This window comes from Aromatoleum diolicum, assembly GCF_012910955.1.
GTDB classification, from domain to species: domain Bacteria; phylum Pseudomonadota; class Gammaproteobacteria; order Burkholderiales; family Rhodocyclaceae; genus Aromatoleum; species Aromatoleum diolicum.
In genome coordinates this window covers 1-57,020 of sequence record NZ_WTVQ01000030.1, presented here as the reverse complement: position 1 = coordinate 57,020, position 57,020 = coordinate 1, and the positions used below count along the sequence as shown (strand labels likewise).

Here is a 57,020-nt window from a genome sequence, read left to right as displayed (position 1 = left end):
GGCTTTGGGGGGGCGCTCACTGCGAGTCTTCCTTGCTTTCCTGATATTCGGCCGCCAACTGCTTGCGATCGATCTTGCCGTTCGGGTTTCGCGGCAGCGGGCCGTCGCGCACCTCAATGTGCGCGGGCACCATGTAGGCCGGCATCCGCTTGCGGCAATCGGCGAGCAGGGCGGTGGTGTCAAGTTGGGTGCCGGGTGCCGGCGTCGCGATGACGCAGATCGCGTGGCCGAGGGCGGGGTGCGGCAGGCCGAACGCGACGCATTCGCCGACCCGGCCCGAGCCGTAGAGGATCTCCTCGACTTCCGTGGGGCTGACGCGATAGCCCGAGGTTTTCATCATCTCGTCGCGTCGGCCGATGAAGTACAGGAAACCGTCCTCGTCGCGGCGTACGCTGTCGCCGGAAAATACCGCCACTTCCGGGATCATCAGACCGGTCTCGTGGCCGCCGATACCGGCTGGCAGCGGCTTGTAGCGTTCCGCCGTCTTTTCCGCATCGTTCCAGTAGCCCATGCCGACGAGTGCGCCGCGCTGCACCAATTCGCCGGGTTCGTTCGGTGCGCATTCGCTGCCGTCCTCGCGCAGCACTAGCACTTCGGCATTGGGAATGGCTTTGCCGATCGAGTCGGGGCGCCGATCGATCTCGTCCGGCGGGAGATAGGTCGCGCGAAAGGCTTCGGTCAGTCCGTACATCAGGAAGGGACGGGTGCCCGGGAGTTTTGAACGCAGCGTCTTCAGGGTCTCGAAAGGCATGCGTCCGCCGGTGTTGGCGATGTAGCGCAGGTGCTCGGCGACGGTCTCCGGCCAGTCAAGTCCGGCGAGCTGGATCCACAGCGGCGGTACCGCAGTGAGGCCGGTAACGCGCTCGCGCACGACTGCATTGAGCACGTCGCGGGGCAACAGGTAATCGATCAGCACCGCGCGGGCGCCGGTGTGAAAGGCGGTGGTGAGCTGCGAAAAGCCTGCGTCGAAGGACAATGGCAGGGCTGCGAGCAGCGTGTCGTCAGCATGATTTTCAAGGTACTGCGCGACACTGCGCGCACCTGTCACGAGATTGCGGTGTGACAGCACGACGCCTTTCGGCCGCCCCGTGCTGCCGGAGGTATACAGGATTGCGGCCATGTCCGTATCGATCACGCGGTGACCGGACCGTGCCGCGGCCTGGCAGACCTCGCTCCAGCGATGTACGCTGGCCCCCTCGACCGCCGGTAGTTCGGCCGGATTGCCGACCAGTACCACCTGGCGCAGGTCATGGCAGCTTGCCAGCACCGGTTGCAGCACCGCCAGGCGCTCGGCGCTGGTGATCAGCACGCGCACGTTGCAGTCGCGCAGGATATGACCGACCTGCTCGCCCTTCAGCAAAGGGTTCAGTGGCACGAAGGTGCCGCCGGCGGCGGTCGTCCCGAAGGCCGCGGCGACAAACTCTGCGCGTTTCTCAAGATAGATCCCGACCCGTTCCGCGCGTGCCAGTCCCAGTTCCCGCAGGCCGGCGGCACAGGCACGGCATTGTGCGTCCAGTTCCGTATACGACAGGGTCTGCGCCCCGCGAGTGAGAGCAGGGCGGGAACCATCGCGTGCCGTGGCGATGTGGACGAGGTCGTGGAGGAGGTTGGCTGAAGTCATCGTGGTCCGGCGGGCGGTGTCGTTCGGCACAGGTTGTAAGCGGCGGCGTCACGCCGTCGCAACGAACTGGTCAGAGAAGGCCTGGCCGGCAAGTATAATGCGCGCATTTCCGGTCCGGGCCGCGGAGGCGGCCGGCATTTATCGGCGCAGAGAGGTTTTTGCTTTGAATATCCAGGAACAAGTCTTGGCCCTGCTCGACGAGGTGTTGAGCCTCAATGGACGCGGGCTGCTCTTCGATGCCGACACGGCCCTTCTGGGCAGCGTGCCGGAGCTCGATTCAATGGCTGTGCTGGCGGTGATCCACGCCATCGAGGAACGCTTCAATATCGAAGTCCCCGACGACGAGATTGACGGCAGTTCGTTTGCCACCGTCGGCACTGTGGTCGAATTTGTGAGCCGCTTGTCCGGGCGTTGATTCCCCGTGCCCGGGCGCAGGGCCGATTTCGGTAGACGGTTCAGCACCGTCGGGACGGATTACCTGTTTCGGGCTTGGCTTTGATATTTGCGCAGGGAGACCCCCTTGCGCTAGGGTTCCTGTTCCGAGTCTCCCTTGCGTGGCCCGCGAATTATGCTCGGTGGTAGCCTTGCCCCCGAAGTCGGGTAGCGGTCGAATTTTGGTGTCTTGGCAGTATCCGGCAGGTCGAAACCCCATCTTTGGGTGGATGATTTCATGCTGTTTACGACGTTCGCTTTCGCCGGGATGTTTCTGCCGCTGGTGCTGGCAGGTTTCTTTTCGATCGCACGTTTCTCCCATTCGGGCGCCGCGACCTGGCTATTCGTTTCGTCGCTGATCTTCTACGGCTACTGGATGCCCGAGTTCACGGCCTTGCTGTTGGGTTCGATCTGCGGCAACTTTTTCATCGGCACGAGAATCGCGGCGCTGAAAACGGCCGGAGACGCGCAGCCGGCGGAGCCTTCGGCGAAGTATTGGCTGATCTTCGGCGTCGTCGCCAACCTGGCGATGCTGGCCTACTTCAAGTACGCCAATTTCTTCGTCGATAACCTCAACTTGGCGCTGGGTACGCAGTGGGATATCGGTCGCGTGCTGCTTCCGATCGGAATTTCCTTCTTTACCTTCACCCAGATCGCCTTTCTGGCCGATGCTTACCAGAAGGGTATAAGCGAATACAAATTCACGCACTACGGCCTGTTCGTCACTTATTTTCCGCACCTTATCGCTGGACCGGTGCTGCACCACGCACAAATGATGCCGCAGTTCGGCGACGCCAAGACATATCGGTTCAACTCGGGAAATTTCGCGGCAGGACTCGCAATTTTTGCCCTCGGACTCTTCAAGAAGGTAGCGCTCGCCGACGGCATCGCGCCCTACGCGGACGCGGTGTTCAAACCTGCGGATGCGGGCCTGTCGCCCGATATTCATGAAGCCTGGCTGGGGGCGCTGGCCTACACCTTTCAGCTTTACTTCGATTTTTCCGGATATTCGGACATGGCGATCGGTTTGTCGTGGATGTTCAACGTGCGCCTTCCGTTCAATTTCAATTCACCATACCGCGCCACCAGCATTAGCGATTTCTGGCGCCGGTGGCATATTTCGTTGTCGAACTTCCTGCGTGACTACCTCTACATCGCGCTGGGCGGGAATCGTTACGGCGTGGTCAGGCGTTACGGCAACCTCGCGACGACGATGCTCCTGGGAGGGCTCTGGCACGGTGCAAGCTGGTCCTTTGTTTTCTGGGGGTTTCTGCATGGCCTTTATCTGACGATCAATCATGCTTTCAGGGCTGTGTGCGGCGAAGCTTTGCTTGCGAGATTCGGACGCAGTCGATTATTTGCCCTGTTGGCCTGGGGGCTGACGATGCTGTCGGTCATCGTCGCCTGGGTATTTTTCCGTGCCGAGTCGTTCTCGGGGGCGGGGCGCATACTGCGCGGGATGCTTGGCCTGAATCCTGAGTACGGAACGCAAGTACTCCTTTGGAACGCCGGACTCGCCTGGTCGGCGGGAATGACGTGGTGTCTGGTGTTGGGAAGCATCGCTTTTGTCGCGCCCAACAGCAACCGTATCGGCGCCCGGGTTCTCGAAATATGCCGCACCGGCTCCCGCGCAGGTTCGTTCGTTGCGGGCGCGGGCCTTGCCGCGGCATTGTTTTTCGTGTTGCTCAACACCACGCGCGATTCGATCAGCGCGTTCATCTACTTCAATTTCTGAAATGGTGCGCGCGAGCTTCTACTGGCTGCTGGGGATCACCGCCTTCCTGATTGCATGCGAGATCGTCCTGCATGCACTGCCCGTATCGAGCGCCACGGAAACCGGCTATTACAGCGATCCACTGATCATCACCTACCCGCCAGGACATCAGTGGACGACCGCAACGGGTTGGGACCTGCGCAATGCGCAGCGAAACCGCAGCAACAATGCGGGCTTTCTCGCCGATCGGGATTTTGTGTACGAGGAGCGCGCGGTCGCGCTTGTGGGCGATAGCTACGTCGAAGCGTCGATGCTCGCGGCGGCCGATCGTCCGGGAGCGCAGCTCGAACGCTCGCTTGGCGATCGGCCAGTATACGCAATGGGTGGCCCGGGATCGGCGTTGCTCGATTACGCCGAAAGGATTCGGCTGGCACACGAACAATACGGTGTGCGCGACTTTGTCGTGCTGATGGAACGCGGCGACGTGCGCCAGTCGCTATGTGGATCGGGCAACATCCACGGGCCGTGTCTCGATCGGCAAAGTCTGCAGCCACGAACCGAGACGCAAGCGGCTCCCGGGCTCGCAAAGCGCATCCTGCGTCATTCTGCCTTTGCGCAATACCTGTTCAGCCAATTGAAGTTCAGTCCTGAACGCTTGTGGCGGCAGATCGTGATGCAATCCGGTCCCGTGGCGCCGACGAAGCCAGCCGTGGCTGGAGGTATGGCCAATCGCGCTGGTCTCGCGCGAGCGGATGCCCCGGTACGCGAAGTCGATGCGGTGGCCGAAGCCTTCTTCTCCCGCATCAAGCCGTACGTAAGCGGAAAGCTTGTGATCGTGATCGACAGCGATCGAGCCGGGCCAAATACGGGCATGCCCGTTCCAGACGCGGACCGAGCCCGGTTTATCTCACTCGCTCGAGCTGCCGGCGCGCTTGTGATCGACACCGAGCCCGTATTTCGCGAGCACTTTGCGCGTTACCCCCTCAAGCTCGAGGTTGGCCCCTACGATGGTCACATGAACGCACTGGCCGTCCGTCTTGCGATGCAGGCGGCCGTGGACGGTCTCGCGACATTCCGATAGCGATCCAGCCGCCGGATGTCCGGCGGACCTTCAGAATGGAAAGAACACCGGCACCAGTAGCAGTACGACAGCGGAATAGGTCAGACTCACCGGCAGCCCGATTTTGAAGAAATCCAAAACGCGGTAGCGTCCGGGAGACATCACCATCAGGTGCGTCTGGTAACCGAACGGGACCAGGAAGCCTGCGCTGGCACCATAGGCCACCGCCATCACGAAGGGCATTGGATCGACGTTGAACGCGCGTGCAGTCGATAGGGCGATGGGAAACGCCAGCGCTGCGGCAGCGTTGTTCGTGATCACTTCGGTCAGCACGAGCGTGATCAGGTAGACGCCAACAAAGGCGCCAAAGATGCCGTAGCCATCAAACATGCCGCGCATCGCGTCGGCGACGATCTGCGCGGCGCCCGAGGACTCCAGCGCCTTGGCGATCGTCAGTGCCGAGCCGATCGTCACCAGCAGATCGAAGGGAAAGCGCCGCCGCATCTCGCTGAGCGTCAGGATCCTCGATCCCAGGAGTATCGCGAGCAGCACCAGCAGGCTGTTCAGCAGGGGCCACACGTCGAATGCCGACAGCGCTATGGCCAGTGCAAAACCCGACAGTGCGAGGGTGCTCTGCGGATTCGTCAGCCTGGGGCGCAGCACGCCGGTATCGAGCAGATGGAAATTGCGGTCGATATTGCGGTGGTGGGCAAAATCGGGGCCCACTGCTAGCAAAAGGCTGTCGCCGACGTGTAGCGGTACTCGCCCCAACTGGCCCGTCAGGCGCTTGTCGCCGCGGCGGATGCCGACGACACCCGCATCGAATTGCATGCGGAAATCCACTTCTCGCAACGTGCGGTTGGGCAGTATCGATTCGTTCGAAATCACGACTTCGACGAGATTCGAGCCGAGCAGCGCGTCCGCGCGCGTGCCGAATACATGCAGACCGGAAAACTGCTGCAACGCTTGGACTTTCTCGATTTCGCCGGTGAAAACAAGGATGTCGCCGTCGCGCAATATCTCGTCCGGTCCGACCGGAGAAATCAGCCGGTCTTCCCGTTCTATCTCGAGCAGAAACAGGCCGTCGAGGTTGCGCAGGCCGTTCTGCTCGATGCTTCTGCCTGCCAGGGGCGAGTTTCCGGTGACCTGCGCCTCGAGAAAATACGCCTGCCGGTTATCCCTTGATGCGGCCGGATGGGCAGGCAGCAGCGGCGAACTCAGCACCATGACGGCGATGCACGCCAGCGCGACCGGAATGCCGACCAAGCTGAACTGGAACATCTGCAGTGCCGGCAGACCTGCATCGATCACGAAGGAATTGACGACGAGATTCGTCGATGTGCCGATGAGCGTTGTGACACCACCGAGAATCGCAGCGTACGACAGAGGGATCAACAGTTTGGATGCAGGTACCTGGCGCTGTCGCGAAATTACCCCGAGCAGCGCGCCGACCACCGCGGTATTGTTCAGCACCGCCGACACCAGCGCGGTCACGCCGGAAAGTCGCAGAATGGCCAGCGACGGTCCGCCCTTGAGGATCACAGCCGAAAAACGGTCTAGTAGCGGGGAGCGCTCCAGTGCATGCGACACCAGCAACAGCACGACTAGGGTGATCAGCGCAGGATTCGAATAGCTGGACAGCCATTCCCGCTCATCCACCAGTCCGGTGACGTGGAAGGCGGCCGCCCAGACGGTGAACAACAGGGCAGGTGCCGCCCGGCCGTGAATCAGCAGCGCGAGCAGCGCGACAATGGACAGAAGAACAAGGGGGGCCGTCATGGGCTGCAGGGCCGGCATGCTCGATCAGTCCTCGAACCCCCAGGCGACGAAGTGTGGATTGGCGAAATCGGGTTTCGCATAACCCATCGGTCGTCCATCAACGTCGGTGACACGCCCACCGGCCGCCGCCAGGACCGCGTGACCCGCGGCAATGTCCCATTCCATCGTGCGGCCCAGTCGTGGATAGAGGTCCGCTTCGCCCGCGGCAATCAGGCACAGTTTCAACGATGAGCCGGCGCTGACCTGGTGTGCGACCCTGCGTCCGGCGAGAAACGCTTCGAGCGCCGCAGCATCGCCATGCGATCGGCTGGCCACGACGGTGAGACCCTCTGCGGGCGGGATGCGGCAGCGGATCGACCGGCGCCCGTCCACATCCTCGACGAATGCACCGACCCCGGCGGCTCCCCCGTACAGTCGCCCGAGCGCGGGCGCCAGCACCACGCCGAGCACCGGTCGTCCCGCCTCGATCAGCGCGATATTCACAGTGAATTCACCATTGCGCCGGATGAATTCTTTGGTGCCGTCGAGTGGATCGACGAGCCAGAAGCGCTCGCCGACCGCAGGCCGCTTCCCGGCAGCTACCGCTTCTTCGGCCACCACCGGGATCTCTGGTGTCAGTGCCGCGAGCCCGGCAAGGATCACGGCTTCAGCGCGTTCGTCTGCTTCCGTGACCGGCGAGGCATCATCCTTGCCGCGGACCGCAAAATCCGTGGCGTAGATCTGCATCACCACGTCACCCGCCCGCCGAGCGAGTGGAATCAGCGTTTCGAGCAGGCGGTTGTGCGATAGGGAATCGGGCACGGAAAGTCACTCCTGTCGGTTGCTATACTTCGCAGACTTGGCATTGTAGGCATATTTGCGCGCTCCCTGCGCCAATGCCAAGGTCGAACCCGTAATCCACCTTCGTCGCGAGGACGTTGATGCCACTTACCCACCTGCAGCGGCTCGAAGCCGAAAGCATCCACATCATGCGGGAAGTCGTCGCCGAGGCGGAAAACCCGGTGATGCTGTACTCGATCGGCAAGGACAGCGCGGTCATGCTGCACCTGGCAATGAAGGCCTTCTATCCCGCGCGCCCGCCGTTTCCGCTACTGCATGTCGACACCCGCTGGAAATTCCGCGACATGTACGCGTTTCGCGACCAGATGGTAAGCAAGTTCGGGCTGGACCTGATCGTGCATATCAACCCCGAGGGTATCGAGAAGGACATCAACCCCTTCACCCACGGCTCCGCGATCCACACCGACATCATGAAGACCGAGGGGCTCAAGCAGGCTCTCGACAAGTACGGCTTCGACGCAGCCTTTGGTGGCGCGCGCCGCGATGAGGAAAAGTCCCGCGCCAAGGAACGCATCTTCTCGTTCCGCACCGAACAGCACCGCTGGGACCCGAAGAGCCAGCGCCCGGAATTGTGGAAGCTGTACAACGCGCGCAAGCACAAGGGCGAATCGATGCGCGTCTTTCCGCTGTCGAACTGGACCGAACTCGACATCTGGCAGTACATCTACCTCGAAAACGTGCCGATAGTGCCGCTCTACTATTCGGCGGTGCGTCCCGTGGTCGAGCGTGACGGCACCCTGATCATGGTTGACGACGAACGCATGCCCTTGCGGCCCGGCGAAGTGCCGATGATGAAGAAAGTGCGCTTCCGCACCCTTGGCTGCTATCCGCTCACTGGCGCGGTCGAGTCCGAGGCCGACACGCTGCCGGCGATCATCCAGGAAATGCTGCTCACGAAGACCTCCGAGCGCCAGGGGCGCGTCATTGACCACGATTCGGCCGCATCCATGGAAAAGAAGAAGCAGGAGGGGTACTTCTGATGGCCCACATCTTGGATCTCATCGCCACCGACATCGAGCAATACCTGCAAGCCCACGAGAAGAAGAGCCTGCTGCGCTTTATCACCTGCGGCAGTGTCGACGATGGCAAGAGCACGCTGATCGGGCGGCTCCTGTACGAGTCGAAGATGCTGTTCGAAGACCAGCTCGCCGCGATGGAGGCCGACTCGAAGAAGTACGGCACGCAGGGCGAGAACCTCGACTTCGCGCTGCTCGTCGATGGCCTCGCCGCCGAGCGTGAACAGGGCATCACGATCGACGTCGCCTACCGCTTCTTCTCCACCGACAAACGCAAGTTCATCGTCGCCGACACCCCGGGCCACGAGCAATACACGCGCAACATGGTCACCGGCGCCTCGACCGCCGACGCCGCGGTGCTGATGGTGGATGCGCGGCGCGGTGTGCTCACTCAGACGCGGCGGCACAGCTACCTTGTGTCGCTGATCGGCATCCGCCACATCATCGTCGCGATCAACAAGATGGACCTCGTCGATTACTCCGAGGCCGTGTTCCACCGCATCGTCGACGACTACCGTGCGTTTGCAGAGCAGATCGGGCTCAAGGAGGTGACATTCATCCCGCTGTCGGCCTACAAGGGCGATAACATCACGGCGCCCAGCGACAACATGCCCTGGCACCACGGCACCACCTTGATGGGCTACCTCGAAACGGTCGAGATCGATGAGGACCGCCTGCAGAAGCAGCCTTTCCGCCTGCCGGTGCAATGGGTGAATCGCCCCAACCTCGATTTCCGCGGTTTCGCCGGCACCATTGCCGGTGGCGTCGTCAAGCCGGGCGATCGCATCCGCGTGCAGCCCTCGGGCAAGGAAAGCACCGTCGAACGCATCGTCGTGCAGGGCGGCGACCTCGCGCAGGCGGTCGCGGGCCAATCGGTCACGCTGACGCTCGCCGACGAGATCGACATCTCCCGCGGTGACGTGATCTCGATGGCCACTTCGCCGGCTGGCTCGGCTGACCAGTTCGAGGCGACGCTGGTGTGGATGCACGACGAACCGCTGCTGCCCGGTCGCCCCTACCTCCTCAAGATCGGCGCGAAGACGGTGACGGCCACGGTGACGCACATCAAGTACCAGGTGAACGTGAACACCCTCGAGCACATCGCAGCAAAGACGCTCGAACTCAATGCGATCGGCGTGTGCAACCTGAGCCTCGACCGCCCGATCGCGTTCGATCCGTACGCCGAGAATCGCGATACTGGCGGTTTCATCCTCATCGACCGGCTCAGCAACAACACTGTCGGAGCCGGCCTGCTGCACTTTGCGCTACGCCGCAGCCAGAACATCCACATGCAGCACGTCGATGTGGACAAGGCGGCGCGTGCCGCGCTGAAACACCAGAAACCATGTGTGCTGTGGTTTACCGGCCTGTCGGGCGCGGGCAAGTCGACGATCGCGAACCACGTCGAGAAGAAACTGCATGCCCTCGGCTATCACACCTATCTGCTCGATGGTGACAATGTCCGCCACGGCCTGAACAAGGATCTGGGCTTTACCGAGGCCGATCGCGTCGAAAACATCCGCCGCGTCGCAGAGGTCGCGAAATTGATGGTCGACGCCGGCCTGATCGTCATCACTGCGTTCATTTCGCCGTTCCGTGCGGAACGTCAGATGGCACGCAGCCTGATGGGTGACGGTGAGTTCCTCGAGGTGTTCATCGATACGCCGCTTGACGTGGCCGAGCAGCGCGACGTCAAGGGGCTGTACAAGAAGGCGCGGCGGGGCGAGCTGAAAAACTTCACCGGCATCGATTCGCCTTATGAGGCCCCTGAGCAACCCGACGTCCGTATCGACACCATGATGATGGGCACCAATGACGCCGCCGAGTATCTCGTGCTGGAACTTCAGCGGCGCGGTGGCCTGACGGGTTGAGCGCAAAAAGGCGCCGCGGTGACCCTGCAGGGCCGCCGCGGCGCTTGGCAAGTTGGACGCGGCTTATTTGCTCTTGATCATCGTCCCGACGCCGTGGTCGGTGAGGATTTCCAGAAGCAGACAATGCTCCACGCGGCCGTCGATGATGTGCACCGATTTCACACCATTGCGCGCAGCGTCCAGCGCCGAACTGATCTTCGGCAGCATGCCGCCGGACAATGTGCCATCCTCGACTAGTCCATCGATCTGGCGCGGTGTGAGCCCGGTGAGGAGGTTTCCGTCCTTGTCGAGTACGCCCGGTGTGTTGGTGAGCAACACGAGCTTTTCGGCCTTGAGAATCTCGGCGAGCTTGCCCGCGACGACATCCGCGTTGATGTTGTACGTCTCGCCGTTTTCGCCGACGCCGATCGGAGCGATCACCGGGATGAAGTCACCCTGATCAAGGAAGGCGATCAGGCTCGGATCAATCTGTGTGATCTCGCCCACCTGCCCGACGTCGACGACGTCTCCCGGCGGCGCGTCCTTCTTCTGCATCATCAATTTCTTTGCACGGATGAAGCTGGCGTCCTTGCCGGTGAGACCCACGGCCTTGCCGCCGTGCTGGTTGATGAGGCTGACGATCTCCTTGTTCACCTGGCCGCCGAGCACCATTTCGACCACTTCCATGGTTTCCGCGTCGGTCACGCGCATGCCCTGTATGAATTCCCCCTTCTTGCCGACGCGGGCGAGCAGGGTTTCGATCTGCGGGCCACCACCATGGACCACCACCGGATTCAGCCCCACGAGCTTGAGCAGCACCACGTCGCGTGCGAAGCAGTCTTTCAGCCTGGCATCGGTCATCGCGTTGCCGCCATACTTGATAACGATGGTCTTGTCGAAGAAGCGTTTGATGTACGGCAGCGCCTCGGCCAGAATTTCGGCCTTGAGTGCGGGGGTGACCTGATCGGTGTCGAGCGACGGGGACATGGCGGGTTCCTGATTGATTGTGCCGCGCCATTCTAAAGAGTCATCCCGCAAAGCTAAAGCCGCAACCCCCTGAATGAAGGGTTGCGGCCGGGAGCGCGTGAAACGGGGCCAGGCTCAGTCGATGGTGAGCCGCTTGGCCTGTTCCGGCGCCTTCTTCGGCAGACTCAGTTCGAGCACGCCATCATTGAACTTGGCGCTTGACTTCGCCTCGTCGATTTCCTGCCCGAGCTGGAAGCTGCGCGACACCTTGCCGAAGTAGCGTTCTGTGCGCAGCACGCGCTCGCCTTCCTTGATTTCCTTTTCCTGCTTGCGTTCGGCACTGATGGACACCACCGGGCCGTCAATATGGACGTGGATGTCCTCTTTCTTGATGCCCGGCAGTTCCGCGTGAACCTGGTAGGCGTCGCTATCCTCCTTGACGTCCACGCGCATCTGGGGGGCTTCGGCGACGCCGCCGCCGCCGCCAATATCGACCGGACGGACGAAAAATCCGCGCAGCAGGTCATCGAATGGATCACGACGAATGAGATTGCTCATCATTATCTCCTTTTTGACGGCATGGTCTTTGGCTATGTCACAGAGTAAATATAGAGTCGGACTGACTCATTTCAAGACCTGAGAGCATATGACGATGAGAGTCGTCAGGCAGGGGAGGCGCGGCTGCGCAGGTAGTGCCCAGGTAGTTCCAGGATCGCGTCGCGATTCGTCCAGGAAAAAACCTTCGCCGCAGCTGCCTCGGGCGGGAGCCAGAGCAGTGCGTCGTGCTCGTCGGGGGCAAGAACGATGGATTGCCCTTCGGGAATGCACAGGCTGAATACATGCTCGACGTTGTGGGTGACGTCGGGCGCGTAGCGCTTGCGCCATTCGGCGCGGATCTCGAAGCGGTTGCACCGGTGCCAGTTGAGAAGTCGATCCGGCGGCGCGGCGATTCCTGTTTCTTCGCGAATTTCGCGCAACGCCGTCTGCCCAAGCGTTTCACCGCGCTCGAGGCTTCCGGTGACCGACTGCCAGAAGCCGGCGGGTGAAACTCGCCGGAGCAACAGGATCTGCAGTGCCGCCGTATGCAGCACCACCAGTACCGAGACCGGTTGCTTGAAATCGGCTGTATCCGTCACAGGCTATGAAGGTGGGCGATTCCGTTAGCAGTAAGGCCGACGAAAATCCACATCGGCACATCCTCCTCAGCCCAATCCCGTGCAGTCTCTTCAAGAATTTCGAGGGCCGTGGTGAAGTCTCCTTCCGCCGCGACGCGAAGGCGATCCGCGTGCTCGAGGACAATGACGTATCCGTCGGCAGGCAGCCAGCTCAGATCCCTCAGGCAGTCGGCAAGCGCGTCCCAGTTATGCCCGAACCAGTCGGGAAAGTGAAGCGCCCCCGCGATGCGGCGCAGGAAGTCGGCCTTGTCGTTGCAGTTGGTCAGATCGGCTCGAACGACCGCAAAGCCCAGCCCGGCTGCTGCGCGCTCGATGGCTTCGGTCCCTCCTGCCGGCAGGTGATACACGCCGGCGCGTGCACACTGTTGCAAGGTGTTTGCAAGGTGGCTGGCTTCGCTCATGGGCGCCTCCCGCGTCATGGTCGTGGCTCGATGCGGCGAAAACTCCGGTAGTGATCGGCAGTGTAATAGAACACTTCTGGCGGATTGCCGCCGGTAACGATGCGACGCGCACCGCGATCGCGGGCGCCTGGTGTCGGAACGGTGTACTCGCGGTAATAGCCGCGTGCTTGCCGCGGCAAGTGCTGTTCGCGGTTCTGGAACACCGTCCCGTCCTTGCGGTAAGGGAAAGGCCCGCCGCGTTGAATCCGCTCCAGTGTCGCCAATGCCTCCTGGGGCAATGACCGGAGTGAGTTCGGCTCTTGCCACTCACGGCCAAGGCCGGGAAACGCCGCCAGGGTGGTGGCGAGGAAGAGTGCAAATCTGAGAGCCAATACGCGCACCGATCAATCTCCTGATGCGGGCGACGGACAGGGCCGGCGACCTGAACCGTCCTGCGCCAGTCTTATCCGGTCTGACGCGGGTTGTATTTCTTGACCAGTTGCTGCATGAACCCGCTGATCGCGTCGAGTCGCGGATTGGCGGGATCGAGGCGTCGCGTACGTGCAATCAGGCCGCGCGCCTGTGCGGCGAAACGCTCGCTCCAGCCCCGGTTTTCGATATGACGCAGAAGCGCCAGTGCCGCATTGAACAACACATGGGGGTTGCCCGGCATTTTTTGCACGGCACTCATCATCTCCCGCACTGCGCCATCGTAGTCGCCTGACCTGACCATGTCAGCGCCGGCCGCGATCAAGCCCTTCACCTCGACATGAACGCGTTGCTCGAGCTCGTTTGACAAAGCGCCACAACCCCGCTCCTGCAGAATTTCGCGGGTCTTTTCGATCGTACGTTCGTCGGCGGCGTTGCGCAGGATGTCCATGACCAGCTGGCTGCCCTCCGCCTCGAGGTGGTTGTCGAGGCAAGCCTTGACGAGTTCCTGTTTCAATCCGACCGATACCGCGGAGAGGTTCGCGCCGGCCTGCAACGCCGCTTGCAGTGCTGCTTGGGCGAGCTCGGGCGCGCCCGTCTTGCTGTGGTAGAGCGCCTTGGACAGCGAGCTGCAGATCGTCGTCGCCGGCAGCCCATCCATACTCCTTTCCAGATCGCGGATGGTAGATTGGGCTTCTTCGGTGCGTCCCTGCCCGAGTTGCGCGCGGACCAGCTGGACATGATCTTCCGGATCACGGAAGTCCGAATACTTCCCTTTGCGCACCACCTCGGCCAATGTCCGCTCGGCGCCTTCGTTGTCTCCTGCAGCAAGTTGCACGCTGCCGAGATGCCGCAAACGCCCTAGCCGATGCGGAGAGAGGGCCACCGCGCTGGCCAGCACTTCGCGCGCCTCCTCAATGCGGCCGCTTTCCTCGCGGGTCCGTGCTAGCCAGTCGTAGGCGTCGATGTAGCGGCTGTTTTCGGCCACCAGTGAGCTCAGGATTTCGTCCGCGGCCCCGTACTCCTTTTTCGAGAACAACACCTTCGCCAGGCCCAGCCGCGCCCATGGCACCGCCTTGGTCGCGAGAATTTCGCGGTAGATATCCTCGGCATTTTCGGTGTGTCCGAGCACTGAATGCAATTCGGCTTCCAGGCGCATGAAGTCGACCCGATGCCGAGGATTTTCGGTCCGGCCGCGGGCGCACTCATCGATTGCCCGCTGCGTGTCGCCGGCATCGATCATGCGATACACCGGCCGGAACACCTCGCGCTTCTCGATCGCCCGCGACAAGCGCATATGCAGGCTGTCCGGTGTCAGGGGCTTCAGGATGTAGTCATTCGGTGCGAGTTCGGCCGCGCTCACCACTCGCTCGTAATTGCGCTCTCCGGTGATCATGATGAACAGCGTGTCGAGCGGAATGATCTCCTTGGTTCGCAGATCTTCGAGCAAATGCTGGCCGTCCTGCCCCTCGCCAAGGTTGTACTCGCACAGGATGATGTCGTGGCGTCGTTCGCGCAGCCGGTTGATGGCCATGCCGGCGCTTGGCGCGAAACTCACATCCGCGATCCCGAAACCGTTGAGCATCGACCTCAACTGGCCGCGCATGCCTTGATTGGCTTCGATAATGAGTACGTTCAGATGTTCAAGGTCTGCCATGGTGGAGCGATGAGCGGGTGGATGTGCGCGGGTGCGCAACATATATCGGAGCTTACGGCACTGGCGGCTAATTTCTGTAGTTTTTCCGCGAAGTCCTGCGGATATGGATACGACTGTGGACAAAAAAAGGGCAGATGCTTGGCCATCTGCCCTTTTTATCATGGTGGCGGCACCATAGCTTATGCTTTGGCGACCTCGACCTGCGTTTCAACTTTTTGCCGCAGGCGGATGTGCAATTCGCGCAACTGCTTTTCGTCGACCTCCCCCGGTGCGTTAGTCAGCAGGCACTGGGCACGCTGTGTCTTCGGGAAGGCAATTACGTCGCGGATCGACTCGGCTCCGGTCATCAGAGTAACTACGCGGTCGAGACCGAAAGCCAGGCCACCGTGCGGCGGCGCGCCATACCTGAGCGCATCCAGCAGGAAGCCGAACTTGATCTGTTGCTCCTCGGGCCCGATGTTGAGCGCTTCGAACACAGTCGACTGTACGTCGGCGCGGTGGATACGCACCGAGCCACCGCCGATTTCCCAGCCGTTCAGCGCCAGGTCATAAGCCTTCGCAAGGCATTCGCCCGGATTGGTCGTAAGCAGTTCGACATGCTCGTCCTTGGGGCTCGTGAACGGATGGTGGCACGCCGTCCAGCGCTTGTCGTCCTCGTCGTACTCGAACATCGGGAAGTCGACGACCCAAAGCGGGCACCAGGCGTCGCCCGTAACGTAGCCTTTTTCGTGGCCCAGCTTGGTGCGCAAGGCCCCGAGCGCATCGTTGACCACCTTGGTCTTGTCTGCGCCGAAGAAGATCAGGTCGCCCGACTGTGCGCCGGTGCGTTGAAGAATGGTGCGCAGCGCCGCTTCATGCAGATTCTTCACAATCGGCGACTGCAGGCCGCTCTCGTTCGGCTGCGTAACGTCATTGACCTTGATGTAGGCCAGACCCCTGGCGCCGTAAATGCCGATAAATTTGGTGTATTCATCGATCTCCCCACGGGTCAGGGTCGCGCCGCCGGGCACGCGCAGCGCCGCGACACGGCCACCGCTGGTCGCCGGTCCGCTGAATACCTTGAATGCTACATCCTGCACTGCATCGGTGATCTCGGTCAGTTCGAGTGTCACGCGCAGATCCGGCTTGTCCGAACCATAGCGTCGCATCGCTTCGGCATAGGTCATGCGCGGGAACGGGCAGGGCAACTCGACCGCGAGCGCCTCCTTGAACACGAAGCGGATCATGTCTTCCATGATCGCAGTGATCTCGGTTTCGTTCAGGAACGAGGTTTCAATATCGACCTGGGTGAATTCGGGTTGGCGGTCAGCGCGCAGATCCTCGTCGCGGAAGCACTTGGTGATCTGGTAATAGCGATCGAAACCCGCGACCATCAGCAACTGCTTGAACAGTTGCGGCGACTGTGGCAGCGCGAAGAACTGCCCGGGATGCACTCGCGAAGGCACCAGGTAGTCGCGCGCGCCCTCCGGCGTGCTCTTCGTCAGCATCGGCGTTTCGATGTCGATGAAGCCCTGCGCGTCGAGGAAGCGGCGGAAGGCCATCGCCACCTTGTAACGCAGCATCATGTTCTTCTGCATCTGCGGGCGGCGCAGGTCGATCACGCGATTGACCAGACGCACATTCTCCGACAGGTTGTCGTCGTCGAGCTGGAAGGGCGGTGTCGCTGAGGCGTTGAGCACCTCGATCGTGTGGCACAGCACTTCGATTTCACCGGAGACGAGGTTTGGATTCTCGGTGCCGGCGGGACGGCGGCGCACCTTGCCGGTCAAGCTGATCACGTACTCATTGCGGATCGACTCGGCTGTGCGGAAAGTATCGGCGCGATCCGGGTCGCACACCACCTGTACCAGACCCTCGCGGTCGCGCAGGTCGATAAAGATGACCCCGCCGTGGTCGCGGCGGCGGTGGACCCAACCGCAAAGGGTCACGGTCTGGTCGAGATCGGCGGCGGTGACTTGGCCGCAGTAGTGGGTTCGCATGGTTCAGTTCCGAAACGAAGGCGCGGCCGAAGCGGCCGCGTGGTTACTCATTCAGCAGGACGGGGCGGGGCGGGACACTGCGCGCAGGTGGCGCGACAACGCCCATCGAAATGATGTATTTGAGTGCATCATCGACGCTCATGTCGAGTTCGATTACGTCCTCTTTCGCCATCATCAGGAAAAAACCCGAGGTGGGGTTGGGTGTGGTGGGCACATAGACGCTCACGTGCTCGCCTTTCAGGTGATTGACTGCGTCACCGCCAGGCGTGCCGGTGAGGAAGGCAATCGTCCACGACCCCTGACGCGGATATTGCACCAATAGGGCCTTGCGAAAGGCTTGGCCGGAACTCGAAAACAGCGTGTCGGATACCTGTTTAACGCCGTAATAGAGAGACTTCACAACCGGAATGCGCGCCAGCAGGCCTTCCCAGAAGCGCACCAACTTCTGCCCGATGACGTTGGCCGCGATCAGGCCGGTGCTCAACACGATCAGCAGTCCGACCACAAGGCCTGCTCCCGGGATGTTGAAACCGAGAAAGTTGCGGGGCTGCAGGCCATTGGGCAACCATTCGATAATCAGGTCGAGCGTGCCGACAATCCATGCCAGCACCATGAAGGTGATGGAGAGCGGAATCCAGATCAGCAGTCCGGTAATGAAGTATTTTTTCACGTGGTATTGCCGACCTCAGCCTGGATGGCAGGCGCATGAACCGCCACATCCGGCGGGCACGCTGGGGGCCTCGGCAGGTTTGGTCGCTGGGGAACTGCCTCCCTTGAAGTCCGTCGCATACCAGCCTGTGCCTTTCAGCTGAAAGCCGGCAGCTGACAACAGCTTCTGATAGCTGTCCGTGTTGCACGAAGGGCAGGTCTTGAGCGGATCATCGCTCATCTTCTGGATGTGTTCCTTCTGGAACCCGCAACTGTCGCAACGATATTCATAAATGGGCATGGCAACCTCCAGAAAGCAAGCGTGTAAGTCTAACGCAACGCAGCATGGGCGAAAAGTAAGCGCGCAGTGCCGACGCCCGCGCCGGTGACAGCTAATATGGGGTCAAGTTTCAAGGCTTCAAGCCGCGCGGGCCTGGTCAAAAACTGCCGAGATACAGGTTCGTGAGGGTCTCGCCCCAGAACAGCGCCAGTACGCCCGCCCCCGCGAGATAGGGGCCGAATGGAATCGGCACGTTTCGCCCGTGCCGCGCGATGACGATCAGGCCAATGCCGGTCACGGCGCCTACCAGTGAGGAAAGCAGGATCGTCAGCGGCAGCACTTGCCATCCCAGCCAGGCCCCGATTGCCGCAAGTAACTTGAAGTCGCCATAGCCCATCCCTTCCTTGCCGGTCGCGAGCTTGAACAACCAGAAAACCGACCACAATGAAAGGTAGCCGGCGATCGCGCCGATGACTGCATCGGGTAGAGCTGCATAGGTGGTGCCGAGATTCAGCGCGAGTCCGAGCCACAGCAGCGGCAGCGTCAGACTGTCGGGTAGCAGCTGCGTGTCCAGATCGATAAAGGCCAGCGCGATCATCACCCACAGGAAGAGGAGGCGCCCAGCGCAGCGAAGCCCATGCCGAAGTGCCACGCGGCAAAGCCTGACAGCGCAGCCGTGAGCATTTCGACCACCGGATATCGCCCGCTGATCCGCGCGTCGCAATGCCGGCAGCGTCCACGCAGAAGTAGATAGCTGACGACCGGGATGTTCTCGAGCGCAGTGATGAGATGCCCGCAGTGGGGGCAGCGCGAGCGTGGTGTAGCGAGGTTGAAGGTTTCCTGGTCGGGCGCCGGCTCGTCGCGCAGTTCCGCTGCCTGTGCATGCCACTCGCGCTCCATCATGCGCGGCAGGCGGTGGATCACGACATTCAGGAAGCTGCCGACAAATAGGCCCAGGAGTGTGGCAAGAGCGGTAAAGATGACAGGGTCGCGCAGAAATTCGGGCATGGTGTTTCGCGGTTGAGTCCGCCCGGCGACAATGCGCCGGGCGGCGAGGCATGGATCAGACGACTTGGCCGAGCTTGAAAATCGGTAGGTACATCGCAACGACCAGGCCGCCGATGACTACGCCGAGGAATACCATGATGATCGGTTCGAGCAGGGTCGATAGACCGGCGACGGCATCATCGACTTCCTGCTCGAAAAAGTCCGCGACTTTGCTTAGCATTGAATCGAGTTGCCCGGATTCCTCGCCGATCGACACCATTTGCACCACCATGCTGGGGAACACGTTGGCGTTCTGCATCGCAACGGTAAGGCTGGTGCCGGTACTGACTTCGTTCTGGATCTGGCGGGTTGCCATCAGATAAATGTAGTTACCCGAAGCGCCGCCAACCGAATCGAGCGCTTCGACGAGCGGTACCCCCGCCGCGAACATCGTTGACAAGGTCCGCGTCCAGCGCGCAATCGTCGCCTTGCGGATGATGTCGCCGACAACGGGCAGTTGCAGCACCATCTTGTCGACCGCAATCTGCATCGCGTTCGAACGTTTGTAGGTGTAACTGATCGCTGTTACCACCCCCGCAATGATGCCGAACAGGATGTACCAATAGGCCACGAAGGCGTCCGAAATCCCTATCACGATCAGCGTCGGTGCGGGGAGGTCGGCGCCGAAGTTCTTGAACACGCTCTTGAATTCTGGCACCACGAACAGCATGATCACCGTCACGACGATGGCCGCGACGACGATGACGGCGATCGGGTAGAACATCGCGGACTTGATCTTGCCCTTGATTGCGAGGACTTTCTCCTTGTACGTCGCAATGCGGTCGAGCAGTCCATCGAGAATACCGGCTTGTTCGCCGGCGGCGACGAGGTTGCAGAACAGCTTGTCGAAATACACCGGATGCTTGCTGAACGCCTGCGACAGGCTGGAGCCGGTTTCGACGTCGTTGCGCACGTCATTGAGCAGGCGTGCAAGACTCGGATTGCCGGAGCCTTTGATGCCGATGTCGAACGCTTGCAGCAGCGGTACGCCGGACTTCATCATCGTCGCAAGCTGGCGGGTGAACAGGGCGATGTCCTTGTCGGTGATCTTGTGCCCGCGCGCCATGCTTTGTTTCTTGACTTTGGCCACCTGCACGCCTTGGCGGCGCAACGTGGCCTGAACGACCGCTTCGCCACTCGCACGCATTTCGCCGCGCACCTGCTTGCCATTCTTGTCCTTGCCTTCCCATGTGTAGAGAATTTCCTTGGGGCCGGCAGCAGCGGCCCCTCTGGCTCGGGTTGTGGTCGCCATGAGCGTGTGTTGCTCCCTATTCGTTGGTGGAGGCGAGCACTTCTTCGAGTGAAGTCGCTCCCTGCTTGACCTTCAGCAAGCCGGACTGACGCAGATCGCGCACCCCTTCGCGCTGAGCCTGTGCCGCAATGTCCATTGAATTGCCGTTGGTCATGATGATATGGGCGATTTCCTCGGAAATGGGCATGACTTGATAGATGCCCAGTCGTCCCTTGTAGCCGCTGCCTTTGCAGCGCTCACAGCCCACCGGACCGTAGGGCCGCCAGCTGCCGTCGAGATCCTCGCCTGAAAAACCCGCATCGAGGAGTGCCTCGACCGGGATGTCGACGGGCTGCTTGCAGGTGCATAGGCGCCGCGCGAGGCGCTGCGCCGTGATCAGGATCACCGAAGAGGCGATGTTGAATGGCGCCACGCCCATGTTCTTGAGTCGTTCGAGCGTCGTCGGGGCATCATTGGTGTGCAGCGTCGATAGCACCAGGTGACCGGTCTGCGCAGCCTTGATGGAAATTTCGGCAGTTTCGAGGTCGCGGATTTCGCCGACCATGATGACGTCAGGATCCTGACGGAGGAAGGCGCGGAGCGAGGCGGCAAACGTCAAGCCAGCTTTGTCGTTCACGTTGACCTGATTGATGCCGGGGAGGTTGATTTCCGCCGGATCCTCGGCTGTCGAGATATTCACGCCAGCCTTGTTGAGGATATTCAGACACGTGTATAGCGACACCGTCTTGCCCGAGCCGGTCGGGCCTGTGACGAGAATCATGCCGTACGGGCGTTCGACCGCGTCGAGCAACTGCTTCTTCTGGTCCGGCTCGTACCCCAGGGCATCGACACCAAGCATCGCGGACGAGGCGTCGAGGATCCGCATCACGATTTTCTCGCCATGTAGCGTCGGTAGCGACGAGACGCGGAAGTCGATGGACTTGTTCTTCGTCAGTGCCAATTTCATCCGCCCATCCTGGGGGATACGCTTTTCGGAAATATCCAGCCGCGAGATGACCTTGATGCGGGCGGCAATCTTTTCCTTCAACACCAGAGGAGGCTGCGCAATTTCGCGCAGCACACCGTCGGTGCGGACGCGGATGCGGTAATACTTTTCGTAGGGCTCGAAGTGAATGTCGGACGCGCCTTCATTGATCGCGTCGATGAGCACCTTCTGGATGAACTTGACGACCGGAGCGTCATCCACTTCCGCCGAGCCGTCGTCTGCGCCCTGTTCGGCGGGACTCTCCTGCTCTTGCAGGAGATCCATGTCGAACTCTTCGCCGGTAAGGTCCTTGAGCGTCTGCTCGGTCGATTCCGTCAGGGATTCCGCCAGTCGCGCAAGCCGGTCTGCCTCCACGACGATCAGGTCAACCTGCATCCCGGTCTGGAATCGAATCTCGTCCAGTGCGCGCATGTTGGACGGATCGGCGGTCGCGACGGTCAGACGGTTCTGGCGCTTGCCCAGGGCAACTACCTGATGCTTGGTCATCAACTTGCGGTCGATCGCATCGCGCGGGACGCATGCCCGGTCAACCGAGGAAATGTCGAGCAGAGGGTAGCCGAAGGTCTCGGCCGCGAACCAGGCGACGGCCTTGGTCGTGATCAGTTTGCGCTGCGCCAGCTCGAGGATGAAGCCGTTGGGGATTGCGGGGGCGCCCGTGGTGCACGACACGGCGTCGGCCTCGGAAAGCCGTCCGTGTTGAATCAGTGCTCGCGCAAGGCCGCTCAGGGCGGTCTGGGGATTTGCTGCCATTTCCCGCTCTTAACTAACTGACATTCGATCTTGCCCGGCACGCCCGCACTTGTAAAGGCCGCCGCGGGCCCGACCGTCGGCTGTTCCTATGGCATGCGGGCCGCGGCCCCTTGATGCGCGGTGTATTTTTCCGCTCAACTGGCCCGCCCGAGCAGCACCTCGAGGACGAAGCGACTTCCGACATACGCCAGTACCAGTGTTGTGAACCCTGCCAGCGTCCAGCGCAGTGCCACACGCCCACGCCAGCCCCAGACTCGACGTCCGACCAGCAGTGCGCCGAAGAGCAGCCACGAGACAATGGCGAAGATGGTCTTGTGGTCGAGGCGGAAGGCCTGACCGAACAATGACTCGGAGAACACGATGCCGGAGCTCAGTGTAAGCGTCAGAAGAATGAAGGCGATGCCGATCAGGCGGAAAAGCAGCGTTTCCATCGTCAGTAGCGGCGGCAGGTTGGCAAAGGTCCGGGTGAGGCGGCCACTGTGAAGCTGCCGCTCTGCGATGGCCATCAGCATCGCGTGCAGCGCGGCAAGGGTGAACAGGCTGTATGCCAGCATCGCGATGATGAAGTGGGCGCGAAACGCGGGGGATCCCGCATTCGCGAGGATGTGCTGTCCCGGGAAAATCAGTGGCAGCAGGCTGCTTGCCACCCCTGCCGAGACAACGAAGCCGTGGAGACCATCAAGGCGCGCGTAGAAGGTCTCGATCCAGTAGAAGCACACCGCTAGCCATACGACGAGAGACACCGCAAAACCAAAACCGAAGCGCATGCCGTCACCCGGGAAGAGCGCACCCTGCAACGCCCAGCCATGAGTGGCGAGTGCCGTGAGCATCACGATGCGCTCTGTCGGTGACATGCACCTGCGCGGTTGGTTTGCCGACGCCTGTATGCAGGCGCGCCAGAAATGAATGCCCAAGCCCGCGTACAGCGACGCGGCGAGGAGATGAAGTAGAATGGTCTGCATAGTTACCTGCAGTTTACTCCAAGGCCGAGGGCCCCAGCCAATATGCTCGACAATCTTACTCAGCGTCTGACCAAGGTCGTCAAGACCTTGCGCGGTCAGGCACGTCTGACCGAAGACAATATTCAGGATGCCATGCGCGAGGTTCGCCTTGCATTGCTGGAAGCGGATGTGGCTCTGCCGGTGGTCAAGGACTTCGTCGCGCGCGTCAAGGAAAAGGCGGTGGGGCAGGAAGTTGTTGGCTCGCTGACGCCAGGCCAGGCGCTGGTGGGGGTGGTGCATGATGAACTCAAGGCGCTGATGGGCGGGACCCATATCGGCCTCAATCTTGCGACCCAGCCGCCGGCGGTGATCCTGATGGCCGGCTTGCAGGGGGCGGGCAAGACCACGACGACGGGCAAGCTCGGCAAGCTCCTGCATGAGCGGATGAAGAAAAAAGTGCTCGCGGTGTCGGCCGACGTTTATCGGCCTGCAGCAATCGAGCAGCTGAAGGCGGTGTCGGCACAGGCGGGGATCGACTTCTTCCCGACGACTCCGGATCAGAAACCTGTCGACATCGCCCTGGCGGTCGTGGATTACGCGCGGCGTCATTATTACGACGTGGTGCTGTTCGATACCGCCGGGCGGCTCGCGATTGATACGGCGATGATGGACGAGATCAAGGCCTTGCACGCGGCCATTAATCCTGTCGAAACGCTGTTCGTCGTTGATGCGATGCTTGGTCAGGATGCGGTTAACACCGCGCGCGCGTTCAACGAGGCGTTGCCGCTCACCGGCATAGTGCTGACCAAGCTCGACGGCGATGCGCGCGGTGGTGCGGCCTTGTCGGTGCGGCATGTGACCGGCAAGCCGCTCAAGTTTGCCGGTGTCGGCGAGAAGCTCACGGGGCTGGAGGAGTTCCATCCCGAGCGGATGGCGAGCCGCATACTTGGCATGGGCGACATCCTCGGTCTGGTCGAGGATGCCCGCCGCGGTGTCGATGAGGATAAGGCGCGTGCTTTCGCGCAGAAGCTCAAGACCGGCAAAGGCTTCGATCTCAACGACTTCAAGGAGCAGATCGCGCAGATGCGCAAGATGGGTGGCCTGGCGTCGATGATGGAAAAGCTGCCCGCGCAGTTCGCACAGGCAGCGGGCAAGTTGCAGGGCGGGACGGAAGAAAAGGCGATCGGTCGCATCGAGGGCATCATCAATTCGATGACGCCGGGTGAGCGTGCCAAGCCGGAACTACTCAAGGCCAGCCGCAAGCGTCGTATTGCCGCAGGTGCAGGGGTAACGGTGCAGGAGGTCAATCGTCTGCTCAATCAGTTCGAACAGACACAGAAAATGATGAAGCAGTTTTCCAAGGGGGGCATGCAAAAGATGATGCGCGGTATGAAGGGCATGTTGCCCGGGATGATGCGCTGAACGGGCTGTGGTTGCCATGAGGGATATTCTGCTTGCATTTGGTCGTGCGCTGCGCAGCCTTGGTCGCAAGGGCGTGCTGATCCATCTGCTGTGGCCGAGTTTCGCCGCTTTGTTCTTGTGGATGACGCTCGCTATCATATTCTGGACCACCCTTGTCGAGGGCATCGCGGCGTGGATCGAGGGGTGGGCGTTTGTCGGCGAATGGTTGAGCGCATCGGAAATCGGTGCTGCGACCGTGCTGATTCTTATCAAGATTGCTCTCGCGCTAGCATTTCTGCCGTTGATTTACGTTACGGCGGCACTGCTGGTCGCCGTGTTCGCGTTGCCGATGATGCTCGATCGGGTGGCCGTGCGCGACTATGCTGATCTTGAGCGGCGCAAGGGCGGCTCCAACCTCGGAAGCGCCTGGAATGCCGTGGTCGCCGGCGTGCTGTTTCTCGTCGGGATGGTCGTGTCGCTGCCGTTCTGGCTTATACCGGGGGTCGGGCTGCTGGCTGCGGTGGTGTTGACGGGCTGGCTCAATCAGCGTGCCTTTGGGTATGACGCGCTCATGCTGCATGCCGATCGCGAAGAACTGGAGCGACTGCCGCGCACGCTGCGGGCACCGATGTTGCTGCTCGGCGGGGGCTGCGCGTTGCTGGCGTATATCCCGGTGGTCAATCTCATCGCGCCGGCCTTCTGTGGACTGGCATTTGTCCATTTCATGCTGGAATCGCTGCGTCGGGAGCGGCGCGTGCGCGGGGTAACCGTGCTCGACGCCGCGCCTACCGTGCGAACATAGGTACTTGCGATGGCGTTTGGGGCAATCATCATCGGCGATGAGATCCTCTCCGGGCGTCGCACGGACAAGCACTTGTCGAAGCTCGTCGCTCTCCTCGGCGCGCGCGGGCTCAAACTCGCTTGGGCGCGCTACGTGGGTGACGAACGGGCTCGCCTCGTCGATACTTTGCGACAGAGCTTTGCGACCGGTGATGTGGTGTTCAGCTTCGGCGGAATCGGCGCAACGCCCGATGATCGTACGCGGCAGTCAGCAGCCGCTGCGCTGGGCGTCGAGCTTGCGCTCCATCCGCAGGCCGAGGAAATCATGCGCGAAAAATTTGGTTCCGAGATCACCGAGCATCGCCTGCGGATGGGTGTATTCCCGCGGGGCAGCGAGATCATTCCCAACCCGTACAACCAGATTCCGGGATTCTCGATCAACAATCACTTCTTCGTTCCCGGCTTTCCTGTCATGGCCTGGCCAATGGCAGAGTGGGTGCTTGATACCCGTTTCCGCCAATTGCACCACGTCGATGATTACGTCGAGGCGGCGATTACCGTGTGGGACGCTTATGAAGGCAAACTGATCGATCTGATGGAGGCGATCACGACCGACTATCCGGATGCGACCCTGTTCAGTCTGCCGACGGTCGTTGAGGCATCGGGCGATCGGCGTTCCATCGAACTTGGCATGAAAGGGCCCAGGGCCTCTGTCGCGTCGGCAATGACCCGCATCAAGACTGAAGTGGGGGCACGTGGTTACGCATGGCAGGACAAGGACTGAAACGCCTGACTGGCCGGCTGCTGCAGCCGACGGCGAGCGAAGAGGCGCGCGTGATTTGCCTCGATGCGCGGGAGGTGGTCTACGTGCTACGACGTTCTGCGCGACGTAGCTTTGCCTTGCAGATCGATCATCGTGGGGTCAGGGTTGCCGTGCCCTGGTCGGCGCAGAATGCCGAAGTCGAACGCTTCATTCGTGGTCACGGGCGCTGGATACTCGACAAACTCGCGGCTCGCGCGGCACACACAAAACCCGAGACCTTTGAGCCTGCCGACGGCGCCGTATTTTCGGTGCTTGGTGAATCGTGCCGGCTGCGTCTGGGAGGTGGCGGCCGATTGGCGCGCTGGCGCGGTGGCGCGGACGGCATCGAGGAACTCGTGTTGCCGCTGGTGGCTGACCCCCGGGCGTTGCTGATCAGGGCACTTCGCAGACGGGCATTGCCGTGGTTTGCCGAGCGGGTGGCGGAATACTGTTTTCGTATCGGGCGTGATGTTCCCGCCGTAAAACTCTCGTCGGCGAAAACGCGTTGGGGGAGTTGCAGCAACGTAAGCGGCATTCGTCTGCATTGGCGCTTGGTTCATCTGCCGCCCTCCCTGATCGATTATGTCGTCGCGCACGAGGTCGCACACCTTGTCGAAATGAACCACTCGCCGCGTTTCTGGGCTGTAGTGGGCGAACTGTATCCCGGCTGGAAAGAGGCCCGGGTGCGTTTGCGCGCGGCCGGGCGTACGCTTCCGGTGATTGCCGGAGACGCCGCTGACGAACCCTTCCACGAAGACTGACTAGGATCTCACCATGAGGCTGCTTCACACGATGTTGCGCGTCGGCGATCTTGACCGTTCGATCGCTTTCTACACCGAGGTACTGGGCATGCACTTGCTGCGTCGCCACGATTACCCCGATGGAAAATTCACGCTTGCCTTCGTTGGCTATCAGGACGAGGCGGATGGTGCGGTGATCGAACTGACCCACAACTGGGGCGTGAGCGCCTACGACATGGGCAATGCCTTCGGTCACATCGCGCTCGAGGTGCCCGACGCCTACCGTGCTTGTGACGAGATTCGCGCTCGTGGCGGGAAGGTGGTCCGCGAGGCCGGGCCGATGCAACACGGTCACACGGTGATTGCGTTTGTCGAGGATCCGGACGGCTACAAGGTCGAACTGATCCAACGTGGCTGACCGGTCTGGTCGTCCTTGGCCGAACCGTGCCCGTCGGAAATGGTAGGGCTGAGCGGCAAGACGTGCCCACCGGTGGACGCTCCCGCTGCTTGAGCGCTCGAATTCAGTTTTCGCTCGTGCGGTTTTCAGCAATTTCGCATGATTTTTTATGCATTTGTCTTGTAAAATGAGTTTTTGCATAAGATTTCATGCCGCCTATGGACCTCGATGGATTGCTTCGACCGCTTAGCGGCGCGTGTTGTGGGGAGGATCTGAGCTTCTCCGAGGTGTTTGACGAGATTCAGGAGGCACGGCGTTTTGACGATCCGTCCTTGAGTCAGGGCGAGTGGGTCACCCAATTGAAGGAGGCTGACTGGCCGCGCGTCGCGCGTCTCTGCATGCAGGTGTTGGCGACACGCTCAAAGGACATCCGCCTGGTGGTGTGGCTGACCGAGGCATTGGCCAAAACGCGCGGCCTCGCCGGACTGGCGGACGGGTATCGGCTGCTGACCCGTTATTGCGAGGCGTTCTGGCAGGACATTCATCCGCTTCCGGACGATGGCGACCAAGAGTTGCGCATTGGCAATCTGGACTGGTTGCTGTCCCAGTCGAGTCGTATCATTTACGAGATTCCGTTGACGGATTCCCCGCGCGGGAATTTTTCGATGGCGGATCTCGCATTTGCACGCAATCTGGGCAGTGCACTGGAACGCAATCCAGCAGACGCCTCGCTGATGTTGCGCGATGCAAGGGTGACACTGGCCGAATTCGATGCGGCACGGCGCGACACGCCTGCCCAGTTCTTTACCCGTGGCGTGACCGACGGCAAATCGGCACAACAGGCGCTGGCGGAATTGGAGCGCATCATTGATGTCCGGCTTGGTATGGAGGGGCCGGGTTTTGGTGGGGCGAGAGACGCGCTGGAATCTGTACTGGAAGTTCTGATGCACTTTGCCGGCGAGGCCGGTGCAGCGATGTCGCCCCTGTCGTTCGTGCAGAGCGCCCCAACGATTGCCGGCCCGACTGCTGGAGCCGCACCGGTGCAATCGTCCGGCGGCATCCAGACCCGCGCCGATGCGCTGGTACAGCTCAAGCAGGTGGCTGAATTTTTTCGGCGTACCGAGCCGCACAGTCCCATCGCATATCTCGCCGACAAGGCAGCACGCTGGGGTGACATGCCCTTGCATGAATGGCTGCGTACCGTCGTGAAAGACGAAGGTGCGCTTGCGCATGTCGAAGAGTTACTCGGTGTGGTGAGGGTAGATTCAACCAACACCTGAGGCCGCAGGCTGCTCGTGCATGGCGGATGTGCTGACGCGACTGCCAGTGTCCTTCGTTGATGCAGGGGTGCTCGGCGGCCACCCCCCCTTTACTCCTGCAGGCGGAATTCTATACGTCGGTTCTTGGCTCGCCCTGCCGGGGTTTCGTTCGAGGCGACGGGCCGGTCCGGGCCGGCGCCCAGGACATCGATGCCTGCCGCGGTAATGCCTTTGCTTGCCAGATAACCCTTGACGGTCTCCGCGCGGGCCAGGCTCAGGGCAATGTTTGCCATCCGGTTGCCGCTGGAATCGGTGTGCCCGACGATCTGGATCTGCGGATTTTCCAGCGCGACGATCGTAGTGACCATTTCGTCCAGAAGGTTGGCTCCTGCGGGGGTCAGGATTGCCGAGCCACTTTCGAATTCGACAACCCGGTCTGCGAGTGTCTGGTCAAGCAAAGTCTGGGCGCGGCCGGCTGCCATCAAACCGTTATCGACCGTGTAAGTTGAATTCAGCGCCGTCGCGATGTCGCCCGCAATTTGTTGTCGTCGAGCTTCATTTGCCACGTGTCCCTTGATTGCAACCTGGGTGCCGTTGATGTCCAATTGCCCTTGGCGCACGTACCGGATTCCGGCGCCGAGTACCCGGTTGACGTTCGCTGACCAATTCGGAGGGGCGATCACGCCGCCAACCTCGAGTCGGTCTACGATCAATTCGGGGGTATACACGTCGCGCAAACGCGCAATGATCGACGTGCGCGCGGCCTCATCGGGGACCGTGCCGGTAACCACGACCTTGTCGCCAGCTTCCGGCGGGGGCTTCGGTGTGTGACCTTGCTGTGCGCCGAGAGAGGTGGCCGTTAGCAGGAGCCCTGCGGTTAGGGCGGATTTGATGCGCACGATTATTCTCCGAGGAAGACGTCTCTGAAGCTGGCGAGTGCCTCGTCGAGCGTGTTGTCGGGATGCGACAGATAGCTCGAGAGTTTCGCGACACCATAGTCATTGACGAGATCAGGATGCGTGTCGATCCAGTCCGGATCGTCCAGCGGGATGATCGTGTCGGAATCGCTGTTCGGCGAAATCAGGCTCAGGAGCGTCCGGGCAGATGCTCCATTGAATCCGACGATGAGGGCGTCGCGCCCACCGGCCAGGCCTTGGAGCACCTGCAGCTCGTTGTGGGTGTGCTTGAAGAAACCCGAGATCAGCGACACCCAGATTGCAGAAACGGCGTCGCGGTATTCACGGTCGGCTGGTAGCGGCAGTTGCAAGCCCTTTTCGATTGGCAGATTGCTGGCGCCGAGCAGAGGGCGTAACAGCAGGCCCAGTGCAAGCATGATGCGGCGCGAACTGGTGGGCTTGTCGCGGCTCGATAGCAATTCGTCGAGATCCTTGATTGTCAGCCGCCGTCCACGCTCGACAGGCGGTGTCAGCGCAAGTGCTCGGGAAATTTCTTCCTCGCAATCGATTGAGGAAAGCTCGCCTAGGATCGACGTGGGGTCGTCACCCGAGCGCGCGTCCCGGACAATGCGTTCAAATTTTCCCCATAGGCGCGAAAAGGCTGCCGGGCCATAGTCGAACAACACCCGGTCGTCGCGCTCGATGGCTGCAGCGACAAGGAACGGAAAGCGGCGAGAAGAGGCATCCTGGCTTGGCTGCAGGTGCCCGACAATCGAGAAGCGGCTGCGTGGACCAACGAAGGCAAAGTGGATCTCTGGCATGTTGTCATAGACGATACGCCAACGCGGGTCGCCAGACAGGAGATCCATGCTTTCCGATATCCAGCGGTCGAGCATAGCAATCATCTGCGACGGTCCTCCGCCTTTTATGAAATCTCCGCGTGCCGGAACCTTGCCAAAATAGCTCGCTCCGTTCGAACGTGTATCGCCGATCATTGATGGGCCACCCGGCCGTTGGTCGAGCCGGCTACGACCATGCCGGATGAAGCGAGCGGAGGCGCCTGCTGCTCCTCCACTGTTTCGCCGGCTACGCTGGCCGGCAGCGTAATGCCGTCAAGTCCCTTGGTCTTGGCCGTATCGGCCACAGTGTGTGCCTGGGGACTGCTGATGATCTGGATACCCAGCGGGACAGTAATATTTTCGGCCTGCCAGCTGAGCTGGAACGAGCCGTCCGGCCTGCGCATTCGCTCTGCGGAATTTATAAGCTTCTCGAGACCGAAGCGTCCGCTGAAACTGGCGATCTCAATCTCGCGTCCATCGAAGGCGGTGGCGATGATGCGCGCGCCGGGGGCTCCCGCCGGATTGGGCCAGACGAATGTCGCCCACTGGGCCGCACCATTTCGGTAGCGCAGTTTCTGGCCGTCGATTTCGATGGTGTACTCGGTCGTTCCCGGCGACGGTAGTGGCAGCAGTCTAAAAGTTGTCTGCGCCTGCGTGGCTGGGGCAGTGCCCGTGCCGCCCGATGCCGCGCCACCTTCCAGCGAACCTACCCACTGCGGTAATCCGGCAATGAAGTCCGGTCGGATGTGTACGCCGAGATCGCCCCAGGTTCTGGCCGCGATATGATCGCCACGCCGCACAATCAGCGCTCCCATGCTCGTCTCTGCGTATTTCGCGATGACCCCCCCGGGGCCGAATATCTGTGCGATTTCGGCCGGAGTCGCTTCGAGGTTCGCCGCAGGCGAAAATGGATATTTCCCCGCCAACTTAGTGCGGAAGGGATCGTAAACATGCGCGAGCCAGATCTTGTTGAGCTCACGTTCGCCGGGTTTGACCACAGCGGCAAACGTCTGCAGCAAGGGCCTGACGAGCAAGGGGCGAATCACCATACGCTGGGCGTCCGGAATGGCGTTGAGCATCTGCTCATCGACAAAGCGCAGCGTGTCGGCAAGTTCCGAATTGCCGCCCTCGATAGTTTCAGTCAGAAGCTTGATCGCACCTGGTCCGGGATCCCCCTGGTTTTTCAGTAGATTCAAACGGGTGCGAATGCCCGACAACTGCTTCAGGTAGGTGTTGAGAATGGTTTCCGCGCCGTCACGGGGTGCCAGGAGGCGTGCAACGCCGGCGAACTCCTGGCCGATCGGGCCCATCGGGACTTCAAGTCTGTTGGCGTTTACATGGACGTCCACCTCCACGCGGGCTGGCGACATGCGCAGGATCGAATTCTTGAACCACTCGATAAAGCCCTTCTGTGCCCGCTCGGCGCCGACATTGGCCATGGTGGGGTTGTCCCACGAGGTCTGTTCGAAAAGCGTCTGCATCAATTTTCCAATGGGCGATGACTGGGGGTCGCCAAGGCGGTTCATCGCCGCAATGGCGCCTGGAAAGTCATCGAATGCGCTGACGCTCACACCCATGACGAACTGTTTCCATTCGTCGGCGTATTCCTTCTTGTACAGCCCTACAAGTGTTTTCTGGATCTGTTCCGGGCTCCCGGCCAGCGACAGATCATCGCGAGTGGACGTCTTCAGGACCCAGTCGGTGCGCTGCAGCTCATTGGTGGCTGCGTCCCTGACGGCGGACTGGATGTAGCCCCGCCAGGCTTCAACCGTGAAGGTGCCCGAAATTACACGGCTGCCGACCACAAGTTCGGCGTTTTCCGGGCCGACCACAGTGGCGACGGTGACCGGCGGGAACCGCGTCGAAGCCCTTGCCTTGATTTCCGCATAGACACGTTCCAGTGCGGGCATGCCGCGCACGACGTGTTTTAGGTTGTCGCGCGCTTGATCAATCACCGAGAGGTTGTTTGCGATGACTGGCCATGCGGGGTCGTCCGCATGTTGCAGATGGAAGGACAGCACGCGCTCGGCGCTTGCTATCATTTGTTCGCGGGACATGGTGCCGCGGTTGGCCTCCAGCCAGCTGCGCCAGAAGCGGGCAATCTGATCCGAAAGATGGCCGACTTCTGTGTGTTCCCGGCTGCCCAGCATCAGGTAAGTCTTGAGCGCATTGTAGGCATCCTCGACATTTGTCGGTGAGGCGTCCTGGTAAGGTTTGCGGGCAGGCTTCGTCGTCGCAACGGATGAGGCAGCCGTGTCGATCGGACTAAGCTGGTCCGCCTGCCGATTGACTTCGGCAAGGAAGGCCTCGAGGCTATCCGCGACCGGTTTCAGCATTACTTCGGATATGCCTTTGTAGTACTCTGAAAGGAGTTTTGTCTTCAGTTCGTCGCCCTGAAACAGACCAAGACTTAGCGATAGTGGTCGGTTTGCATCGAATTGCTCGAGCTGCCGGATCCTGTCCTGCAGGATTTCAAGCGCCTCAAGCCGAGATTGCAGGTCTATCCGGCCCTCTTGTACGCGTATTGCCTTGTCGAGATCGGCGCGGATGTTTTCCGTAAGTGTGCGGTTGTTGGCGTACGACCAGCTCCACCCGCCGAGCGCTAGCCCGAGCAGTGTGATCGAAGCAAGAAACGCGGCATAACGAATGCGCTGCTTCTGCCTGTTTGCATAGTGCCGTACCAGGTTCTTGTCGGCAAAGATCACCTTCGAGAAGAGATCCTTGAGGAAGAAGCCATTGCTGGATGAGATCCTCGCAATGCTGGGACCATCCCCGGCGAGCCCGAATCTCTTCTCTACGCGCTCGCTGGATGCGCTGCGCGTTTCACCGCTCTGGATTGCCGAGGTGATGTAGAAGCCGCGAAAAATCGGCTTGAACTGGAAGGGATTGTCCTCGAAGAGCGTGGCGAGGAAGGAACGTAGGGCCGGTTTGATCGCCGCGAACTCGAGCGGAAAGGTCAGCAAGCCAGGGGGCATGCGTTCGCCACGCGCAATCGACATCTGCGCGACGCTTACTTCCCGCAGGCCTTCGTACAGTTCGTCGAAGCGTCGATCAAACTGCTCTATCGCATCCTGTCTGGCCCCAGTCTCGTCGGGCAGGGTCGCTCCCCACACGCGGTCGCGTTCGTTCCAATCAACATCCTGGAAGAATTCGTTAAATCCGTGGATGAGATCGGCCTTTGAGAACATCACGTAGACCGGCGCAAACACTTCGAGCCGTTCGGTGAGTTCCTGCACGCGCTGTCGCAGGTTCTTCGCCAGGGCGATTGCGAATGATGGGGGATTGCCGATCAGTTCGCCTATGCTCACCGTTACGATGATTCCGTTTATCGGTGCGCGAGGTCGGTTTTTCTTGAGCAGATCAAGAAAACCAAGCCACTCGCTACGGTCCTCTTCATGCACGGAATAACGTCCCGCGGTATCGAGAAGAATACCCTCTGATGTGAAAAACCAGTCGCAGTTACGCGTGCCGCCGATTCCCTTGATGACGCTGCCGGCCCCGTCCGCGAACGGAAACTTGAGTCCGGAGTTCACTACGGCCGTGCTCTTCCCGGCTGCCGGGTTGCCAATCGTGATGTACCACGGCAGTTCGTACAGGGCCGAGCGCCCGGAAACCTGTCCAAGCCGCGAGGTCTTGATCGTCCGCACGGCCTCGGTCATGCGCTTGCGCAGTGCGTCAATCTCGGTTTTTGAGTGATTGCTTGAATCCGGGCGGTGAGTCGCCTGACGTTCGAGCATGTGCTCCAGCGCATCCGAGGCCACGCCTGCTTGCCGGCGGCGCCAAGCCCATACGGCAATCCAGGTAACAAGAATCACGCCGGATGCGACGATCGCCCAGGTCACCGCAACTTTTAGCGTGTTGGCCCCCAGAAAGAAGAATGCCGTGAGGGCTGCAATGCCAATGAAGGAAAGCGTGCGGGAATCGGTCAGAAACGAGCGTATTGCGGACATCTTTGAGTAGACCCTGTGTTCGTCTTCAGGCTGTCCCTGCTGCGGGGGAGGCGGTTTCTGGAACGGCGAGTGCGAGCATCGACGCGCGCGCGAAAGCATCTTGATTGGTAACGCACAGTCCTGCGCCCGACGAGTTTCTCGCGGTTTCTGCGGCGCATAGCAGTGCAAGCAATCCGCCGATCGGGCTGACGCTGCCAATGGCGGTGCCGAGTGCCAGAGTGTCCCGCAGTGGCTCGAGATTCGGGAAGCGTTCGGTGACGGCGGGCAGAAGTTCATTGACCCGGCTGTCGCGGTGGTCGGTGTCCGATATCACGGCCGTAATCTTGCCGGGATCGAGTTTCGTGCTTGCTACGAGTGAATCGATCAAGTCGTCGATCAATGTTCCGCAGACGCGGCCGCGCACGTTTGCGGATTTCTCGCGCTTGCCCGAGACGCAGCGGGTGAGATGCACCGCCACCGGAGTTTCCGTCACTTGTGTCGTCCCCGGCCGCGCAAGAATCAGTGCGACCGCCGCCTCGCCGGGAATCTGTCCGGCTTGCTCCTGAGAGGAAAATAGCCGGTTTTGCGAACGCCAGCTGTCGAGTGTCGCTTCCCCAAGATGGGACACGGCGCTAATCAGCAGGATAATTTCTGCCGAAGCGGCGCGGTTGAGGGTGTCGATTATTTCGTCGATGACCACGAATACCTGCCCGTCGTCACTTATCGGTTGCAGTTCGATACTCGATGATCCGATACCGAAGCCATCGAGGTGAGTGTGTTGCAGCCATCCCGTGAGCCCGGCGGAAAACGCTGTCGGCCAGTTTGGCGTAAGCCAGATGACGCGTATTGGAGTTTTTTCCCTGGGGCGGACACGTGATTCGTTCAGCGTCTCAAGCGCTTCCGGCAGTACCTTTCCGAGGAGTGCCAGTGCCCGCAGCATCTCGGGTGTGCCCGATGTGCCCGATGTGCCGGTCATGCTGTCTCCGTGTTCGCGCAGCTCATCTCGGACGCTCTCCGTATCCAGGTCGATCACGCGAGCAGCGAAAACCGGAAAACCGTCCGGTCCGCGGAGCTCCTTGTCAGGCGAGGGGGCGCATCCCTGCGTCGTTGTGGCTATCAGTTCCACCACGTCTTTTCCCGCGGCAGAGACAAGTGACCCGCCAAGCAGCGACGCAACCCAGGTGCGCTCCGCTTCCGCCATTTGGGCATGTTCCGCGGACAATGCCGCAGGGGAGTTCGCAGGAGGTGAGGCCGCGGCGACCGGGCGCCTCCTGAGCTCGTCGATGAATGTGCGAAGCAACCAGAACCCGGCGATCAGCGACGCGGGGAGGGCGCCGAGATACAGGCTCATGTCGTCTGGCGTCGGCTGGTGACCGTTGCTCTGCCACCAACCGAGGACGAGTGCCCATATGACGGACGCGGTCAGGAGCCCTATAGAAAAATTTCTTGCGATGCCCAAACGCATGTCTCGGTGATCTCGTGTCAGTCAGTAGTCAGCAACTGGCTGGCGATCAGAGTCGCACCGCATGCGGTCTTGTCGCCGTGTCTTGCGGCAGGTCGGCCATCGATCACCGTCGTAGAGTCTCCGGTTGCGATGACGGTGATTCGGCCATGTCCCTTCTTCGGACACGTCACTTGATCGCCAATCCGTGCGATGCCTTTTCCGTCGCAATCGCTAGCGGCGGATGCACTGATTACAGTGCCGCCATGGTCGGTCTTGTCTCCGAGCAAGATGAATGGGCGCGACACGAGATACCTCCAATGACAAGTACGCTACAAGGCTGCCCGGTTTCATCGAGCGCGCCGGCATGACTGTTTCCACTCTTAAGATGGAGGGCGTCCAAGAACTCCTGTCCGGTTTAATTCGACATGGCCCAGATCCATCATTTTCCAGCGCCCGCCCCACACCAATCCGACCGCTTCGGCCAACTCTCCATAGAGCTGGTAGCCTCGCATCGCCCATGGATCGCGTTCCGAAATGACGACCCGGCCATTGCGAAGGAACGCGGTATCAGCGGCAAGTCCATGCTGGTGGTAGCTCATGTTTGGTCCCGCCTGCGTGACGTTTGGGCCTTGTTGCAGCAGTGCTTCCTGCCTTTCCGGGCTGCGGTAGCCTTCGAGAAGGACCAATTCGTAACCGTGTCGGTCTTTCATGAGCTTGAACACCGTGAGCAGGCGTTGGCGGAACTGTATATCCAGCAGTCCCCAGTCGCGGCTTGCCCAGACAACAGAAGGTCTCACCATCTCCAGTTCTGTAGTGGCGAATACCTCGGGCGGTGGCGCTGGTGGTGGGGTCAGGTTCTCGCCCGTCAGAAGAACGGAGATCTGGCGGTCCGGTCGATAACCGTCGCTCGAAAAATCGAATGCCGCCGGTTCCTTCAGACCGACCACCAGGAGCGGTGGCGTGACGACAAGCAACATTGCGCCCCCCATCGCAAACCGATGTTGGCGCAAATAGCTGGCCGCCTCGCGGCCGAACCAGGACAGCTGTTGGCACGACCCTGAGACTGCAGTGCTACTGCGTCCAATGACCGCGCGCGTCGCTCCGCTCAATGTGCATGCAAGTTTGCCTGCGGTTGTCGCGATCGCGTCGCGGCGAGCAGGAAAGAAGATGAGGGTCAGGATCCCAGTGACAATGACGAAGTATGCAAGGAAGGCAAGAAACACCACGGAGAAGCCCTAATGAAGCGGTACGGCTGTTTTGATAATGATAATGGTATTTAAAGAATATGCTTTTGTGCATGAAAGGCAGTATCTTAAACAAATATTGATATTACAATGTGCTTTTTTATAAACTGGATATGAGTTTGGCCACTTCGCCATCCGTGACGGCGGACGCCGCGGCACGCCCGAGCCTTTTTTCGCCCTCTATCGGTATGTCGGGTGGCACCGACACCGGAATCCTGGGGGTGCTTGAACGTGACTCGCGCGTTACGCGCAAGCCAGGGCGCCTTCGTAGTGTGGCGATAGCAATGGCGATGGGCGTCGCTTGCATCGCCTTGTTGAGCATCGCGTGGGGAAATCGTGTCGGTGACGGTGCGTTGAGTCCCACGCCCGTGGCCGATCCCGGTGATCAACTCGGGCGAACAGTGGATATGCAGGTGTCGGCGAATGCAGGGCAAGTACTGCAAGGCCGGGCAATTCCTTCAGCAACTGCGGATAGCTCACCATTGGCACATCACGAGGCGTTGTCAGCCCACGATGTTGCCGCTAATTCCGTTGGCCTGCGGCGTCAGCCAGAGGGTGGCGGCACGGCAGTCATCATCGATGCCGTAGCGGCGAGTGCGACACCGCGTACCGCGCCGGCGGTGGATGGAAGCAAGGTACAAGGACGCAAGAGTCGATCTAGGGTGGCGGCGGACCGGCGTAAGGCAAGCCCACGTCCAGTGACCAAGCCACCGGTGCTGCGCCTAACCCCTGCGCGTGCTGCGCGACCGTCCAACACCGCAAAGTCAGCGAATCTGAGTGATTCCGATGTCCAGATCATCGAAGCGATTGTTACGCGTTCGAGGTAGTAATGATCCTCCGCAGACATGCCTCTTGATCAGATTGCGCTGGATGTGACGTGACAAACCGCATATTCCTTTAAGATTGATCTATCGCCAGGTGGCGCGGCGCGTTTCGAACAACTCGTGCAGGGTGATCGCCCCATCGACTGAGGGCCAAAAAATGCAGTGTCCACACGTGCGTGAATTCGTATGTGTTGCGGGCGTGAGTCTGCTGTTTGCGGGCTGCGCTACATCGATTACCGAACCTGGTGCGGTGCCTAAGATTGAACGGTTTGCGTATCGGGGGGGGGGGCTCGTGCTGCGTCAGGCGGACGGCGAATGCCGCATTGTCGCTGCCGGTGAGATTAGTCCTGCGATGGTGTCGTCGCTCACGCTGGTAATGAGAGAGGTCGAAAAACAACGCGCCTGCAGCAAGAAGTGGCTGGAGCTCAATATCACCGATGGCCTGCTTGGCCAGGCCATTACCGCGGGCTCAATGTTGAGAAATCGTGGCTACAGCACTCGCCTGCAGCCGGGTAGTGTCTGCCATACGCCTTGTCTGCTGGTGTTTGCCGCGGGGGTTCAGCGGGTGATTCCTTCTGACTCTCTGCTGGTAAGGCTGGGCTTCTCGCAAATTCCGCCCGATGAAGACTTTGGCGGGCGTCACTGCGAAACCGAGCTCAACAACAATCAGCAGCTGACGCTCGCTCGTTACCTCCGTGCAATGTTGGCTGCGTCGACCGCCGACCGTATGTTCCGGATGATCAATGAAGCGAATTGCCAGGAGGTTCATGAGCTGCCGGTCCGCGACGCCCTGACCATGGGTCTTGCCACAGGGGGCTAGGTTTGCTGGCAGAGGGGCCCCATGAACGCGCGAGCGTGTTATGGATGGCCGAGCATTGAAAAGACGATTGTCTAAACGCGGGCGGAAATTCGCGTGCCCGTAGAAAATCGAAATTTGCAGGAGTCCGCTGGAACTGCAGAGTTGCAAAAAAAGACCAGCGAGTAATCGTCCGGTCTTTTGTTTGTGGGCTTGGGGGAATCAACGGTTGCGGGGAAAGGCTTTCTGACGATCGCTGCTTCGCTACGTCCGGTCGGACTCAATCGCCTCGTTGCGTACGGATCATGTAATTGACGCTGGTATCCTGTCCAAGCGAATAAACCTGTGTCAATGGGTTGTACGACATTCCGACCAGTGCCGAAGTTTCGAGTCCGGAATTGCGACAATAGCGCACGAGTTCGGATGGCTTGATGAACTTGGCGTACTCGTGGGTGCCGCGCGGGAGTAATTTCAGGACGTATTCTGCGCCGATCACCGCGAAGAGATAGGCCTTGAAATTGCGGTTCAGGGTGGAAAAGAAGACGTGTCCGCCGGGTTTGACCAGTTGCGCGCAGGCGGCCACGGTGCTTGCCGGATCGGGTACATGCTCGAGCATCTCCATGCAGGCGACGACGTCGAAGGTGCCTGGGTTTTGTGTTGCGAACGCTTCCGCGCTGGTGTGGTGGTAATCGACTTTCTGACCCGATTCGAATAGATGCAGGCGTGCGACGCCGAGGGCTTTTTCTGACAGATCGATGCCCGTGACGTGGGCGCCGAGGGCTGCCATGCTTTCGGAGAGGATTCCGCCTCCGCAGCCGATGTCGATTACCCGTTTTCCGGCCAGTCCGACGCTCTCATCGATCCAGCGCAGTCGCAATGGGTTGATTTCATGCAGAGGCTTGAATTCGGACGTGGGGTCCCACCAGCGGTGTGCCAGATCGCTGAATTTCTGCAACTCTGCGGGGTCTGCATTGGTGTTCATGGGTTCGGGTCTCGTCGGTGGCCGGACGTTTGGCTGTGCTGCGGATTCAGTCGGTTTGCCGAAATGAAAAGGCCCCGCCGAGGCAGGGCCTTTGTGTGCGATCAGGCGCTATTACTTGGTGCCGACCACTTCGATTTCAACGCGGCGATCCGGTTGCAGGCACTCGATCAGCTTCTTGCGGCCCAGCTTGTCGGAGCAGTTCTTGCCCGTGACCGGCTGACGCTCGCCCTTGCCTTCGGTGTAAACGCGGTTGGCTTCAATGCCTTTGCTAACCAGGTAGGTCTTGACGGCGCTTGCGCGACGGTCGGACAGCTTCTGGTTGTAAGCATCGGAACCCAGGCGGTCGGTGTGGCCGACGGCGAGGATGACTTCAAGCTTGATTCCCTTGGCCTGGGCGGCGAGATCGTCGAGCTTGGTCTTGCCTTCAGGCTTCAGGATAGCCTTGTCAAAGTCGAACAGGGCGTCGGCCGACAGCTTGATCTTGTCAGCGGTGGGCTTCGGCGTTGCGGCGGCCGGAGCGGCGGCCGGGGCCGGAGCGGCGGCCGGGGCCGCCGGAGCGCACTTGTCTTTCGGAACGATGTCGCTGTCGCACTCGCAGCCGACCGGCAGCTGGCCTGCCATGGCCGAAGCGGCGGCTGCCGGGCTCCAGTAACCGGTGCGCCAGCACAGGCCGGTGCCGCTGCGGGCCACAACATTGCGGCCATCGATCAAGTAGGGAATTTCACCCTTGCCATCCACCACGACGTCTTTTGTCTGAGCGAAAACGGTGGGTGCGGAGAGGCCGATCGAGGCGATGGCGGCCAGTGCGAACATCTGCTTTTTGGTCTGTGTGATCATAATTTCCTCGTCGATTGGCAAGAGGATGAATGGGGTAACGATTAGGTTGAGCGAGCGACAACTGGGAGTCTTCGCAAAAATAACGCGCTGCACATATCCAGTTCAGTTACTGAGCCTAGTTTGCCACAGGGCGGCAAAGCCAAGCAATTCGGTGTCGTTTAATTGCAACACTGAATGCCCTTTATCCACGCGGATTTCGCCCTCGACCCATACGTGCGAGACGTGTTCGCGTCCGGCAACGTAAGCGAGGTGTGATGCCGGGTCGAAGCAAGGGCGCGTTTCCAGAGTGTCGAGGGCGACGGCGCAGAGGTCGGCTTCCTTGCCGGCTTCAATTGATCCGATGCGGTGGCCAAGTCCCAATGCCTGCGCGGGACTCAGCGTTGCCATTCGAATTGCGGCGTGGGCGGGGACGACTGTCGCATCGAAGGTTGTGACCTTGGCGAGAAGGCTGGCGTGGCGCATTTCCTGGAAAAGATCGAGGCGATTGTTGCTGGCAGCGCCATCGGTTCCCAGTCCGACCGTAATGCCCGAGGCGAGGAGTCGTGCAACTGGTGCGACGCCGCTCGCGAGTTTCATGTTCGAGCTTGGGCAGTGGGCGACGCTGCAGTTGTGCCGGAGGAGCAGGTCGATGTCCGAGTCGTCGAGATGGACAGCGTGCACGCCGACGAAATTGCCGCCGAGCAACTCGAGTCCTGCCAGGCGAGACAGCGGGCGGACGCCATGGTGCGTCAGGGATTCGCTGATTTCGTGCGCTGTCTCGTGAATGTGAATGTGAATGATTGCGTCGAGCTCCGCGGCGAGGCTGGCAATTCGTATGAAGGTGGCGTCCGATACGGTGTACGGGGCGTGTGGCGCGAGCGAAAAGCTTATCCGTGAATGATCACGCCACTGGTCGCGTGCGGCAAGGCCCTTGCGGAGGTAGTCGTCGGCGTCGCTCGCGTAGGGGGTTGGGAAATCGAGAACGGTGACCCCGACCACCGCGCGCATGCCTGCCTGATCGAAGGCTTCGGCTGCAGCGTCGGGGTGGAAATACATTTCGTTGCACGTCGTGATGCCCCCGCGAAGCATTTCGGCAGCAGCGAGCAGCGTGCCGTCTCGCACGAAATTGCGCGAAACGTGTTTCGCTTCGGCGGGCCAGATGGCTTCCTGCAGCCAGCGCATTAGCGGCAGGTCATCGGCGATGCCCCGCATCAGGTTCATCGCGCAGTGGGCGTGGAGGTTGACAAGACCCGGAATCAGGACGTGATCGGGTAAATTGACCGTTCTCTGTGCGACGTAACGCACGCGAGCGTCGTCTTGTGGCAGAACGCCAAGGATGCGACCGCAATCAACGGCGACGGCGTGGTGTTCGAGGGTGACTCCAGCGGGTTCTACCGGGATGACCCAGCGCGCATTGATCAACAGGTCGACCGGGGTGCTCATGACGATGCTCTCCAGAAAGCAAAAAACCCCGCGCTTGGCGGGGTTTCGTTCGGTGGTGGCAGGCGTCAGTTGGCGCCCTTGATTTCCACTTCGACGCGGCGGTGCGGTTCAAGGCACTCGATCAGCTTCTTGCGGCCGAGGCTGTCGGCGCATCTGACGCCTGCAACCGGCTGGGTCTTGCCGAAGCCAATGGCGTCGATCTTGTCGGCGCTGACGCCTTGCTGCACCAGATAGTCCCTGACTGCCTTGGCGCGGCGCTCGGACAGGACCTGGTTATATTGCTGGCTGCCGAGGCGATCGGTGTGGCCCGAAACGGTGACCAATTGCAGCGTGCCGACTTCAGACAGTCGCGCAATGACGTTGCGGTCGATGGCGGCCTTGCCTTGGGGCGTGAGGGCCGCTTTGTCGAACCCGAACAACGCCTTGCTGGATAGCGTGATTTTCTTGGCGACGGGCGCCACTGCGGCCGGAGTCGGGGTGGCTGCGGCCGGGGCCGGTGCTGCAGCTACCGTGGTGCACTTGTCCTTTGGGATGACATCGCTGTCGCATTCACAGCCGGCCGGCAACTGGCCCGCCATCGCAGCGCCAGCAGCTGCCGGGCTCCAAGAGCCGGTGCGCCAGCACAGGCCGGTGCCGCTGCGGGCCACAACGTTGCGGGCGTCAATGGCATAGGGGATCTCGCCCTTGGCGTCGACGATTACGTCCTTGACCTGTGCTTGCGTGGCGAAGCTCACAGCAAGCAATGCTGCGCCGGCTATCGCCGAGCGCAGAAGTGTCCAAAAAATCATGAATCCTCCACTGTGTCGAGTTTATTTTGCCCGAATCGATCGGGTCGATTGTTGACCGCGCAATTTAAGCATATGGCCCTGGCTTGAACAATTGGTGGCACAGGTTTGGGGCAGCGCGACGGCCCGCTGGCCCGGCGCAGGGAAGGTTGAGCGTCGTCGGCATGCTAAGATCGCACGTTTTGACCAAGCGGTTTTTGCCGCCGCCGCTAAATGACACCGTTTGCCAAGGAAACACTGCCGATCAGTCTCGAAGACGAGATGCGGCACTCCTATCTGGACTACGCGATGAGCGTGATCGTCGGGCGTGCGTTGCCCGATGCTCGGGATGGCCTGAAACCGGTGCATCGCCGTGTGCTGTTCGCGATGCATGAACTGTCGAACGACTGGAACAAGGCCTACAAGAAGTCTGCGCGTATTGTCGGCGACGTGATCGGCAAGTATCACCCGCACGGCGACTCCGCGGTCTACGACACCATCGTTCGGATGGCGCAGAATTTTTCGCTGCGTTACATGCTCGTCGATGGTCAGGGCAACTTCGGTTCAGTCGACGGTGATAACGCGGCGGCGATGCGTTACACCGAAATCCGCATGGCGCGCATCGGCCACGAGTTGCTTGCCGATATCGACAAGGAAACGGTGGATTTCGGACCGAACTACGACGGTTCGGAAAAAGAGCCGCTGATCCTGCCGGCGAAAATACCGAACCTTCTCATCAACGGTTCGTCCGGCATCGCGGTCGGCATGGCGACGAACATTCCGCCGCACAACCTCGGTGAGGTCATCGATGCGTGCCTGACGTTGCTGCGGGATCCGGATACCGACATCGAGGATCTGATCCGCATCGTCCAGGCGCCGGATTTCCCGACGGCCGCGCTGATTTACGGCCTGTCGGGTGTGCATGACGGCTATCGTACCGGTCGTGGCCGCGTCGTGATGCGCGCGCGCACCCACTTCGAGGATCTGGAAAAGGGCAACCGGCAGGCGATCATCGTCGATGAACTGCCGTACCAGGTGAACAAGCGCACGCTGCTCGAGCGCATCGCCGAGTTGGTCAACGAGAAGAAGATCGAAGGCATCAGTGAGATACGCGACGAGTCGGACAAGTCCGGCATGCGCGTCGTGATCGAGCTCAAACGCAATGAGGTGCCTGAAGTCGTGCTGAACAATCTGTTCAAGCAGACCCAGTTGCAGGACACCTTCGGCATGAACATGGTGGCGCTGGTCGATGGCAAGCCGCGCACACTGAACCTGAAGCAGATGCTCGACTGCTTCCTGTCACACCGGCGCGAGGTGATTACGCGCCGGACGGTGTTCGAACTGCGCAAGGCGCGTGAACGCGGGCACATTTTGGAAGGTCTTGCGGTCGCACTGTCGAATGTCGACGAGATCATCGCGCTGATTAAGGCGGCACCGGCCCCGTCCGATGCGAAACGCGAGCTGATGGCACGCATCTGGCGCTCCGCGCTGGTCGAGGAAATGCTTGCGCGGGCGCTGGCCGACAGCTATCGGCCGGATGGGCTGGCGCCGGAGTTTGGCTTTTCGGCGCAGGGGTACCGGCTGTCGGATGCGCAGGCCCAGGCAATTCTGGAGCTGCGCCTGCAGCGCCTGACCGGGCTGGAGCAGGACAAGATCGTCACCGAGTATCGCGAGGTGATGGACGTCATCACCGATCTGCTGGATATCCTTGCGAACCCGGCGCGTATCACGGCGATCATCGTCGACGAGCTGGGGGCGATCCGTAACCAGTTCGGCGACCCGCGCCGGTCCGAGATCGTGATGAACACCGGCGAGATCAATATCGAGGATCTCATCGCGCCGGAAGACATGGTGGTGACGCTGTCGCACACGGGCTACTTCAAGCGCCAGCCGCTCGCCGATTATCGTGCGCAGCGCCGCGGCGGGCGCGGCAAGCAGGCGACCGGGATGAAAGATGACGACTTCATCGACCGCCTGTTCGTTGCGAATACGCACGACTACATCCTGTGCTTCTCGAGCCGTGGCCGAGTGTACTGGCTGAAGGTCTACGAGGTGCCCGAAGGCACGCGCAACTCGCGCGGCCGGCCGATCGTGAATCTGTTCCCGCTGCTTGAAGGGGAGAAGATCAACGCGGTGCTGCCGGTGCAGACCTTCGATGACAATCACTTCGTGTTCATGGCGACCGCCGAGGGTACGGTCAAGAAGACGGCGCTGACCGCCTTCGCCAATCCGCGCAAGGCGGGCATCATCGCCGCCAGCCTCGACGATGGCGACCGGCTGATCGGCGTGGCGATCACCGACGGCGACAGCGATGTGATGCTGTTCTCGGACGCCGGCAAGGCGGTGCGCTTCCCTGAGGGCGATGTGCGTCCGATGGGGCGCGAGGCGCGCGGCGTGCGTGGCATGAATCTGGAGGACGGCCAGCGGGTCATTGCCATGCTGGTGGCGAAGAACGAGGAGCTATGCGTGCTCACCGCAACCGAAAACGGTTATGGCAAGCGCACTCCGGTCGCCGAATACACCCGGCACGGCCGCGGCACCAAGGGCATGATCGCGATCCAGACGTCCGACCGCAATGGCAAGCTGATTGGTGCGTGCCTGGTGGAAGAAAGCGACGAGGTGATGCTGATCTCCACGGGTGGCGTGCTGATCCGCACCAAGGTGCAGGACATCCGGGAACTGGGCCGTGCGACACAGGGAGTGACCCTGATCAACCTCGACGATGGCACTTGGCTGGCCGGTATCGAGAAAGTGGCCGAATCGGAGGTCGATGAGACGTCCGGCGATGAACTGCTTCGCGACGAAGTTGGTGATGCTCCAGGTGCGGCCGATGAAGCTGACGGCGGCGGTGAGCCGGAATAACTCTGCAGGAGAGAGCCCCCGATCATGACCCGTGTATTCAATTTCAGTGCCGGCCCGGCGGCGTTGCCGGAGCCGGTGCTGCGCCAGGCGGCGCTGGAGATGCTGGACTGGCACGGTGCCGGTTGTGGCGTGATGGAAATGAGCCATCGCGGCAAGGAATTCACCGCAATTATCGAGCAAGCGGAAAGTGACTTCCGCGAATTGCTGGCGATTCCGGCTAACTACCGCGTGTTGTTCCTGCAGGGGGGGGCGACGCAGCAGTTTGCGCAGATTCCGATGAACCTGCTTGACGGTCGGGCGGCAGATTATCTGGTGACGGGGACCTGGTCGAAGAAGGCCTTCAAGGAGGCTGAACATCTGGCTGGTGGGCTCGGGGGCAGGGTGCGCCTCGCTGGAAGCACTGAAGCGGATGGGTTTACGCGGCTCTTGCGCGCCAACGAACTCGATCTCGATCCGCAGGCTGCCTATGTTCATCTGTGCACCAACGAGACGATTCACGGCGTCGAATTGGGCGAGGCGGCGTACCTGCCGGCGACGTCAGCGCCGCTGGTTGCGGATATGTCATCGCACATCCTGTCCCGCCCGGTCGATGTGAGCCGTTACGGTCTGATCTACGCGGGCGCGCAGAAGAATATCGGACCCTCAGGGCTAGTGATCGTGATCGTGCGCGACGATCTGATCGGGCGGGCAAACGCGGTGACGCCGTCGGTGATGGACTATAAGGTCATGGCGGAGAACGGCTCGATGCTCAATACGCCGCCGACCTATGGCATCTATATCGCGGGGCTGGTATTCCAGTGGCTCAAGGCGCAGGGTGGGCTCGCGGCGATCGAGGCGTGCAATATCAAGAAAGCCAATTTGTTGTACGAATTCATCGATGCCAGCGACTTCTATGAGAATCGCGTCGAACGCGGGAGCCGTTCGCGCATGAACATCCCGTTCCTGCTGCGCGATGAAACGCTCAATGATCCCTTCCTCGCCGGGGCCAAGGCGGCAGGGTTGACCCAGTTGAAGGGGCATAAGTTGGTTGGTGGCATGCGTGCGTCGATCTACAACGCAATGTCACTCGACGGTGTGCGGGCGCTGGTGGATTACATGCGCGACTTTGCTGCGCGGCATGGTTGAAACGACTTGAATGCTTGAATGGGCACGGCTGAAGAGGCGAGCATGAGTGACGAGTTGCTGAATCTGAGAAACACCATCGACCGACTGGACGAGGAAATCCTCGCGAGGCTTGCCGAGCGGGCGCGCAGTGCGCAGCGCATCGGCGAGATCAAGCGCGGTAATCTTTACCGGCCGGAACGCGAAGCGCAGGTGCTGCGTCGGCTCGCTGAAGCGAACCCGGGGCCGCTTCCGGACCAGTCGGTGCAGCGCATCTTCCGCGAGATCATGTCCGCGTGCCTCGCTCTTGAGCACCCGTTGCGGGTGGCCTACCTCGGACCCGCCGGCACGTTCTCGGAGAGTGCGGCGCGCAAGCATTTCGGTTCTGCGCCCGCGCTTGTGCCGACGGCGGCGATCGACGACGTGTTCCGTGCGGTGGAGGCCGGCAATGCGGAGTACGGCGTTGTGCCGGTGGAGAACTCCACCGAAGGCGCTGTCGGCGGCACCCTTGATCTGTTGCTGGCGAACCCGCTTAAAATATGCGGCGAGATCAAGCTGCGCATCCACCAGCACCTTCTGTCCAAGGCTGAAGGGATCGGTGCGGCCAAGCGGCTGTACTCGCACTCACAGTCGCTGGCGCAGTGTCACGAATGGCTGAATCGCAATCTGGCTCACCTGTCCCGGGTGCCCGTGGCGAGCAATGCCGAGGCCGCACGGCTGGCAGCCGAAGATCCGGAGTCGTGTGCAATCGCGGGCGAGGCAGCCGCCGAATTGTACGGGCTGAATGTACTCGCGGCGAACATCGAGGACGATCCGAACAACACTACGCGCTTTCTCGTCATCGCCCATCATGATGCGGGGCCGTCGGGTTCCGACAAGACTTCGCTGGTGTGTTCGGCACCGAATCGGCCGGGGGCGATGCATTCGCTGCTCGAACCGCTTGCACGGCACGGCGTCGATATGACCAAGCTGCAATCGCGGCCGGCGCGCGGCGGCTTGTGGGAATACGTGTTTTATGTGGACGTCGATGGCCATCGTGAAGACGCCGAGGTTGCAGCAGCATTGAAGGAACTGAATGAACGCGCGGCGTTTGTGAAGGTGTTGGGTTCCTACCCTGTGGCTGCGATCTGAGCGGGCGCGGACGATAATAAGCAGGAGCCAGCAATGACCATGTTCGGGCAGGTCCCCGCATATGTGCGTACCAAATCGCCTATTCTTCTGGCAGGCGAGTCAGTGGGCCGGTTCGCGAGATCGCTCGGTCGCGCGGTTATCTGATGGTTCCGGAGTTCGGTATATGGCCTTGATCGACAAACTGGTGGTGTGCGGGGTCGGCCTGATCGGTGGTTCGTTTGCGCTGGCACTGCGGCGCGCGGGCTTGGTCCGGCGGATTGTCGGGATCGGTCGCAGCGAAGCCTCGCTTGCCCGCGCCTTGGCCCTGGGCGTGATCGACGAGGCAAGCGCCGACTGGGCCTCGGCGCTCGACGGTGCCGATTTTGTCCTGCTGTCTCCGCCGGTCGGGCAGATGGATGCCGTCATGGCGGCGATGGCACCGCACCTCGCGCCCGGAACGGTGGTCACCGATGCTGGCAGCACCAAGCGTGACGTAATCGAGGCAATTTATCGCCATCTTTCGGGTCATTTGCCTCACGTGGTGCCCGCGCACCCCATCGCGGGGGCCGAGACGAGCGGTGTCGAAGCGGCTTTCGCGAGCCTGTATCAGGGCCGCAACGTTGTCGTGACACCCCTCCCGGAGAACGAGCCGGCGGCGATCCTGCGCGTGCGTGAGGCGTGGGAGGCCTGTGGTGGGGTGATCCACGAAATGCCTCCGCAGGAACACGACCGCGTGTTTGCCGCGGTGAGTCATCTGCCGCATCTGCTCGCATTCGGTCTGGTGCACGACCTCGCCGGTCGCGCCAATGCGGAGCAGTTGTTCGGTTTTGCGGCCAGCGGCTTCCGCGACTTTACCCGCATCGCCGGCAGTCACCCGGAGATGTGGCGCGACATCTGCATCGCCAACCGTCAGGCTTTGCTTGCCGAACTCGACCAGTACCTTGCTGAACTCGCATATCTGCGAGCGCTGTTGCTGTCGGGCGACGGTGATCGCCTTGAGCAACTGTTTGCTGAAGCACGTCAGGCGCGCAATGCGTGGGCTGAACAGTTCGCGAACAATTCCGCAAATCCCGCTTCAAAGTCCGAGTGAATATGGAATTTCTTGATTTGCCGCCGATGCTGAGTGCGAGCGGACGGGTGCGCCTGCCTGGCTCGAAAAGCATCTCCAACCGCACGTTGTTGCTGGCCGCCCTGGCCGAGGGTGCGACCGAAATCCGTGACCTGCTGGCGTCGGATGACGTCGAGCGCATGCTCGATGCGCTGCGCGCGCTGGGTGTCGTGTGGACGCGCGAGGGCGATAGCGACAACTACTGTGTTCGTGGCGTGGGCGGCCCGTTTCCCGTCAAGGTGGCCGATCTGTTCCTGGGTAATGCGGGAACGGCGTTCCGACCACTGACGGCCGCGCTTGCGTTGTCTGGGGGCGAGTATCGCCTGTCCGGCGTGCCGCGCATGCACGAGCGGCCGATCGGTGATCTCATTGATAGTCTGCGTCAGATTGGCGCCGACGTCCGCTACATGGGTAACGACGGTTTCCCGCCGCTGCATATTTTTCCGGCCGATATCCGGCCGGGCGGAGTGGTGCGCGTGCGCGGCGACGTCTCCAGCCAGTTCCTCACGGCGCTGCTGATGGCGCTGCCGCTCTCCGGCGTCGAGACCACCATCGAAGTCGTCGGTGAGCTCATTTCCAAGCCGTATATCGCGATCACCCTCGATCTGATGGCACAGTTCGGTGTCGACGTGCGACGCGAGAACTGGGAGCGCTTCACGGTTCCCGGTGGGGTCCGTTATCGTAGTCCCGGGGTCGTGTTCGTCGAAGGGGACGCGTCCTCAGCGTCGTATTTTATCGCCGCCGGGGCGATCGGCGGTGGCCCTGTACGGGTCGAAGGCGTCGGCCGCAATAGCATTCAGGGCGATGTGCGCTTCGCCGAAGCCATTGCGGCACTGGGGGCGCGGATCGATATGGGAGACAACTGGATCGAAGCCCGTGGGCCGGAGAGCGGACGGCTGAAGGCGTTCGACCTCGATCTTAATCACATTCCGGACGCAGCGATGACGTTGGCGGTTGCCGCGCTGTTTGCCGATGGCCCGTGCCGCTTGCGCAATATTGCAAGCTGGCGCGTCAAGGAAACCGACCGTATCGCCGCCATGGCGATCGAGCTGCGCAAGGTTGGTGCGACCATTGAAGAGGGCGCCGACTACCTGTGCGTCACCCCGCCGGATAAACTCGTTCCCGCCGCGATCGACACCTACGACGATCATCGGATGGCAATGTGCTTCTCGCTGGTGAGCTTGGGCGGTTGTCGCATGCGGATCAACGAGCCGAAATGCGTGAACAAGACGTTCCCCACCTATTTCGAACGCTTCGCCGAAATCGCCCGACCGGTCCCGGTCGTTGCGATCGATGGTCCATCGGCTTCGGGTAAGGGTACCGTCGCGGCGCGCGTGGCTGAAGCGCTGGGGTATCACTATCTCGACAGCGGGTCGCTGTACCGCCTCGTTGCCCTGGCTGCGATGCGTGCGGGTATTGCGCTCGATGACGAGCGGGCACTGGCCACGCTGGCGGCGGCACTGCCGGCACATTTTGAAGCTGAGCGAGTCTTTCTTGAAGGGGAGGACGTAAGCGACGCCATCCGTACCGAGGAAGCCTCGGTCGGCGCGTCAAAGGTCGCCGTCATGCCGGCGGTGCGTGCGGCCCTACTTGATCGCCAGCGCGACTATCGCCGCGCGCCGGGCCTTGTTGCCGAGGGGCGCGATATGGGTTCGGTTGTATTTCCGGACGCCGGCACCAAAGTCTTCCTCACTGCAGGTGTCGAGGCGCGTGCGCGGCGCCGCTATAAGCAGTTGATGGAAAAGGGAATGGCTGCTAACATGGAAAGTCTTCTAAAGGATCTTCAGGATCGGGATGCGCGCGATGCCGCCCGGGCCGTGGCGCCCCTGCAGAAGCTGCCGGATGCGGCGCTCCTCGATACGACCGAATTGGGTGTGGAGCAGGCAGTCGGTTTTGTGCTGGGCCGGGTTCGCTCCTGATTGGGCGTTTCCGTTTTAGGTGGGTTGGCCGCCGGGTGCCGGCGGCGTAGCCTATTTTTTTCAATCAACCGCTTGTGGCCGCTTTCCGGCGGCCTTTGGACCCCCACTTTTTATGACGACTGCTACCCCCGTTTCCGATTTCCAGGAAAGTTTTGCCGCTCTGTTCGAAGAGAGCCTAGCCCGTCAGGAGATGCGCTCCGGCGAAGTGATCACCGCTGAAGTGGTCAATATCGATCACAATTTCGTGGTCGTGAATGCCGGACTCAAGTCCGAGAGCTATGTGCCCATCGAAGAGTTTCGCGATGATCGCGGCGAACTCGAAGTCAAGATCGGCGACTTTGTTCACGTAGCCATTGACGCCCTGGAAGACGGTTACGGCGAAACCCGCCTGTCGCGCGAGAAGGCCAAGCGCATCGCCGCCTGGAACGATCTGGAGAAGGCGCTCAACGAAGGCACCTTGGTCAAGGGCCTGATTTCGGGTCGCGTCAAGGGCGGTCTGACCGTCATGACCAACAGCATCCGCGCGTTCCTGCCGGGCTCGCTGGTCGATATGCGTCCAGTCAAGGATACCTCGCCGTACGAAGGCAAGGAATACGAATTCAAGGTCATCAAACTCGACCGCAAGCGCAACAACGTCGTCGTGTCCCGCCGTGCGGTGCTCGAAGAGACGATGGGCGAAGAGCGCGAAAAGCTGCTGTCGAACCTCAAGGAAGGTACTGTCGTCAAGGGTATCGTCAAGAACATCACCGACTACGGTGCGTTCGTGGACCTGGGGGGCATCGACGGCCTGCTGCACATTACCGACCTGGCTTGGCGTCGTGTGCGTCACCCGTCGGAAGTGCTCAACGTCGGCGACGAGATCGACGCCAAAGTGCTCAAGTTCGACCAGGAAAAGAACCGCGTCTCGCTGGGCCTCAAGCAATTGGGCGAAGATCCGTGGGTTGGCATTGCCCGCCGCTACCCGCAGGGCACCCGACTGTTCGGCAAGGTGACCAACATCACCGACTATGGCGCATTCGTTGAAGTCGAGCAGGGGATCGAAGGCTTGGTGCACGTCTCCGAAATGGACTGGACCAACAAGAACATCCATCCGACCAAGGTCGTCCAGTTGGGCGATGAAGTCGAAGTGATGATTCTCGAAATCGACGAAGATCGCCGCCGCATCTCGCTCGGCATGAAGCAGTGCATGTCCAATCCGTGGGATGATTTCGCGATCAACCACAAGAAGGGCGACAAGGTTCGCGGTCAGATCAAGTCGATCACCGATTTCGGTGTGTTCATCGGCCTGGATGGTGGTATCGACGGTCTGGTGCATCTGTCCGATCTGTCGTGGAGCGATGGCGGCGAAGAGGCCGTCCGCCGCTTCAAGAAGGGCGACGAAGTCGAGGCCGTCGTGCTGGCGATCGATGTCGAGCGCGAGCGCATTTCGCTGGGTGTCAAGCAGCTGGAGGGTGACCCCTTCACCAACTTCATTGCAACGCACGAGAAGAACAGCCTGGTTCGCGGTTCGGTGAAATCGGTTGACGCACGTGGTGCGGTGATCGCGCTGAACGAAGATGTCGAGGGCTACCTGCGCGCATCGGAAGCGGCGGCCCATCGTGTCGACGATCTGACGACCGTCCTGAAGGAAGGCCAGGAACTCGAGCTGATGATCATCAACGTGGATCGCAAGACCCGTTCGATCAACCTCTCGATTCGGGCCAAGGATCAGGCCGAGCAGAGCGACGCGATGCAGAAGCTGGCTACGGATACCGCTTCGAGCGGTACCACCAACCTGGGCGCGCTGCTCAAGGCGAAGCTGAACGAGCAGAAGCAGTAAATCTGATTGGTCATGACCAAATCGGAGCTGATTGCGAGGCTGGCGGCGCGTTTTCCCCAGTTGGTCGCAAAAGATGCCGATTACGCGGTCAAGATGGTGATCGATGCGATGTCCGATGCGCTGGCGCGCGGAGATCGCATCGAGATCCGCGGGTTTGGCAGCTTTGCGTTGAATTACCGTCCGCCCCGTGTGGGACGTAATCCGAAATCCGGAGACAAGGTGCATGTGCCTGAAAAGTACGTGCCCCATTTCAAGGCAGGTAAGGAGTTGCGCGAGCGTGTCGATATTGCCGACTGAGCGCGCGACAACCGGGTCTGCACTGTAATAGAGTGGAAGGCGGCGCAAGCCGCCTTCTTTTTTGTCATTCGCTCGGAGATAATGCCGCCTCATGCGCGTCGTAATGTGGACCTTCCGGCTCCTGCTGTTCTTCCTGCTGTTCGGCTTCGCAGTGAAGAACGATCATTTGGTGAACCTCCAGTTCTTTTTCGGCAGTGCATGGCAGTTGCCGCTGGTGTTCGTGATTCTGGTGGCGTTTACTGCCGGAGCCTTGCTGGGCGTCACTGCCACGTTCGGTTCCTTGCTGCGTCAGCGGCGTGAGATCGGGCGACTGCGTCGTCAGATCGCGCGGGCCGAGCGCGACCGTCGGACCTCTGCGACCACGCCGGTGGTCGAGGCGCAGGCTCCCGAAACCTTCTGAATACAATGGATATTGAACTCTGGTGGTTCCTCGCCCTGCCGCTGTTTTTCGCGCTGGGCTGGCTGGCGGCACGCATCGACATCCGCCAGGTGGTACACGAGTCGCGGGCGCTGCCGCGCTCGTACCTGTCCGGTCTGAACTTCCTGCTCAATGAGCAGCAGGACAAGGCGATCGATGCGTTCATCGAGGCGGTGAAAATCGATCCGCAGACGATCGAACTTCACTTTGCGCTCGGCAGCCTGTTTCGTCGTCGCGGTGAAACCGATCGCGCGATCCGCATGCACCAGAACCTGGTCGATCGTGAGGATCTTTCCGAGGAGCAGCGCCTGCAGGCGCTAGCGGAGCTTGGGCAGGATTATCTGAAAGCCGGCCTGCTCGATCGCGCGGAGGCGGTTTTCATCAAATTGCGTGCTTCGCGTCTAAATGATCTGGCAATGCGTTATCTGCTGGAAATCTACCAGCAGGAAAAGGATTGGGCGAAGGCGGTCGAGGCGGCGAAAGCTTTGCCGGACCACGAAAGCGTGATGTGGCGCAAGGAAGTGGCGAACTTCTATTGCGAGCTCGCAACCTCGGCACTGGCGAGTTCAAAGCATGATGATGCTCGGCACTACCTGGACGAGGCTTTTGCGATCAACCGACGCTGCATTCGGGCAAGTCTGGTGCTCGGCGATCTTCTGCTTGCAGAGGGGCAGTACGAGGCAGCGATCGACGTATGGAAGCGCGTCGAAGGCCAGGATCCGGTGTATCTGGCGCTGGTAGCGGAACGCATCATGGATGCCCACGCCAGATTGGGGCGCGTCGACCAGGGGCAGACTTTGCTGCGCTCATGGCTGGAGCGTCATCCGTCGCTGGATCTGCTCGATGAGGTGTTCCACTGGGAACTGGAGAAGGAAGGCTCGCGCGCCGCCTACGATCTGGTGCGTGAGGAGCTGCGGCGCAATCCGACGCTGCTGGGGCTCGACAAGTTGCTGGAGGCTGCGTTGTTGACGGCACCGGCCGAGCAGCGCGGCGACCTCGAGTTGGTGAAGCAGCTGATCCACGGACATACGCGGCGTGTGGCGCGCTACCGCTGCACGGAATGCGGCTTCAAGGCGCGGCAGTTTCAGTGGCGCTGTCCGGCGTGTGGCGGCTGGGAAACATATCCGCCGCGGCGTACCGAGGAGTACGATCTGGCGCCGTGAGGGAGCTGTTTGGGGTGATACCTCAGACGGTTCGCGTGGAGCGAGCCGTTTTTCATTCGAGATAGGGGGCTAGGCCATGAAGATCACCGTCGTCGGCACCGGATATGTCGGACTTGTCAGTGGTGCCTGTCTGGCAGATGTGGGTAACGATGTGCTGTGCCTGGATGTGGATCCGGGCAAGATCCGGATTCTGGAGGACGGCGGTATCCCGATCCATGAGCCGGGCCTGATCGAGGTCGTCCGCCGTAATGTGACTGCCGGGCGCCTGTCGTTCACAACGGATGTCGAACACGCGGCGCGATTCGGTGCGATCCAGTTCATCGCGGTCGGCACCCCGCCCGACGAAGACGGGGCGGCCGATTTGCAGTATGTGCTGGCGGCGGCGCGGAACATCGGCCGTTACATGGACGGCTACCGCGTGGTCGTGGATAAGTCCACGGTGCCGGTCGGAACCGGCGACAAGGTGCGTGAGGCGATTGCCGCCGAATTACAGGCACGCGGTGCAGATCTGCCGTTCAGTGTCGTGTCGAATCCGGAGTTTCTCAAGGAGGGGGCTGCCGTCGAGGATTTCATGCGCCCTGACCGAATCATTGTCGGTGCCGAGGACGAGCGTGCCATCGAGCTGATGCGCGAACTCTACGGGCCCTTCCAGCGTAATCACGAGAAGCTGCTGGTAATGGACGTGAAGAGTGCGGAGCTGACGAAGTATGCCGCCAATGCGATGCTCGCAACGCGCATCAGCTTCATGAACGAACTGGCGAATCTTGCGGAATCGCTGGGGGCGGATATCGAGCTGGTGCGTCAGGGGATTGGTTCGGATCCGCGAATCGGCTGGCATTTTCTTTACGCGGGTTGTGGTTATGGTGGTTCGTGTTTTCCCAAGGACGTGAAGGCGTTGGTCAGCACCGGGCGTGATCAGGGGCACGAGCTGTTGCTCCTGAACGCCGTTGAGCAGGCGAACGAGGCGCAGAAGCTGCGTTTGGTGGACAAGGTCGTGGCGCGCTTCGGCGAGGATTTGTCCGGGCTGCATTTCGGTCTGTGGGGACTGGCATTCAAACCGAACACGGACGACATGCGCGACGCACCGAGCCGTGTGATTCTCGCTGAACTGTTCCGTCGCGGTGCGACGGTGGCGGCGTATGACCCGGTGGCGATGAACGAGGCGCGGCGCATTTTCGGTGACGAGGCGCGGCTACGCTACGTGGATCGGCCGATGGCGGTGCTCGACGGGGCCGATGCGCTGATCATCGTCACGGAGTGGAAGGAGTTCCGCAGTCCGGATTTCGCGCGGATTCGCGAACTGCTGCGTCACCCGGTGGTGTTCGACGGTCGCAACATGTATGACCCGGTGGTGATGAAGCGTGCGGGGCTCGAGTATCGCGGTATCGGCCGGGGCTGACTCGCTCCCGCGTGTGCCGCGCGATCGGCGGTATAAGCTTATGCAGCACGGCGGGTTTCCGGGGCCGGCGGCGGCAGCTTAAGATCACGGATCCAACCGTACCGGACTCAAGGCAGATGGATTACAAGACGCTCGACGATTACGTAGGCCAGACCCCGCTGGTGCGCCTGAAGCGCATCGGCGCCGGGCGCAACAACGTGATTCTCGCCAAGCTCGAAGGCAACAACCCCGCCGGCTCGGTGAAGGATCGGCCGGCGCTGTCGATGATCGTGCGTGCCGAGGCACGCGGCGACATCCGCCTGGGAGATACGCTGATCGAGGCGACCAGCGGCAATACCGGCATCGCTCTGGCGATGGCCGCAGCGATGCGCGGCTACAGGATGATTCTGGTGATGCCGGAGAACCAGAGCGTCGAGCGACGCCAGACGATGCGGGCTTTCGGTGCGGAGCTGGTGCTGACAGCGCGCGAGGGCGGCATGGAAATGGCGCGTGACGTGGCCGAGCGCATGCGCGACGAGGGCAAGGGCATCATCCTCGACCAGTTCGCCAATCCGGACAACCCGCTGTCGCATTACGAGGGGACCGGGCCCGAGATCTGGGAGCAGACCGAAGGGCGCATTACCCATTTCGTCAGCAGCATGGGAACGACCGGCACGATCATGGGCTGCTCGCGTTTCTTCAAGGAAAGGAATGGTGCAGTCCAGATCATCGGTTGCCAGCCGGAGGAAGGGTCGCAGATTCCGGGTATCCGCAAGTGGCCGGAGGCCTATCTGCCCAAGATCTACGAGAAGCCGCGGGTCGATGCGCTGGAGTATGTGAGCCAGGCCGATGCGGAGGAAATGACGCGCAGGCTGGCACGTGAGGAGGGGATATTTGCCGGGATCTCGTCGGGCGGCGCGATGCATGTCGCGATACGCCTGGCAGCTCAACTGGAGAACGCGGTAATCGTCTCCATCGTCTGTGATCGTGGCGACCGCTATCTCTCGACCGGCGTTTTTCCCGGCTGATCCGGCGTTTTTCCCGGCTGATTCGCGCCCCGGCTGGCGCATGTGGGCGCCGGCCTTGCTGTGCTTCCTTGTGCTGCTGTGCCCCGGCGTCGCCGGGGCGTTTGCGCTGCGCTTGGATCTTGGGCATTTGGCGCATCCGGCTTTCCGGATCGACGGCCTGAAATTGAATATCGGCACTGAGGGTGCTCCGGCCCAGCTGCATATCGCGCGATTTTCGATGGGGGCCGGACGCTGGGAGCAGTTGCGCCTGACCTGCCCCCACTTCGGTTTCGGGGACGGGGTCGTGCGCTGTCGCGGAGCCCTGGTCGTGCCCGGGATGATCGAGCGTGCGGGTGTGGATCTGCACCTTGATACGGGGCGCCGCAGTGGTCACCTGCGCTTGAGTCTGCCGGATGGCGAGTCCTTGAACATTGTGGCACTCGCCGGCGGACGTGTGCAGGTACGAGGCTCGCGCCTGACCGTAGGGCGCTTCGCGGGCTGGTGGCCGCAATTCGCACTCTGGCATCCGACGGGGCGTTTCGATGGACGCATCGATTATGTCGCGGGTGCGCGCGAGGCGCGCATGAGCATTTCCGGGCGGCTGATTGATGGTGGTTTCGCTGTTGCAAACGGCCTGCAGGCGGCAGAAAAGCTCGTGCTGGACCTTGATGTGCATGCCCG

The 57,020-nt window shown here is 61.2% G+C and carries 48 protein-coding genes and 2 pseudogenes; 24 read left to right on the top strand and 26 right to left on the bottom strand.

Features of this window, described 5'->3' with window-relative positions:
- Positions 1–16: 16 nt before the first annotated feature.
- Entirely contained in the window at positions 17–1,621 is a 1,605-nt protein-coding gene (locus tag GPA25_RS16510; protein WP_169261498.1) for an acyl-CoA ligase (AMP-forming), exosortase A system-associated, read from the bottom strand.
- 163 nt (positions 1,622–1,784) lie between these two features.
- Here GPA25_RS16510 and GPA25_RS16505 point away from each other — a divergent pair, with 163 nt between their 5' ends.
- From GPA25_RS16505 to GPA25_RS16495, 3 genes are all read left to right on the top strand, one after another.
- On the top strand, positions 1,785–2,036 hold the full coding sequence (locus GPA25_RS16505) for an acyl carrier protein (RefSeq protein ID WP_211163177.1): 252 nt from the start codon (positions 1,785–1,787) through the stop codon (positions 2,034–2,036).
- A 285-nt stretch (positions 2,037–2,321) separates the two neighbouring features.
- Positions 2,322–3,788 carry an MBOAT family O-acyltransferase gene (locus GPA25_RS16500; protein WP_211163170.1) on the top strand — a complete coding sequence of 489 codons (1,467 nt, stop codon included), beginning with the start codon at positions 2,322–2,324 and terminating at the stop codon, positions 3,786–3,788.
- On the top strand, positions 3,712–4,848 hold the full coding sequence (locus tag GPA25_RS16495; protein ID WP_169261496.1) for a hypothetical protein: 1,137 nt from the start codon (positions 3,712–3,714) through the stop codon (positions 4,846–4,848). The genes GPA25_RS16500 and GPA25_RS16495 overlap by 77 nt, the downstream gene beginning before the upstream one ends.
- A 30-nt stretch (positions 4,849–4,878) precedes the next feature.
- On the opposite strand, the gene GPA25_RS16490 is transcribed toward GPA25_RS16495, so the two are convergent.
- Positions 4,879–6,624 (bottom strand): SLC13 family permease, encoded by a 1,746-nt coding sequence (locus tag GPA25_RS16490; protein ID WP_246265778.1) that lies wholly within the window; start codon positions 6,622–6,624, stop codon positions 4,879–4,881.
- A 6-nt stretch (positions 6,625–6,630) separates the two neighbouring features.
- Positions 6,631–7,407: a 3'(2'),5'-bisphosphate nucleotidase CysQ gene (gene cysQ, locus GPA25_RS16485; RefSeq protein WP_169261495.1), complete on the bottom strand. Its 777-nt coding sequence runs from the start codon at positions 7,405–7,407 to the stop codon at positions 6,631–6,633.
- A 119-nt stretch (positions 7,408–7,526) separates the two neighbouring features.
- Here cysQ and cysD point away from each other — a divergent pair, with 119 nt between their 5' ends.
- Positions 7,527–8,426, top strand: a complete 900-nt coding sequence (cysD, locus tag GPA25_RS16480; protein ID WP_169261494.1) for a sulfate adenylyltransferase subunit CysD — start codon at positions 7,527–7,529, stop codon at positions 8,424–8,426.
- Positions 8,426–10,333 (top strand): sulfate adenylyltransferase subunit CysN, encoded by a 1,908-nt coding sequence (gene cysN / locus GPA25_RS16475; protein WP_169261493.1) that lies wholly within the window; start codon positions 8,426–8,428, stop codon positions 10,331–10,333. The genes cysD and cysN overlap by 1 nt, the downstream gene beginning before the upstream one ends.
- Before the next feature lie 63 nt (positions 10,334–10,396).
- On the opposite strand, the gene argB is transcribed toward cysN, so the two are convergent.
- The 13 genes and pseudogenes from argB to GPA25_RS16410 form a co-directional block, all read right to left on the bottom strand.
- Positions 10,397–11,299 (bottom strand): acetylglutamate kinase, encoded by a 903-nt coding sequence (argB, locus tag GPA25_RS16470; protein ID WP_169261492.1) that lies wholly within the window; start codon positions 11,297–11,299, stop codon positions 10,397–10,399.
- Between the two features lie 114 nt (positions 11,300–11,413).
- Complete coding sequence (locus GPA25_RS16465; RefSeq protein ID WP_169261491.1) at positions 11,414–11,839, bottom strand: Hsp20/alpha crystallin family protein; 426 nt, start codon at positions 11,837–11,839, stop codon at positions 11,414–11,416.
- 101 nt (positions 11,840–11,940) lie between these two features.
- The gene (gene nudB / locus GPA25_RS16460; protein ID WP_169261490.1) at positions 11,941–12,414 is read right to left on the bottom strand and encodes a dihydroneopterin triphosphate diphosphatase; all 474 of its coding nucleotides are present in this window, start codon (positions 12,412–12,414) and stop codon (positions 11,941–11,943) included.
- On the bottom strand, positions 12,411–12,854 hold the full coding sequence (locus GPA25_RS16455; RefSeq protein ID WP_169261489.1) for a barstar family protein: 444 nt from the start codon (positions 12,852–12,854) through the stop codon (positions 12,411–12,413). The genes nudB and GPA25_RS16455 overlap by 4 nt, the downstream gene beginning before the upstream one ends.
- A 14-nt stretch (positions 12,855–12,868) precedes the next feature.
- Complete coding sequence (locus GPA25_RS16450) at positions 12,869–13,189, bottom strand: guanyl-specific ribonuclease (protein ID WP_246265779.1); 321 nt, start codon at positions 13,187–13,189, stop codon at positions 12,869–12,871.
- Positions 13,190–13,296: 107 nt separating this feature from the next.
- On the bottom strand, positions 13,297–14,919 hold the full coding sequence (locus tag GPA25_RS16445; RefSeq protein ID WP_169261488.1) for a response regulator: 1,623 nt from the start codon (positions 14,917–14,919) through the stop codon (positions 13,297–13,299).
- A gap of 179 nt (positions 14,920–15,098) precedes the next feature.
- On the bottom strand, positions 15,099–16,898 hold the full coding sequence (aspS, locus tag GPA25_RS16440) for an aspartate--tRNA ligase (protein WP_169261487.1): 1,800 nt from the start codon (positions 16,896–16,898) through the stop codon (positions 15,099–15,101).
- A gap of 43 nt (positions 16,899–16,941) precedes the next feature.
- Entirely contained in the window at positions 16,942–17,568 is a 627-nt protein-coding gene (locus tag GPA25_RS16435; protein WP_169261486.1) for a DUF502 domain-containing protein, read from the bottom strand.
- A 15-nt stretch (positions 17,569–17,583) separates the two neighbouring features.
- Entirely contained in the window at positions 17,584–17,847 is a 264-nt protein-coding gene (locus GPA25_RS16430; RefSeq protein WP_169261485.1) for an FmdB family zinc ribbon protein, read from the bottom strand.
- A gap of 136 nt (positions 17,848–17,983) precedes the next feature.
- A pseudogene (locus GPA25_RS16425) lies at positions 17,984–18,834 on the bottom strand (prepilin peptidase).
- Positions 18,835–18,889: 55 nt separating this feature from the next.
- Positions 18,890–20,125 (bottom strand): type II secretion system F family protein, encoded by a 1,236-nt coding sequence (locus GPA25_RS16420; RefSeq protein WP_169261484.1) that lies wholly within the window; start codon positions 20,123–20,125, stop codon positions 18,890–18,892.
- Positions 20,126–20,141: 16 nt separating this feature from the next.
- Entirely contained in the window at positions 20,142–21,860 is a 1,719-nt protein-coding gene (gene pilB / locus GPA25_RS16415; protein ID WP_169261483.1) for a type IV-A pilus assembly ATPase PilB, read from the bottom strand.
- A gap of 134 nt (positions 21,861–21,994) precedes the next feature.
- Positions 21,995–22,822: a cytochrome C assembly family protein gene (locus GPA25_RS16410; RefSeq protein WP_169261482.1), complete on the bottom strand. Its 828-nt coding sequence runs from the start codon at positions 22,820–22,822 to the stop codon at positions 21,995–21,997.
- Positions 22,823–22,864: 42 nt separating this feature from the next.
- Here GPA25_RS16410 and ffh point away from each other — a divergent pair, with 42 nt between their 5' ends.
- From ffh to tssA, 6 genes are all read left to right on the top strand, one after another.
- Positions 22,865–24,223 carry a signal recognition particle protein gene (gene ffh, locus GPA25_RS16405; RefSeq protein WP_169261480.1) on the top strand — a complete coding sequence of 453 codons (1,359 nt, stop codon included), beginning with the start codon at positions 22,865–22,867 and terminating at the stop codon, positions 24,221–24,223.
- A gap of 16 nt (positions 24,224–24,239) precedes the next feature.
- Complete coding sequence (locus GPA25_RS16400; RefSeq protein WP_169261478.1) at positions 24,240–25,004, top strand: EI24 domain-containing protein; 765 nt, start codon at positions 24,240–24,242, stop codon at positions 25,002–25,004.
- Positions 25,005–25,013: 9 nt separating this feature from the next.
- Positions 25,014–25,766: a competence/damage-inducible protein A gene (locus tag GPA25_RS16395; protein WP_169261476.1), complete on the top strand. Its 753-nt coding sequence runs from the start codon at positions 25,014–25,016 to the stop codon at positions 25,764–25,766.
- On the top strand, positions 25,748–26,545 hold the full coding sequence (locus tag GPA25_RS16390; RefSeq protein ID WP_169261475.1) for a M48 family metallopeptidase: 798 nt from the start codon (positions 25,748–25,750) through the stop codon (positions 26,543–26,545). Before GPA25_RS16395 ends, GPA25_RS16390 begins: the two co-directional genes overlap by 19 nt.
- Before the next feature lie 13 nt (positions 26,546–26,558).
- Positions 26,559–26,942, top strand: coding sequence for a lactoylglutathione lyase (gene gloA, locus GPA25_RS16385; RefSeq protein WP_169261474.1), 384 nt, complete (start codon positions 26,559–26,561; stop codon positions 26,940–26,942).
- Positions 26,943–27,130: 188 nt separating this feature from the next.
- Positions 27,131–28,201 (top strand): type VI secretion system protein TssA, encoded by a 1,071-nt coding sequence (tssA, locus tag GPA25_RS16380; protein WP_169261473.1) that lies wholly within the window; start codon positions 27,131–27,133, stop codon positions 28,199–28,201.
- A gap of 89 nt (positions 28,202–28,290) precedes the next feature.
- Here tssA and GPA25_RS16375 read toward each other — a convergent pair whose 3' ends face one another.
- From GPA25_RS16375 to GPA25_RS16350, 6 genes are all read right to left on the bottom strand, one after another.
- On the bottom strand, positions 28,291–29,079 hold the full coding sequence (locus GPA25_RS16375; protein ID WP_343034978.1) for an OmpA family protein: 789 nt from the start codon (positions 29,077–29,079) through the stop codon (positions 28,291–28,293).
- A gap of 2 nt (positions 29,080–29,081) precedes the next feature.
- Positions 29,082–30,071, bottom strand: a complete 990-nt coding sequence (tagF, locus tag GPA25_RS16370) for a type VI secretion system-associated protein TagF (protein WP_169261472.1) — start codon at positions 30,069–30,071, stop codon at positions 29,082–29,084.
- Positions 30,068–33,865 carry a type VI secretion system membrane subunit TssM gene (gene tssM / locus GPA25_RS16365; protein WP_169261471.1) on the bottom strand — a complete coding sequence of 1,266 codons (3,798 nt, stop codon included), beginning with the start codon at positions 33,863–33,865 and terminating at the stop codon, positions 30,068–30,070. Before tssM ends, tagF begins: the two co-directional genes overlap by 4 nt.
- 25 nt (positions 33,866–33,890) lie before the next feature.
- Positions 33,891–35,195, bottom strand: a complete 1,305-nt coding sequence (locus tag GPA25_RS16360; protein WP_169261470.1) for a hypothetical protein — start codon at positions 35,193–35,195, stop codon at positions 33,891–33,893.
- 131 nt (positions 35,196–35,326) lie between these two features.
- Complete coding sequence (locus GPA25_RS16355; RefSeq protein WP_169261469.1) at positions 35,327–35,593, bottom strand: PAAR domain-containing protein; 267 nt, start codon at positions 35,591–35,593, stop codon at positions 35,327–35,329.
- A gap of 75 nt (positions 35,594–35,668) precedes the next feature.
- On the bottom strand, positions 35,669–36,514 hold the full coding sequence (locus GPA25_RS16350; protein WP_343034974.1) for a M15 family metallopeptidase: 846 nt from the start codon (positions 36,512–36,514) through the stop codon (positions 35,669–35,671).
- Positions 36,515–37,555: 1,041 nt separating this feature from the next.
- Between GPA25_RS16350 and GPA25_RS16345 the strand changes: the two genes are divergently transcribed.
- Positions 37,556–38,176 (top strand): hypothetical protein, encoded by a 621-nt coding sequence (locus GPA25_RS16345; RefSeq protein WP_169261468.1) that lies wholly within the window; start codon positions 37,556–37,558, stop codon positions 38,174–38,176.
- Positions 38,177–38,432: 256 nt separating this feature from the next.
- Here the strand turns inward: GPA25_RS16345 and ubiG are convergent, their stop codons facing one another.
- The 4 genes from ubiG to GPA25_RS16325 all read right to left on the bottom strand — a co-directional run bounded on the left by ubiG (position 38,433) and on the right by GPA25_RS16325 (position 42,181).
- Positions 38,433–39,134 carry a bifunctional 2-polyprenyl-6-hydroxyphenol methylase/3-demethylubiquinol 3-O-methyltransferase UbiG gene (gene ubiG, locus GPA25_RS16340; RefSeq protein WP_169261467.1) on the bottom strand — a complete coding sequence of 234 codons (702 nt, stop codon included), beginning with the start codon at positions 39,132–39,134 and terminating at the stop codon, positions 38,433–38,435.
- 111 nt (positions 39,135–39,245) lie between these two features.
- A complete protein-coding gene (locus GPA25_RS16335; RefSeq protein ID WP_169261466.1) occupies positions 39,246–39,971 on the bottom strand; it encodes an OmpA family protein in 726 nt (241 codons plus the stop codon).
- Positions 39,972–40,073: 102 nt separating this feature from the next.
- A complete protein-coding gene (locus GPA25_RS16330; protein ID WP_169261465.1) occupies positions 40,074–41,393 on the bottom strand; it encodes a TRZ/ATZ family hydrolase in 1,320 nt (439 codons plus the stop codon).
- 65 nt (positions 41,394–41,458) lie between these two features.
- Positions 41,459–42,181, bottom strand: coding sequence for an OmpA family protein (locus GPA25_RS16325; RefSeq protein WP_169261464.1), 723 nt, complete (start codon positions 42,179–42,181; stop codon positions 41,459–41,461).
- Positions 42,182–42,391: 210 nt separating this feature from the next.
- Here GPA25_RS16325 and gyrA point away from each other — a divergent pair, with 210 nt between their 5' ends.
- From gyrA to GPA25_RS16265, 12 genes and pseudogenes are all read left to right on the top strand, one after another.
- Positions 42,392–45,019 carry a DNA gyrase subunit A gene (gyrA, locus tag GPA25_RS16320; RefSeq protein WP_169261463.1) on the top strand — a complete coding sequence of 876 codons (2,628 nt, stop codon included), beginning with the start codon at positions 42,392–42,394 and terminating at the stop codon, positions 45,017–45,019.
- Positions 45,020–45,043: 24 nt separating this feature from the next.
- Positions 45,044–46,144: a 3-phosphoserine/phosphohydroxythreonine transaminase gene (serC, locus tag GPA25_RS16315; RefSeq protein WP_169261462.1), complete on the top strand. Its 1,101-nt coding sequence runs from the start codon at positions 45,044–45,046 to the stop codon at positions 46,142–46,144.
- Positions 46,145–46,186: 42 nt separating this feature from the next.
- Positions 46,187–47,251: a prephenate dehydratase gene (gene pheA / locus GPA25_RS16310; RefSeq protein ID WP_169261461.1), complete on the top strand. Its 1,065-nt coding sequence runs from the start codon at positions 46,187–46,189 to the stop codon at positions 47,249–47,251.
- A gap of 163 nt (positions 47,252–47,414) precedes the next feature.
- Positions 47,415–48,320: a prephenate dehydrogenase gene (locus GPA25_RS16305; RefSeq protein ID WP_169261460.1), complete on the top strand. Its 906-nt coding sequence runs from the start codon at positions 47,415–47,417 to the stop codon at positions 48,318–48,320.
- Between the two features lie 2 nt (positions 48,321–48,322).
- Positions 48,323–50,257 carry a bifunctional 3-phosphoshikimate 1-carboxyvinyltransferase/cytidylate kinase gene (locus GPA25_RS16300; protein ID WP_169261459.1) on the top strand — a complete coding sequence of 645 codons (1,935 nt, stop codon included), beginning with the start codon at positions 48,323–48,325 and terminating at the stop codon, positions 50,255–50,257.
- Positions 50,258–50,369: 112 nt separating this feature from the next.
- Entirely contained in the window at positions 50,370–52,076 is a 1,707-nt protein-coding gene (gene rpsA, locus GPA25_RS16295) for a 30S ribosomal protein S1 (protein ID WP_169261458.1), read from the top strand.
- A 12-nt stretch (positions 52,077–52,088) separates the two neighbouring features.
- Entirely contained in the window at positions 52,089–52,373 is a 285-nt protein-coding gene (locus tag GPA25_RS16290) for an integration host factor subunit beta (RefSeq protein ID WP_169261499.1), read from the top strand.
- 91 nt (positions 52,374–52,464) lie between these two features.
- Complete coding sequence (locus GPA25_RS16285; RefSeq protein ID WP_169261457.1) at positions 52,465–52,773, top strand: LapA family protein; 309 nt, start codon at positions 52,465–52,467, stop codon at positions 52,771–52,773.
- Between the two features lie 5 nt (positions 52,774–52,778).
- Positions 52,779–53,954 (top strand): lipopolysaccharide assembly protein LapB, encoded by a 1,176-nt coding sequence (lapB, locus tag GPA25_RS16280; protein ID WP_169261456.1) that lies wholly within the window; start codon positions 52,779–52,781, stop codon positions 53,952–53,954.
- Positions 53,955–54,030: 76 nt separating this feature from the next.
- Positions 54,031–55,353, top strand: coding sequence for a UDP-glucose dehydrogenase family protein (locus GPA25_RS16275; RefSeq protein WP_169261455.1), 1,323 nt, complete (start codon positions 54,031–54,033; stop codon positions 55,351–55,353).
- A 116-nt stretch (positions 55,354–55,469) separates the two neighbouring features.
- Entirely contained in the window at positions 55,470–56,360 is an 891-nt protein-coding gene (gene cysM / locus GPA25_RS16270) for a cysteine synthase CysM (protein WP_169261454.1), read from the top strand.
- A gap of 40 nt (positions 56,361–56,400) precedes the next feature.
- Positions 56,401–57,020 (top strand): annotated as a pseudogene (locus GPA25_RS16265) (hypothetical protein); the annotation flags it as partial.

Coding starts and splice junctions, on each gene's coding strand:
- pilB (WP_169261483.1), bottom strand. CDS start 21,860: ATGGCAGCAAATCCCCAGACCGCCCTGAGCGGCCTTGCGCGAGCACTG.
- pheA (WP_169261461.1), top strand. CDS start 46,187: ATGAGTGACGAGTTGCTGAATCTGAGAAACACCATCGACCGACTGGAC.
- tssA (WP_169261473.1), top strand. CDS start 27,131: ATGCCGCCTATGGACCTCGATGGATTGCTTCGACCGCTTAGCGGCGCG.
- GPA25_RS16500 (WP_211163170.1), top strand. CDS start 2,322: ATGTTTCTGCCGCTGGTGCTGGCAGGTTTCTTTTCGATCGCACGTTTC.
- GPA25_RS16390 (WP_169261475.1), top strand. CDS start 25,748: ATGGCAGGACAAGGACTGAAACGCCTGACTGGCCGGCTGCTGCAGCCG.
- tssM (WP_169261471.1), bottom strand. CDS start 33,865: ATGTCCGCAATACGCTCGTTTCTGACCGATTCCCGCACGCTTTCCTTC.
- GPA25_RS16300 (WP_169261459.1), top strand. CDS start 48,323: ATGGAATTTCTTGATTTGCCGCCGATGCTGAGTGCGAGCGGACGGGTG.
- GPA25_RS16290 (WP_169261499.1), top strand. CDS start 52,089: ATGACCAAATCGGAGCTGATTGCGAGGCTGGCGGCGCGTTTTCCCCAG.
- GPA25_RS16330 (WP_169261465.1), bottom strand. CDS start 41,393: ATGAGCACCCCGGTCGACCTGTTGATCAATGCGCGCTGGGTCATCCCG.
- aspS (WP_169261487.1), bottom strand. CDS start 16,898: ATGCGAACCCACTACTGCGGCCAAGTCACCGCCGCCGATCTCGACCAG.
- GPA25_RS16395 (WP_169261476.1), top strand. CDS start 25,014: ATGGCGTTTGGGGCAATCATCATCGGCGATGAGATCCTCTCCGGGCGT.
- GPA25_RS16455 (WP_169261489.1), bottom strand. CDS start 12,854: ATGAGCGAAGCCAGCCACCTTGCAAACACCTTGCAACAGTGTGCACGC.
- gloA (WP_169261474.1), top strand. CDS start 26,559: ATGAGGCTGCTTCACACGATGTTGCGCGTCGGCGATCTTGACCGTTCG.
- GPA25_RS16420 (WP_169261484.1), bottom strand. CDS start 20,125: ATGGCGACCACAACCCGAGCCAGAGGGGCCGCTGCTGCCGGCCCCAAG.
- GPA25_RS16430 (WP_169261485.1), bottom strand. CDS start 17,847: ATGCCCATTTATGAATATCGTTGCGACAGTTGCGGGTTCCAGAAGGAA.
- GPA25_RS16510 (WP_169261498.1), bottom strand. CDS start 1,621: ATGACTTCAGCCAACCTCCTCCACGACCTCGTCCACATCGCCACGGCA.
- GPA25_RS16285 (WP_169261457.1), top strand. CDS start 52,465: ATGCGCGTCGTAATGTGGACCTTCCGGCTCCTGCTGTTCTTCCTGCTG.
- GPA25_RS16400 (WP_169261478.1), top strand. CDS start 24,240: ATGAGGGATATTCTGCTTGCATTTGGTCGTGCGCTGCGCAGCCTTGGT.
- GPA25_RS16305 (WP_169261460.1), top strand. CDS start 47,415: ATGGCCTTGATCGACAAACTGGTGGTGTGCGGGGTCGGCCTGATCGGT.
- GPA25_RS16465 (WP_169261491.1), bottom strand. CDS start 11,839: ATGATGAGCAATCTCATTCGTCGTGATCCATTCGATGACCTGCTGCGC.
- lapB (WP_169261456.1), top strand. CDS start 52,779: ATGGATATTGAACTCTGGTGGTTCCTCGCCCTGCCGCTGTTTTTCGCG.
- argB (WP_169261492.1), bottom strand. CDS start 11,299: ATGTCCCCGTCGCTCGACACCGATCAGGTCACCCCCGCACTCAAGGCC.
- GPA25_RS16445 (WP_169261488.1), bottom strand. CDS start 14,919: ATGGCAGACCTTGAACATCTGAACGTACTCATTATCGAAGCCAATCAA.
- GPA25_RS16410 (WP_169261482.1), bottom strand. CDS start 22,822: ATGCAGACCATTCTACTTCATCTCCTCGCCGCGTCGCTGTACGCGGGC.
- cysM (WP_169261454.1), top strand. CDS start 55,470: ATGGATTACAAGACGCTCGACGATTACGTAGGCCAGACCCCGCTGGTG.
- GPA25_RS16490 (WP_246265778.1), bottom strand. CDS start 6,624: ATGCCGGCCCTGCAGCCCATGACGGCCCCCCTTGTTCTTCTGTCCATT.
- cysD (WP_169261494.1), top strand. CDS start 7,527: ATGCCACTTACCCACCTGCAGCGGCTCGAAGCCGAAAGCATCCACATC.
- gyrA (WP_169261463.1), top strand. CDS start 42,392: ATGACACCGTTTGCCAAGGAAACACTGCCGATCAGTCTCGAAGACGAG.
- rpsA (WP_169261458.1), top strand. CDS start 50,370: ATGACGACTGCTACCCCCGTTTCCGATTTCCAGGAAAGTTTTGCCGCT.
- tagF (WP_169261472.1), bottom strand. CDS start 30,071: ATGATCGGCGATACACGTTCGAACGGAGCGAGCTATTTTGGCAAGGTT.
- serC (WP_169261462.1), top strand. CDS start 45,044: ATGACCCGTGTATTCAATTTCAGTGCCGGCCCGGCGGCGTTGCCGGAG.
- ubiG (WP_169261467.1), bottom strand. CDS start 39,134: ATGAACACCAATGCAGACCCCGCAGAGTTGCAGAAATTCAGCGATCTG.
- ffh (WP_169261480.1), top strand. CDS start 22,865: ATGCTCGACAATCTTACTCAGCGTCTGACCAAGGTCGTCAAGACCTTG.
- GPA25_RS16275 (WP_169261455.1), top strand. CDS start 54,031: ATGAAGATCACCGTCGTCGGCACCGGATATGTCGGACTTGTCAGTGGT.
- GPA25_RS16360 (WP_169261470.1), bottom strand. CDS start 35,195: ATGAGCCTGTATCTCGGCGCCCTCCCCGCGTCGCTGATCGCCGGGTTC.
- cysN (WP_169261493.1), top strand. CDS start 8,426: ATGGCCCACATCTTGGATCTCATCGCCACCGACATCGAGCAATACCTG.
- GPA25_RS16335 (WP_169261466.1), bottom strand. CDS start 39,971: ATGATCACACAGACCAAAAAGCAGATGTTCGCACTGGCCGCCATCGCC.
- GPA25_RS16325 (WP_169261464.1), bottom strand. CDS start 42,181: ATGATTTTTTGGACACTTCTGCGCTCGGCGATAGCCGGCGCAGCATTG.